A 56,405-nucleotide genomic window follows, 5' to 3' on the forward strand; every position below is an offset into this window, starting at 1 on the left:
CCCGGCACGCCGAGAGCACGCTTCCCCAAGCTCTCAACTCCGTTCGAGCAGGGGAGACCCCATTGACGCCGCGAGGCCGCCCTCCGGGCGACGACGGGAGTGTGAAGACAGGCCCTAGGCCGCCAGCTCCGCGTTCGCGCGGTCCGTGAGCAGCGTCAAGACACGGGCCGCCGTGGCCAGTTCGACCTCCGGGATGTCCGCGTAGAGCCGGGCCGCGATGGCCGCGGCGACCTCGGCGACGCGGGCCTGGAAATCGCGGCCGTGCTCGGTCAGGCGCAGCGTCGCGGTGTCGCCGGGGACGGGTTCGGCGAGCCCGTCCGCCAGGACCGACTCCACGACGGGGACGACCTCCGCCTCGTCCACCTTCAACGCGAAGGTCAGGCGGTCGACGATGTCGCGCCGACCCCATGAACCGCCGTGCTGGGCCAGCACGTTGAGCACCGCGCTGACCTCGAACGAGGTGCCGAGTTCGGTCAGGCGGACGGCGAGGACCGCGCGGGTGGCGTACAGGGCCTGGCCGATGATCTGGCCGTTCAACAGGGGCGTAGACATGACGACTCCTTCGTGAACCAGAACGGGAAAAGGAACTAGACCGGGGCGTCGAGCAACACCTGGAGCTCGGCGGCGAGCACCCGGGTCCGCTTGCTGTCGAGGCCGCCCAGCGGCTCGAAGAGCTGGGCCATGAGCCCCTGCACGACCGGGATCGCCCGCGTCACGACAGCCTCACCCTCGTCGGTGAGGGCGAGCCGGACGGCACGGCTGTCGGCGGCGTCCCGGGGCCGGGTGATGAGCCCGGACTTCTCCAGGGAACGGGCCAGCTTGGACACGTAGAGCGGCTCAAGACCCGTGTGGTCGGCGAGCTGCCGCTGACTCGGCGTCTGCCCCGCGCCACGCAGGCCGTGCAACGAGGACAGCAGCGAGTACGTGGCGTGCGTCAGGCCGAGCGGGGTCAGGGCTCGGTCCATCGCGGTCCGCACCTTCATGGACAGGCGCCAGACGAAGTAGCCGGGGGTCGGCCCGTCGGGGGCGTCGGTGTCGCTCATGAAAAATACTGTACATGGCTACTATAGCCATGGCTATCACTTTCCTGTGATGCGACGTGCGCGGAGCCGGTCCCCCTCTCGGGCGGAGTCGAGGTCGTGGGGCGCCGGCCGCACGGCCGGCGCGCCCTGCTGGCACAGGACGAGCGCGACATCGTCGTTGAGCGGGCCACCCGTGTGTTCCGTGACGGCTTCGTACAGCGCGCCCAGGGCGTCGCCGGGAAGGACCTCGTCCAGGAGCACCTCGGCCCGCTCCAGGAGCGGGAAGTCCTCCCCCTCGGCGTCCCGTGCCTCCGTGAGGCCGTCGGTGTAGAAGAGGAGGCGATGGCCCGGCTGGAGCCAGCAGCGGCGCAGCCCGGGGCGTGCGCCGAGGCCCAACGGGCTGTCCTGGTCGACCGGTTCGAGGAGCTGGGGCGGGCCGCTGCCGAGCCGCAGCGGGGGCGGATGCCCGCAGTTGACGAGCCGCACCTCGCCGGGCGCGAACTCGGCGAAGAGGGCCGTGACGAAGTCCTCGGGCCCGACCTCGGCGGCGACCCGTTCGTCGAGGCGGGCGGCGACCTCGGTGAGGTCCCGGGTCACGTAGGCGAGGTCGCGGAATCCGCCGAGCACCGCCGCCGACGTCCGTACGACATCGAGGCCGTGTCCGCGTACGTCGCCGATGAACAGCCTCGGCCCGTAAGGGGTGTTCACCACGTCGTAGACATCGCCGCCGACCGTCTCCGCCTCGACCGGGCAGTGGTGGCGGGTGTGGACGTCGATGTCGCCGATCCGCGCGGCGACCGGGCGCAGCAGCGCGCCCTGCGCGACCCGCGCCACCTCGACCGCCCGCGCGAGGGCCATCGCGCGGGCCGTGTCCCGCAGGGCGATCCGGATCGCGAGGCAGCCGCCGGCGAGCAGGGCGACGTAGGCCACGACGCGGGCCGGGGCGCCGGTGAGGGACAGCAGGGTCCAGGCCGCCAACAGGAAGGCCGTGGACGAGGCCGCCGTGGCGAGTGCCGCGCGCGGCCCGAGCCAGGCGCAGGCCAGGACGGACGCGAAGGCGAGCGCCGCCGCGGCCGGAACGCGTATGTCCAGGTGCGCGGCGCGCCCGAGGCACGCGCACAGAACAGCGAAAAGTATGCCTGTGGCATATGGGGGTGACACGGGTCCGTCACCCGGTGGTCGGCGTCGTGGCCCGCCGTACCGGTCTGCCATGCTGGGGCCTCCCGTCTTTCCACCCCGCCATGGTGAGCGCCCCACTATGTCCCAACTCGGTCGCTGACCACGTCTGTTGTGCGCTCTGGACCGACCTCGACCGGAAGTGATCCCGTACGTTCCGGATCCGTCCGGTTCGCCGGAGAAACCCGGCCCGCCCGTTCACCTTGTGTCATCCACTGAGGTGCCGCCCGGACAAGAGGATTCTGGCGGGCGGAGCGAAAGGGTGGACCGTGGAGAATCTGCCGGTCGAGACGACAAGTTTCATCGGGCGTACCACTGAACTGGCCCTGATCGAACAGATGTTGACGAAACATCGACTCGTGACGCTGAACGGTGTCGGCGGCGTCGGGAAGTCCCGGCTCGCGGTGCGCGCCGCGCGCCGGGCGGCCCCGCGCTTCCCCGACGGCGTCCGGCTGGTCGGGCTGTCGCCGCTGCGCGAGCCTTCCCTGCTGGGCTACGTAGTCCTTGAGGAACTCGGCCTGGCCGACCAGTCGACCAGGCCGCCCGAGGACGTCGTCGCCGAGTGGCTCGCCACCCGGGACGTGCTGCTCGTCCTCGACAGCTGCGAGCACATGATCGACGCGTGCGCGCGCCTCGCGGTCCTGCTGCTCGACGCGGCGCCGGGACTGCGGATCCTGGCGACCAGCAGGGAACCGCTGGGCGTGGCGGGCGAGTGGTGCGTGGAGGTGGAGCCGCTGCCCGTGGCGGCCGATCCGGCGCGCGACCCCGGGGGCGGTGACGCCGTCGCCCTGTTCCTGGACCGGGCGCGCGCCGGGACCGACGGCCTGCGGCCCGACCGCGCCGAGCAGGTGTCGGCCGCCGACGTCTGCCGACGCCTCGACGGCATCCCGCTGGCCATCGAGCTCGCAGCGGCCCGGCTGCCGGAGCTGTCGGTCCATCAGCTCGGTGAGGGCTTGCGGCACCGGTTCGACACCCTGATCACCGCCGACGGCGTGCGCACCCCGTTGCCGCCCCGGCACCGCACGCTGCGCACCACGATCGGCTGGAGCCACGAACTGTGCACGCCACTGGAGCGGCTGCTGTGGGCTCGCCTCTGCGTCTGCGCCGCCGGTTTCGACGGGGCAGACGCCCGGGCGGTGGCCGCCGGCGGGCCGCTGTCCGCCGACGCCGTGCCCGCCCTGCTCGACGGCCTGGTCGCGAAGTCGGTGGTGCGTCCGGTGCCGGGGACGGCGGAACCGGTCCGGTACCGGATGCTCGACACCGTGCGGGAGTTCGGCGCGCACTGGCTCGGCGAACTCGGTGAGGAGGCGGCGGTGCGACAGGCCCACCTGGAGCACTACCGGAGCCTCGTGACGCGGGCCGACCGCGAATGGCTGACCGACCGGCAGACGGCCTGGGCCACGCGCGTCGTGGCCGAGCACGCCAACGTCCGGGCGGCCCTCGACCACGCGCTCCGCGAGGGCCGCCTGCACACCGTCCTGGAGATGACCGGCGCCCTGTGGTTCTTCTGGTTCGCGTGCGGGTTCACCCATGAAGGCCGCTTCTACCTGGAGCGGGCCCTGGCCGACGCCCCCGGGCCCGGCCCCGAGTACGCCAAGGCCCTGTGGGCCTACGGCCTCGTGACCATGTCGCAGGGCAGCCCCGAGGAGGCGCTGCGGCACGCCGACGAGTTCCGGGTGCTGGCCGAGCGGTCCGCCGACCCGACCGCGCGCGTGGCCGCGTGCTGTTTCGAGGGCACGCCGCTGTTCCTGACCGGCGACTGCGAGCGGGCGATCACCGTGCTGGACGGCACGACGAAGGAAACCCTGTCCGGCTCCTACGAGGTCGCGTGCTTCCTGAACCGGATCGTTCGCGCGTTCGCGCGGATCACGCTCGGCGAGTTCGCCTCGGGCAAGGCCCTCGCCCACGAGGTCTCCGTCGAACTCGCCGCGCGCGGCGAGCGCTGGGCGCGGGCGTACGGCGACTATGTCCAGGCGGTCGCCGCGTTCGGCCTCGGCGACTGGGCCGACGCCGCCGAGCACGCCCGCGCGAGCATGCGGGGCAAGAGGCACTTCCACGACACGAGCGGGGTCGCCCTCGCCGTCGACGTACTGGCCGCCGCGACCGTGGCCGACGGGCGGAACGAGTCGGGGGCCGCCCTCCTCGGCACCGCGCAGCGCCTCTGGCAGTCCATCGGCCGGCCCCAGCTGGGCGCCCCGCCGCTGGTCGCCGTCCGCGAACAGGCGGAGCGGCAGAGCCGGCGGGCCCTCGGCGGGGCCGCGTACACGAGGGCGTACGAGAGCGGCCTGTACGGCGACACGGTCGACGGCATCGCCTACAGCACCCGGGCTTAGAGGCCCGGTTCCGTGGTCCAGGGCGCCTGCGGCGGGGTGAAGTCGACCCGGGCCGCCGGGAGCACGCGCACGCTGCGGTCGGGGAAGTCGATGTGGCGGTAGATCTCGTTGTGGTGGGCGATCGACCGGTCCGCCGGGGCGAAGTCCGTCGTGTCGGGGTCCGGGCGGACCGAGGTCGTGTGGCCGTCCGCCACCAGCACCAGGTCGTAGCCGTGGCTGAGCGCCTGCCGGGCGGTCGTCTCCACGCAGTTCTCCGTGGCGAAGCCGGTGACGAGGACCTCCGTCACGCCGTGCGCGCGCAGCGTCGCGTCGAGATCCGTGCGCAGGAACGCGTCCGCCGTCGTCTTCGCCACCACCGGCTCGCCCGGCGCCGGATCGAGCTCGGCGACGACCCGCCAGCCGTCCGTGCCGGGTTCGAGCCCGGCCCCGCGGTGCTGGACCGTGACGACCGGCACGCCCGCCGCCCGCGCCCGGCTGCGCAGGCCCGCGATGGCGGCGACCGTGGCGGCGGGCCGGTGCATGATCGGCGTCAGGGCGTTCTGCATGTCGATGACGAGCAGCGCGGCGCGATGGTCCATGGGGGCACTGTAACTACGGCGGCGTGAGCGGGGTCACCAGGCCCGACTCGTAGGCCACGATGACCAGTTGGGCACGGTCGCGCGCCGCCAGCTTGCCCATGATGCGGCTGACATGGGTCTTCGCGGTGAGCGGGCTGAGGCCGAGGGTCTCGGCGATCTCCGTGTTGTTGAGGCCGCGGGCGACGAGCGTGAGCACCTGCCGTTCGCGGTCCGAGAGGTGGCCGAGGGTGTTCGCCGGGGGTGTCGGCACGTCCGGGGCGTGCAGGACCCGGGCGATCAGGCGGGCCGTCGGACCGGGCGACAGCAGGGCCTCGCCGGCCGCCACCGTCCTGATGGCGTCGAGGAGTTCGGCCGGTCTGGTGTCCTTCACCAGGAAGCCGGACGCGCCCGCGCGCAGCGCCTCGACGACGTGCTCGTCGGTGTCGTACGTCGTCAGCATCAGGACCTTCACCCCGGCCAGGTCCTCGTCGGCGGCGAGCAGCCGGGTGGCCTCGATGCCGTCGAGGTCGGGCATGCGGATGTCCATGACGACCAGGTCGGCGCGGGCCGACCTGGTCAGTTCCACGGCTTCGCGGCCGGTCGCCGCCTGGGCCACGACCTCCATGTCGCGGGCCGATTCGACGAGCATGGCGAAGGCGGCGCGGACGAGGGTCTGGTCGTCGGCGAGCAGGACGCGGATCGGGGTCATCCGGCACTGCCCCTTTCCAGCGCCGTCGCGCCGTTCGTGGGTTGGTTCGTCGGGGGGTTCAGGTGCGTCGTGGTTGCTCGCGCAGTTCCCCGCGCCCCCTCCAAGGGCAGCTTCGCCGCCACTTCGAAGCCGCCCGTGGCCCTCGGGCCCGCTTCCAGTGTTCCCAGTACGCTGCGTGCTCGCTCCTTCATTCCCAGCAGACCGAAACCGCTTGTACCCGGCGGGAGTTGTGGTGTCGCCGTGCCGTCGTCCACCACCGACACCGCCAGGCCGCCCGGCCCTTGCCGCACCGTGACCTGGACCGTCGGTCCGGGCCCCCCGTGCCGTACCGCGTTCGTCAGCGCCTCCTGCACGATGCGGTACGCGGCCGCGCCCACCGCCGGTGGCACCGTCACGGTGTCGAGGTCCGCGTGGACGCTCGCGCCCGCCGTGCGGGCCGCCGACAGCAGCTCCGGGATGCCGTCGAGTCCGGGCAGCGGTTCGCGCGCCTCGTCCGGCGACGACCTCAACACCTCCAGTGTGGCCCGGAGTTCACCGCGGGCGGAGCGGCAGGTGTCGGCGATGTCGTCGAGGGCCCTGGCGACGGCGGCCCGGTCGAGACGGTCGGGGTCGGCGTTCAGGACGTGCGCGGCGACCGACGTCCGCACCCCGACCAGGGTGATGCTGTGCGCGAGCAGGTCGTGCAGGTCGCGGGCGACGCGCAGCCGTTCCTCGGCGACGCGGCGCCGGGCCTCCTCCTCGCGGGTCCGTTCGGCGCGCTCGGCCCGTTCGACGACGGAGGCGAGGTACTGCTGGTGCACGCGCGCGTACACGCCGAGGAGGATGACGGCGACGATCCAGCCGGTGACCCGCAGCGCCTGCGTGCCCTCGGCCATGCCCTGGCCGAACTTCACGCCGAGCATCAGGCCGATGACGGCCGTGCCGATGATCGCGGAGCGCAGCGGGCGGCCCGTCATGGCGACGGTGAAGAGGCCGGCCAGGGAGACCACGATCGGCGCGGTGTGGTTGAAGTCCAGCGCGTGGTACGGGAAGACGCACGCCACCATGCCGAGGAACGAGACGAGCGGGGCGCGCCGCCGCCACACCGCGGGGACGTGCGCGGCGATCAGCAACGTCCAGCCCAGGGCGTCGGGTTGACGGCCGTCGGCCCGCACCCCGAGCGCCAGGAACACGTCGGCGAGCAACATCACGGCGGCGAGCAGCGCGTCCTGGCGAAGCACGCGGGCGGGGTCCGGCGGCCCGGGCCGCCGGGTGGCGGCGCCGGGCAGCAGAAGCAGTCGCTTGACGTCCACCGGCCCATCTTCCTTCACAGAGCGTCCAGTTGGGCGCCCTCCGCAGGGAAGGGACGTGAAGGGGCGCCCTTTCGCGGTCAACGGCCGACGGTCACCGGCTGCTGTTCGGCCGGCGGCGCGGCGGGGGCCTCCCGGGTGCGCGACAGCGGTCCCGGCCACCACACCTTGCGGCCGAGCGCGAGGCTCGCCGACGTCACCAGATAGGTCCGCACGAGGAAGGTGTCCAGGAGCACGCCGACCGCGATGACGAAGCCCAGCTCGACGAGTTGGACCAGCGGCATGTTGGTGAGCACGGCGAACGTGGCGGCCAGCACGAGCCCCGCCGACGCGATCACCCCGCCGGTCGTGCGCAGCGCGGTCAGCGCCGCCGTCCCGGTACCGGCGCCGCCGAGGACCTCCTCCCGCATCCGGTGCATCAGGAAGATCCCGTAGTCGACGCCGAGGGCCACGAGGAAGACGAAGGAGAGGAGCCCCAGGCCCGGATCCGTGCCGTCGAAGCCGAGGAGCGGCCCGAAGACGAACCCGGCGATGCCGAGCGAGGCACCCCACACCGCGACCACGGCGACGAGCAGCAGCAGCGGCGCGACGAGCGCACGCAACAGGCCGACCAGGATCAGCAGCACGGCGGCGAGCACGATCGGTACGACGACGAGCCGGTCGCGGGCGTTGGTGTCCTTCAGGTCGAGCTGCTCGGCGCTCGGCCCGCCGACGTAGGCGCCCTGCCCGTCGAGCCGGTCGCGCAGCGCCTCGATGGTGGCGGTCTCGGCGGCGCTCTGCGGCGCCGCCTTCGCGACGACACCGATCTCGGTCCAGCCCCCGCCACTGCGCCCGCGCCGCACGTCCACGACACCGGAGGTGTCCCGCGCGCCCTCGACCACCTTCTTCGCAAGGCCATTCGGCGCGATCACGGTGATCGGCTGCGTGCCGGTGTCGGGGTAGGCGGCGGCCAGGGTCTTCATCGCGGCGACGGAGTCCGGGGTGCTGGTGAAGGAGTCCTCCTGCTTGAGGCTGCCGGGCAGGTTCAGCACGCCGAGGGCGAGCGCGCCGAGCAGGACCGCCCCGGCGCCGAGGACGGCGAGCGGCCGCCGCCCGGCGGACGTCCCCATCGCGTGGAACAGGGACCTGCGCCGCTTCGCCTCGGACCCGAACGCCGGCACCAGCGGCCAGAACACACGCCGTCCGAGCAGCACGAGCACGGCGGGCAGCAGCGTCAGCATGGCGACGAGCGCGCACAGCACGCCGACGGCCCCCAACGGCCCCATGCCCCGCGAGGAGTTGAGGTCGGCGGCGAGCAGGCACAGCAGCCCCGCGGCGACGGTCGCGGACGAGGCGACGACGGCGGGCCCGCAGCCGCGCAGCGCCGCGCGCATGGCGTCGTGGGGCCGCTCGAACCGGCGCAGCTCCTCCCGGTAGCGGGAGACGATGAGCAGCGCGTAGTCGGTGCCCGCGCCGAACACGAGGATGGTCATGACGCCCGAGCTCTGCCCGCTCACGGTCGTCCCGAACGCCTGGTTGAGCCCGTACGCGACGCCCATCGACAGGAAGTCGGCGACGCCCGCGACGGCGAGCGGCACGAGCCACAGGAACGGGCTGCGGTAGATGAGGATCAGCAGCAGGGCGACGACGGCCGCGGTCGTGTACAACAACGGCCCGTCGAGGGACTGGTACACCTCACTGGCATCGGTGGCCAGCGCCCCGGGCCCGCCGACCTCCACGCTCATCCCGGCGGCCGCGTCGGTACCGTGCGCGATGTCCCGTACGTCGTTGACGAAGGCGTCCCGGAGATCCTCGTCCTGACCGGGCGCGTTGCTGGCGACCGGGTACATGAGCGTGTCACCGCCGGCCGACGGCACCCCTTCGGGCGTACCGGAGATCTCCAACTTCGCCTCCACGTCGCTCACTTGTGCGGCGGCGACGGCCCGGTCCGCGGCGCTGAGCCCGCCGTCCCGGTGGTACACGAGCACGAGCTCGGTCGTCTCGCCGCCCGGCAGCCGGTCCTGGATCTTCGCGACCTGCGTGGAGTCGGCGCTCGCCGGCAGATAGTCGACGGCCCGGTCGTGCTGCACGTCACCGAGCTTCCCGGCGAACGGCATCGCCAGCGCGATCACCCCGACCCACAGCACCAGCAACGCCCACGGCAGGACACCCCTGCCCCGCCGCACCACACCTACAGGCGGTCCCCCCATGGGTGGGCCCCCTCTCTCGTCTCGGAGTCCGGTGGATCCAGACTCCGGGACCGGGGGGCCTCGTACGTCGGGCGTGAGGGCGAGCCGAGGGCTACTGCGTGGGGTGACAGCGGGCGGCGACTACTCCCCGGGGAGTACCGCAGCGAGGGCCTGTGCGCGCAGGCTCAGCTCGGCGTACGCGCCGCCGCCACCAGCAACTGCCCCACCTCGTCCGTGCACATGGTCAGCGCGGCGCCCACCGTGCCGAGGACGTCCCGCTCGCCGGAGGAGTACGGGCCGTCGGCCAGGGCGATCCGCGCTCCCTGGAGCAGAATCGATTCCCGTCCGGCCGGGGCCAGATGCTGGGCGAGCGGGTCGAGGGACTCGTGGAGTTCGATGGCCAGGGACGCGCCGGCTCCGGCGTGCTCCGGCATCCGTCCGGCGTCGGTGACCAACGCCTCGACGAGGGCCGCGAGTTGTACCTCCGAGGTGTCCTCGAAGCCGGCGCCGCGCAGGACTCCCACCGCGCACTCCAGGGACGTACGGGAGGGCGGGCCGCCCACCGCGAGCACGGCGAGGACCACGGTGTGCACGGCGTCGCGCAGCATGCCGGAGAAGCGGTGCGTGGTCGGGTGGTCGAGCGCCTCCGTGCCGAACCGGTCCTCGCACGCCGCGCACTGGACGACGGGGCCGGTCTCGCCGCGCGGCAGCACGGGCACGCCGAGCACGACGAAACGCTTCCGCCCGGTGCGCCGCTGGTAGTTGCGGTCGCCACCGCAGCCGGGGCAGAAGAACTCCCCGTCGCCCACGGTGGTCCATGTGGTGTGCACGCCCAGGACCCGTGAGATCCCGGCCCGTCGCCCCAGTCCCCTGTTCGGCAGCACGTCGCACACCTCCGTAACGGCGCCGCAACATCGCGGCGTTGGCGTGATGTTAGCCACATTGGTGAGGCGGCGTCAGCACCTTGGTCACGCCAAGGTCACGGAGATCCTGTGACCGTGGCCGAGATGCACCGCGGCCCCGCACACCCACGAAAGGTGTACGGGGCCAAAAAACCGCAGCTCAACTGCCTCAGCGGCTCGCGCGGTTGACCGCGGAGACGGCCGCCTTCAGCGACGCACGCGTCGTATTCGCGTCGATCCCGATGCCCCACAGAACCTTGTCGTCGATGGCGACCTCGATGTACGAGGCGGCGACCGCGGAGGCGCCCTCGCTCATCGTGTGCTCCTGGTAGTCCAGCAGGCGGGCGTCGACGCCGATGCTCTGCAGCGCGTGGAAGAACGCGGAGATCGGACCGTTGCCGGTGCCCACCAGGACCTGCTCGACGCCGTCCACCTCGGCCTCGACAGTCAGCGTGTCGACGCCGTCGGTGTCCGTGGTCGTCTGGCCGGCCTTGACCTGGATGCGGCCCCACGGGTTCGAGGGGTTGGGCAGGTACTCGTCCTGGAAGACGCTCCAGATGTCCTTCGGCGTGACCTCGCCGCCCTCGGCGTCCGTCTTCGCCTGGATGACCTTCGAGAACTCGACCTGCATGCGGCGCGGCAGGTCCAGGCTGTGGTCGTTCTTCAGGACGTACGCGATGCCGCCCTTGCCGGACTGCGAGTTGACCCGGATGACGGCCTCGTAGGAGCGGCCGACGTCCTTCGGGTCGATCGGCAGGTACGGGACCGCCCACTCGATGTCGTCGACGGTGACGCCCTTGGCCTTCGCGTCGGCCTCCATCGCGTCGAAGCCCTTCTTGATGGCGTCCTGGTGGGAGCCGGAGAAGGACGTGTAGACCAGGTCGCCCACGTACGGGTGGCGCGGGTGGACCTCCATCTGGTTGCAGTACTCCCACGTACGACGGATCTCGTCGATGTCGGAGAAGTCGATCTGCGGGTCGACGCCCTGCGAGAACAGGTTCATGCCCAGGGTGACCAGGTCGACGTTGCCGGTGCGCTCGCCCTGACCGAACAGGCAGCCCTCGACACGGTCGCCACCGGCCATGACGCCCAGCTCGGCGGCGGCGACGGCGGTGCCGCGGTCGTTGTGCGGGTGGATGGACAGGCAGACGTACTCGCGGCGCGACAGGTTGCGCGACATCCACTCGAAGCGGTCCGCGTGCGTGGACGGCGTCGAACGCTCCACCGTGGCGGGCAGGTTGAGGATGATCTCGCGGTCCGGACCCGGCTGGTAGACGTCCATGACGGCCTCACAGACCTCCAGGGCGAAGTCCAGCTCGGTGTCGGTGAAGATCTCGGGGCTGTACTGGTAGCCGAAGACCGTCTCGGGGCCCAGCAGCTTCTCCGCGTACTCCATCACCAGGCGGGTGCCGTCGACGGCGATCTGCTTGATGTCGTCCTTGGAGCCGCGGAAGACGACCCGGCGGAAGACCGGCGCGGTGGCGTTGTACAGGTGGAGCGTGGCGCGCTTGGCGCCCTTCAGGGACTCCACCGTGCGCTCGATCAGGTCCTCGCGGGCCTGGGTCAGTACGGAGATCGTGACGTCGTCCGGGATGGCGCCCGGCTCTTCGATGATCGAACGTACGAAGTCGAAGTCGGTCTGCCCGGAGGCCGGGAAACCGACCTCGATCTCCTTGTAGCCCATCTTGACCAGCTGGTCGAACATCCGGCGCTTGCGCTCGGGCGACATCGGGTCGATCAGCGCCTGGTTGCCGTCACGCAGATCGGTGGAGAGCCAGCGGGGGGCCTTGGTGATCCGGTTGTCCGGCCACGTGCGGTCCGGGATGTCGACCTGGTCGTACTGGCCGTACTTGCGGATCGGCATGCTGCTCGGCTGCTGGTGGTTCGGCATGATGCGTGGGGCTCCTCAGAGGTGGCCTGACTGTCGGCCGACGGCGCAACGCCAAACTCCGCGGGGAGGGGGTCGGCCTCGACTACAGGCCCTCGCCGCGGCAGCTAAGGAGAAGCAGCCCGAAACGCATGATGCGACGCAGCCTAGCCGAGTCGCGCCGGACGCGAAGACCCGTATCAGTATGCGGGACCGCAAGAAGGTAACGGGTAAGAGGTGATCCATCCCTCTATTTCACTAATCATGGCTGCAGGTAGTGACAGCGGCATGACCCAGTGCCACATTGCCTCGCATGACCGCCAACTCAACGGGGAACCCGACGGGGTTCGAACCCGTTTTCTGCACCATCGTGCCGCCGCACATGCAGGACAAGGCCGCCAGGGCCGAGGACTCCGCGATCGCCGCCAGGGCCCGCAGGTCCCTGGCGCGCGACGCCTACGAGCGCACCCAGCGCCGCATCACGACCGTGGTCGGCGCCCCCGCACTGGCGCCGCCCGCCGATGCCGCGGCGACGAGGCCGCACCGCACCGTCTACGACGCCCGGCACCAGACCGCGCTGCCGGGGCGCAAGGTGCGCGGCGAGAGCGACAAGCCCGGCAAGGACGCGACCGTCAACCGCGCGTACGCGGGCCTCGGCGCGACGTTCGAGCTGTTCCTGGAGAAGTTCGCCCGCCACTCGATCGACGGCGAAGGTCTGCCGCTGAACGCGACGGTGCACTACTCCGAGGACTACAACAACGCCTTCTGGAACGGCGAGCAGATGGTGTTCGGCGACGGTGACGGCGAGATCTTCCTCGACTTCACCATCCCCGTCGACGTCATCGGCCACGAGCTGACCCACGGCGTCACGCAGTACACGGCGAACCTGGCCTACTTCGATCAGTCGGGCGCCCTGAACGAGTCGATGTCCGACGTGTTCGGCTCGCTCATCAAGCAGTACACGCTCGGCCAGACCGCCGCCGAGGCCGACTGGCTGATCGGCGCCGGGCTGCTCGCGCCGCGCGTCACGGGCGTCGCCCTGCGCTCCATGAAGGCGCCCGGCACGGCGTACGACGACGACGTCCTCGGCAAGGACCCGCAGCCGGCCGACATGGACCACTACGTGCACACCGGCCGGGACAACGGCGGCGTGCACATCAACTCCGGCATCCCCAACCACGCCTTCTACATCCTGGCCGAGGCGCTCGGCGGGCACGCGTGGGAGCGGGCCGGGGTGATCTGGTACGACACCCTGACCGGCGGCGAGCTGAAGCCGGACTGCACCTTCACCGACTTCGCCAAGGCGACGGTGAAGGCCGCGAAGGACCGCTACCAGTCCGGCGAGGAGTACCAGTCGGTGCTCAAGGCGTGGGAGCAGGTCGGGGTGCCTACTCAGTAGGCGCCGACCGGAGTAGACAGGAACCCATGCGGATTCAGGTGAAACGCACGGGCGGCTTCGCCGGGATCGACCGCCACGCGGAGGTCGACACGGCGGGCCGCGCCGACGCCCGCGAGTGGCACGCCCTGGCCGAGAAGGCGCTGGCCTCCGGCCGGGGCACGCCGCCCATAGGGGTGCCGGACGGGTTCAGCTACACCATCACCGTGGACGGGCGGACCGTGTACTGCGCGGACCCCCGACTCACCGAGGACCAGCGCAGACTGATCACCCGGGTCCTGAAGGAAGGGGCCTGATCACGGGGTGCGCCGCGCCCGCCCAGCCTTGGGCAATCTGCCTTCCCCAAGCTCTCGAACTTCGCTCGAGCAGGGGAGACCCCATTGGGCGGCAGGGTGGGCAAGGCGGCGCCCCGGCGCGGGGTGAGCGCTTCAGGCTGCGCCCGCCCCGGTCCCCGCGGAGCTCAGAGCGCTCCCGCGTCCCGCGCGGTCCAGACCGACGGGAACAGGGGGCGGTAGCCCAGCTCATGACGGATGCGGGTCGTCGACATCACCGAGTGCCAGGGGTCCGGGACCTCCTTCTCGTAGACCTCCGGCGGCACCGGCACCCCGTTCAGCTGGAAGATCTCGACCGTGGTCACCGGCGCGTCGTCGGCGATGTTGTAGACGCCGCTCGCCCCCGGCGCGTACAGCAGTCGCTGCAGGCCCTGGGCCACGTCCGCGTGGTGGCCCATGTGCAGGCGCTGCATGGCGGGCCAGTTCGGGGCCCACCGCATCGCGTCGGCGATGTGCGGGTCCCCGTCGCCGTACACGAACGGCAGCCGCCCGATGCGCAGGTCCTCCAGGCCGTCCATCGCCACCAGCGCCTGCTCCGCCTCCCACTTGGACTGCGGGTACGCGCCCCACATGGTGCCGCCCGGCACCGTCTCGTCGCCCTCGACCATCGGACGCCCGCGCCCGGAGCCGTACACGAGCCCCGTGCTGACCTGCACGAACCGTCGTACGCCCGAGGCCACCGCGGCCCGTCCGAGCTCGACGGCCGCGTCCCGGTTGACGGCGACCGCCTCCTCGTCCGGCACTCCGCGGAAGGCCGCGGCGACGTTCACCACGGCGTCCGCACCGGCCGTCGCCTTGCCCAGCACGTCGGTGTCGCGCAGATCGCCGACGACCACCTCGGCGCCGAGCTCCGCGAACCGCTCGCCACGGGCCGCGTCCCGCACCAGGACCCGCACCCGGTCGCCGGGCGCCGTGTTCTGCAGCAGCCGCGGCACGAACCGCCGTCCGACCTGTCCGGTCGCTCCGGTCACCAGAATCACCATGGCCGCCTCCGTGTTGTCTGTGCTCTTCGCGTTCTTCGTAGCCATGACTCCACCGTGCGGGCGGCGCGGGCGAAGCGGGAGAGACGCGTTTATCCAGGGACCGGCGCTCCCTGGATACGGGCTGGTCGCGGGCCCGGAGCTGCGCGACCCTGGAAGGGTGAACCGTGCCGAACTCGCCGACTTCCTGCGCCGCGCCCGCACCCGGCTCAGCCCCTCCGACGTGGGCCTGGCCGCCGGCGCCCGGCGCCGTACACCGGGGCTGCGCCGCGAGGAGGTGGCCCAGCTCGCCGGGATGTCCACGGACTACTACGCGCGGCTCGAACAGCGCCGCGGCTCGCACCCGTCGCGGCAGATGCTCGGCGCGCTGGCCCGCGCGCTGCGCCTGACCGACGCCGAGCGCGACCACCTGTTCCATCTGGCGGGGCAGGAGCCGCCGCGGCCCGGCGGCGCGTCCGGGCACGTACGCCCCGGGCTGCTGATGATCCTGGACCGGCTGCACGACCTGCCCGCGTCGGTGCTGAGCGACTGGGGCGAGGTGCTGGCGCAGAACACGATGTCAATGGCGCTGACCGGCGACCAGGTGGGCGCGAACATGATCCGCCGCTGGTTCACCGACCCGACCGGCCGGGCCCTGTGCCCGCCGGAGAACCACGAGATGCACGGCCGCGCCCACGTGGCGAGCCTGCGCGCGGTCGCCGCGGCCCGCCCCGACGACCCGGGCCCGGCCACGCTGGTGGCCGAACTGCGCGCGGCCTCAAGGGAGTTCGAGGAGCTGTGGGCCTCGCACGAGGTGACCGTGCGCCGTCCGTCGCCGAAGCGGTTCGTGCACCCGGTGGTCGGCGTCCTGGACCTGGACTGCGAGGTGCTGCTCGGCGACGGGTACGGCCACGGCCAGCTGCTGGTGGTGCATTCGGCGCGGCCGGGCACGGACACGTACGAACGGCTCGAACTGCTGCGGGTGATAGGCCTCCAGGACCTGTCACCCACAGGTCACCAGGGGAGCTAGAAGCCGAGCTTGCGCAGCTGGCGCGGGTCGCGCTGCCAGTCCTTGGCGACCTTGACGTGCAGGTCGAGGTAGACCGGCGTGCCGAGGAGGGCCTCGATCTGCTTGCGGGACTTGATGCCGACGTCCTTCAGGCGCTTGCCCTTCGGGCCGATGATGATGCCCTTCTGGCTGGGCCGCTCGATGTAGACGAAGGCGTGGATGTCGAGGAGCGGCTTGTCGGCGGGCCGGTCCTCGCGCGGCAGCATCTCCTCCACGACGACGGCGATGGAGTGCGGCAGCTCGTCCCGTACGCCTTCGAGCGCGGCCTCGCGGATCAGCTCGGCGACCATGACCTGCTCGGGCTCGTCGGTGAGGTCGCCCTCGGGGTAGAGCGCGGGGCCCTCGGGGAGCAGCGGCACGATCAGGTCGGCGAGCAGGTCGATCTGCTTGTCGCCGACGGCCGAGACCGGGATGATCTCGGCCCACTCGAAGCCGAGCTCCTTGCCGAGCTGGTCGATGGCGATGAGCTGCTCGGCGAGCTGCTTGCTGTCGACGAGGTCGGTCTTGGTGACGATCGCGATCTTCGGCGTCTTCTTGATGGACGCGAGTTCCTTGGCGATGAACCGGTCGCCGGGGCCGAGCTTCTCGTTGGCGGGCAGGCAGAAGCCGATGACGTCGACCTCGGCCCACGTGGTGCGCACCACATCGTTGAGGCGCTCGCCGAGCAGGGTGCGCGGCTTGTGGAGGCCGGGGGTGTCCACCAGGATCAGCTGGGCGTCCTCGCGGTGCACGATGCCGCGCACGGTGTGCCGCGTGGTCTGCGGCTGGTCGGCGGTGATCGCCACCTTCTTGCCGACCAGAGCGTTCGTGAGGGTGGACTTGCCCGCGTTGGGGCGGCCGACGAAGCAGGCGAAGCCGGCGCGGTGGGCGGGTCCGGCAGCGGGGGTGTGAACGCTCATGGCGCCCATTGTCCCTGATGTGCGGAGGGCCGCAGCACCGTGAGCTTCCGGTAACCCCGCGGCAACACGAAACACGGCGGAAACGCCCGGGTAGGGATTCGGAAACGCGGCCCGGTGACGCTGGCACGCATGCCTGCCACGACCGAGATCCTCTCCGCCGCCAAAGGCCCCGCCCTCGACACCGGCGACACCGCCTGGCTGCTCGCCGCGACCGCGCTCGTCCTGCTGATGACGCCGGGCCTCGCCCTGTTCTACGGCGGCATGGTCCGCACGAAGAGCGTCCTGAACATGCTGATGATGAGCTTCGTCTCGATCGCTCTCGTGACGGTGGTGTGGCTGGTCGCCGGATACTCGCTCGCGTTCGGCGACGACGCGTTCGCGGGCCTGATCGGTGATCTGTCGCACGCGGGAATGGCGGGCATCGGCCCCGACTCGCTCACGGGGACCGTCCCCACCTTCCTCTTCACCACCTTCCAGCTGACCTTCGCGATCATCACGGCGGCGCTGATCAGCGGAGCGGTCGCGGACCGCACGAAGTTCGGGGCGTGGCTGACCTTCGTACCCCTCTGGGCGCTGCTCGTATACGTTCCCGTGGCGCACTGGGTCTGGGGTCCGGGCGGCTGGATCGCGAATCGTCTGGGGGCGCTGGACTTCGCGGGCGGGCTCGTCGTGGAGATCGCCTCGGGCGCTTCCGGACTGGCCCTGTGCCTGGTCCTCGGCCCGCGGATCGGCTTCAAGAAGGACGCCATGCGCCCGCACAACCTGCCGATGGTGGTCATGGGCGCGGGCCTGCTCTGGTTCGGCTGGCTGGGCTTCAACGGCGGCTCGGCCCTCGGCGCGAACGGCACCGCGGCCGCGTCCCTCTTCAACACCCTGATCGCGGGCTGCACGGGTCTGCTGGGCTGGCTCTTCGTGGAGCAGAAGCGGGACGGGCACCCGACCACGTTCGGCGCGGCGTCGGGCGCGGTGGCGGGCCTGGTCGCGATCACCCCGGCGTGCGGGGTCGTGGGCGTCCTGGGCGCGGCGGCCGTCGGCCTCGCGGCCGGTGTGGTCTGCTCGTACGCCGTCGCCTGGAAGTTCCGCTTCGACTACGACGACTCGCTCGACGTGGTGGGCGTCCACTTCGCCGGCGGTGTGGTCGGCACGCTCCTCATCGGCCTCTTCGCGACGTCGGCGATGACCGGCTCGGCGGCCAAGGAGGGCCTGTTCTACGGCGGCGGCCTCGGCCAGCTCGGCAAGCAGCTGCTCGCCGTACTCGTCGTGGCGGCGTACACCTTCGTCGTCACGTACGGCATCGGGAAGGCCGTCGACCGGCTGTTGGGCTTCCGGGCGTCGGCCGAGGACGAGATGACGGGGCTGGACCAGACGGTGCACGCGGAGAGTGCGTACGATCACGGCGTCCTGAGCGCCGCTCCCGTCGCCCGAAAGGCCACGTCATGAAGTTGATCACCGCGGTCGTCAAGCCGTTCCGCCTCGACGAGGTCAAGACGGCGCTGCAGGAGCTGGGCGTGCACGGCCTGACGGTGACCGAGGCCAGCGGCTACGGCCGCCAGCGCGGCCACACCGAGGTGTACCGGGGCGCCGAGTACCAGGTCGACCTGGTCCCGAAGGTCCGGATCGAGGTCGTCGTGGGGGACGAGGACGCGGAGCCCGCGATGGATGCCATCGTGCGGGCGGCCCGGACCGGGAAGATCGGCGACGGCAAGGTGTGGGCCGTGCCCGTCGACAGCGTGGTGCGGGTGCGGACGGGCGAGCGGGGCCCGGACGCGATCTGAGCCGCGCCCGTGGGCCGTCGCCATCGCCACGACGGGCCGCTGATTACAGGCTGACGCCGCAGTTCGGCCAGGCGCCCGCGCCCTGGGAGGCGAGGACCTTGTTGGCGACGTTGATCTGCTCGCCCTTGCTCGCCTGGTGAGCGCTGGGGGCGTACTGGGTGCCGCCGTAGGCGGCCCAGGTGGACTGCGTGAACTGCAGGCCGCCGGAGAACCCGTTGCCGGTGTTCGCGGACCAGTTGCCGCCGGACTCGCACTGGGCGACGGAGTCCCACGAGCTCGCCGGGGCGGCGGTGGTCGCCGCGGAGGCGGAGCCGGTGCCGGCGAGCACCATCATGCCGGTGGCACCGGCGAGGACGCCGGAGAGGGCGAGGGTGCGGACACGGGACGAGGTCTTGCGAGCGGTGGAGAGCACGTGGAAAAGCCTTTGTTCGGGGACGGGGAGTGTCCGGCGCTTCCCGTGGACGGGACGCTGCGAAGCGCATCGGCGCCGGGCGACTGCTCCACCATGACCGTCGTGTCCCGGTTCGCCCCATAAGGCGGAAGTCCCATCGACGGGACTTCCGTCCTTTTCTCGGCACTCGCCGCCCCGGGCCGAAAGTCCCGGCCCGAAGCCACTCACCCCTTGCCCCGCAAGGCCCGCGCGCCCTTCGGCGCCGACACGACGGGCCGGGACCAAAGTCCCGGCCCGGGGCCGACGTGAGCGTCTTCACGCCCGAACGGCGGAAGCCGCCTCAGCACTGGGCCGAAGCCTTCCGCTGTGACGCACACCTCGCACACCTCTTGGAACGTCCCGGCTCAGCCGGCCTCGATCGCGGCCTTCAGCGTCCCGTCCGCCGCCGCCAGGAACACCGGGGTGCCGGCCCCGCCCAGATCGCGTACGGCGGCCAGGTCGTCGGCCGGCACCGCGTCCGCCGCCGAGACGACGGCGGCCGCCTCCAGGGACTGCGCGCCGGACGCCACGGCCATGGCGACGGCGGTCCGCAGCGCGCTGAGCTTCAGGGAGTCGAGGGCGACGGTGCCCGCGACGTAGGTACGCCCGGTCTCGTCGCGCACGGCGGCGCCCTCGGGCACACCGTTGCGGGCCCGTGCGGAACGGGCCAGGGTGACGATCTTGCGGTCCTCGGGGCCGAGGTCGGTGCTGTCAGTCATGGGCTGAGCATAAGGAAGCGGCCTGCGGCGGCTTGACGCCGGGACGCCCGCTTCTTACCGTGACCTTAAATAACTAACTGGTTCGTACAATAGGCCGCCCGTTTCTGACGTTCCCGCCGAGGAGCCGCACATGCAGGCCGTAGTCCTCACCGCCCCCCACCACCTCACCGTCGTCGACGACCTGCCGGACCCGGCCCCCGGCCCCGACGACGTGATCGTCGCGCTCGAAGGACTCGGCATCTGCGGCTCCGACCTCTCCCTGTACGACGGCCATCGCGCCGTCCCCGGCACGCCCTGGGTGGTCGGGCACGAGGCGTTCGGCCGGATCGTCGCGAAGGGGTCGGCCGTCACCGGCCACGAGGTGGGCAGACGCGTCGTCGTCGAGCCGAACTACGCGTGCCTGGCCTGCGCCGACTGCCGCCGCGGCCTGACCTCGGCCTGCCCGCGCCGCGCGGTCGTCGGCATGAACGCCCCGGGCCTGCTGGCCGAGCGGTTCGCGGTCCCGGCCCCCTTCGCCCACGTCGTCCCGCAGGAGCTGGCCGTCGAGGACCTGGCCGCGTTCGAGCCGTACGTGGTGGCGCGCACGGCGGTGAAGCGCAGCGGGATCCCCAAGGGAGAGCGGGCCCTGGTGCTCGGCGCGGGCGCGCAGGGCCTCCTGGTCAGCCAGTCGCTCCTGGCCCTCGGCATCGAGCCCGTCGTCGTCGAACTGCACCCCGAACGCCTCGCCCGCGCCGTCGCCCTCGGCGCCACCGCGGCCCGCGACGACGACCACGGCTTCGGCTGGCTGTACGAGACGACGGGCGCCGCCCCCGCCCTCCGATCAGGCATCGCACGCCTCGCCGCCGGCGCCACGATCACCCTGGTCGGCCTTGACGCGGCCCCGCTCCCCCTCACGATGGAGCAGGTGGTGCGCGGCCTGTTCACGATCCGCGGCTCCCTGATCTACGACCACCCGCACGACTTCCGCGCCGCACTGGACGACGTCATCGCCGACCGCGTCCGCCCGTCCGTGGCGCTCACCAGCCGGTACGCGTTCGAGGACGCGCCCCGCGCCTTCGCGGAGGCCCGCCGCCAGGCGGGGAAGACGTGGATCGCGGGGCCGGGGCTCGGCTGAGTTCTGCCCGTCCATCGGAGCCGCCGACCGGGGCGCTCACAGTGATCGCCCCTGCCTCCTACGACTCCGTCCCCCTGGCGAACGACGCGCCCGGCAAGGACCGGAGGAAGGAAACCCAAGCGGCAGGGGCCACGGCTATGACGTCACCTCGGCGCTTCGAGTCGCGGACGCGGATCCCGGCGCCCGTGCAGGCAACCTCGACGCAGTCGTCCGTCTGCGCGGACTTGCTGCTCTTGCGCCATGCCCATGCCTGAGTCACCCTCGACCTCCACCCCGGTTGTGGACCGCCCAGCCGGGGGCGTCCCCCGTACAGCGCCGTGGGTCACACGGCAGAACTCTCATGGTACGTGCAGAACCCATGCACGCAGGCATGACAATTCCCGCCAACTTGGCGATGTTCAGGCCGAGTTGGCGACAAGTTGGCAGTGACGTCCGCTCAGCCGGGGTCCTGCTGCAGCAGCGCCTCCAGCTCGTCCCCTCCCTCCGCGACGCGCGCCGCGAGGCGTCGCAGCACCACACCGACACCGTCCTTCAGCGACAGATCCTCCAGTTCCCAGAAACGCTCCAGGTACTGCCTGGTCTCCTCCGGGGAGGTCGAGGCGATGGTGATGCCCCGGGAGTCCTCCAGGAACAGGGCGTCCTCCATCCCCTCGGCCTTGAACTCGAACAGCGAGAACGGACCTTGAATGCCGGGGTGGGCACCGACGCTGAACGGCAGGACCTGAATCGTGACGTGCGCACGCTCGGACAGCTCGGCCAAATGCTCCAGCTGAGCGCGCATCACCCCCCGTCCGCCCGTCACCCGACGCAGCAGAGACTCGTCCAGGACGAAACTGAACTCGCGCCCGTCCTCCTCGTCCAGCACCTCCTGACGGGCGAGGCGCGACTCGACCGTGCGGTCCACGTCCTCTTCGGCCATGTCCTTGCCGTACGCGCCGATCACGGCCCGCATGTACTCCTCGGTCTGCAGCAGACCAGGCAGCAGCAGGGACGCGAACTGCCGATGGACAGACGCCGCCGACTCCAGAGCAAGGCGCTGCATGAAGTCCTTGCTGTACAGGTCCCGGTACTCGGTGAACGGCATGCGCCGGCTCCCGCGGGCCATGTCGAGCAGCTCCTCCAGCTTGCGCCGGTCCGAGATGCCGTACGCCGCGGCGAGCGGACGCAGATCGTTGACGGAGATGCCGACCTCGCCCGCCTCGATCCGGATGAGCTTGGACGGGCTCCACTCCATCCGGTCGGCGACCTGCCGCTGAGTCAGGCCTGCCGCGATCCGCGCCTTGCGGAGCTCGGTGCGCAGCTGTAGCCGCAGCAGCGCCGGGCTTGTTACCGCCATGCCTGCTTCACCCCCGACCGCATCCAGCTTTGTGCAACATAGCAGTTATCCATACGACTCATCGAGACCTCTTAGTTGCAACACTTCAACCATCGCGCGAACCCATGCGTGCACTCCGCACACCGGGTGTGCTGCGCACACCCTAACCTTACTCCGCACTCTGCTATGTAGCAGATTGGGACCCGCCATAGAGGAGTATCCGTTAGGCACTGTGCTTTTCGCGACCACGAGGATACGCTGAGAGAGAAGCTGATGAAGTATGTCCGATCAACAACCTTGATCCACAAAGGAGTTGATCAGCACCGCAACCCAACTCCCGCAAAAGGACGGCGACTTGCCCCGGCGGTCCCGGAAAGGGGTCGAGTGACCATGGCCGAGCACCAGGCAGAGGAAGGAGGGCTCCGACCGCAGAAGACCAAGCGCACATGGGGCGAGCGGATGGCACTGGCCATCCCGTTGATCAATCTCCTCATCGCGATCCACAAGATCGCCGAGGAGTGGATTCTGCCCTTCGTGTAGCAGCAATCGGCCCCAGCCTGACGACCGGGGCCGATAGCGGCGGATGCCCAGGACAGACGCTGCCGTTCCGACTTCCCTGGCAGGATTACCCGGAGCGGTGGCGTCGTTGGGTACCGTCACTCCATTCTGCCGCTGTGTCCGCCCGTTGGGGAGGGGCAGTCGGGCCATTTCGGGGCGCACGCGCGGCGCACCACGAGCCGCGCGCCGATACTCAACCCCGATCGAGCCGCAGCCGCTCCGCCCTCGGCAGGCCCGCCACCACCAAGTCGTACGAGTCCTCGACCAGCTCCCGGACGAACCGGTCCGGCAGGTCGCCCACCGTCACCGTGTTCCAGTGCCGCTTGTTCATGTGCCAGCCCGGCACGATCACGCCCTCGTACTCCCGGCGCAGGCGTACCGCGTCGTCCGGGTCGCACTTCAGGTTCGCCGTCAGGGGCCGCGCGTCCAGGGCGGTCAGGGCGAACATCTTGCCGAGGACCTTGAAGACGGACGTCTCCGGGTTGAACGGAAACTCCTCCGCCGCCGCGTTGAACGACAGGCAGAGCGCGCGCAGCTCCTGCGGGGTCATGTGGCCTTCTCCCCCTCGGGGCCGGGCTCCGGTGCGGGGTCCGGCTCGACGAGTACCGTCACGATCTTGTTCCGGCGGCCGGCCGCGGACTCCGCGGTCAGCCGCAGGCGCCGCGCGTCCGGCAGCTCGACGACGGACGACGCCCCCGCGATCGGCACCCGGCCGAGCGCCTTCGCGAGCAGTCCGCCGACGGTCTCCACGTCCTCGTCGTCGTACTCCTCGATGCCGTACAGCTCACCGAGGTCGCCGATGTCGAGGCGCGCGGTGACCCGGAAGCGGTCGTCGCCGAGCTCCTCCACCGGCGGCAGTTCCCGGTCGTACTCGTCGGTGATCTCGCCGACGATCTCCTCCAGGATGTCCTCGATGGTGACGATGCCGGCCGTGCCGCCGTACTCGTCGATGACGACGGCGACGTGGTTGCGCAGCTGCTGCATCTCGCGCAGCAGGTCACCGGCGTTCTTGGTGTCGGGGACGAAGGTCGCCGGGCGCATCGCCGTCGAGACCAGCTCGGCCTCGGAGTCACGGTTGATGTGGGTCTTGCGGACCAGGTCCTTCAGGTACACGATGCCGACGACGTCGTCCTCGCTCTCCCCGACCACGGGGATCCGGGAGAACCCGGACCGCAGGGCGAGGGTGAGGGCCTGGCGGATCGTCTTGTACCGCTCGATGACGACCAGGTCGGTGCGCGGGACCATGACTTCGCGGACCAGGGTGTCGCCGAGCTCGAAGACGGAGTGCACCATACGGCGCTCGTCGTCCTCGATGAGGGACTCCTTCTCGGCGAGGTCCACCATGGCGCGCAGCTCGGCCTCGGAGGCGAACGGGCCGCGGCGGAAGCCCTTGCCGGGCGTCAGCGCGTTACCGATGAGGATGAGCAGTGGCGGGATCGGGCCCATGACGCGTGCCAGTGGCAGCAGGACGTACGCGGCCGCCGTCGCCGTGTTCAGCGGGTGCTGGCGGCCGATGGTGCGCGGGGAGACCCCGACGGCCACGTAGGACACCAGCACCATCACGCCGATCGCGACGAGCAGCGCCTGCCAGGTCTCGCTGAACTCCTCCAGGCACGCGTACGTGACGAGGGCGGCGGCCGCCATCTCGCACGCCACCCGCACCAGGAGCGCGACGTTCAGATACCGCGTCGGATCGGCCGCGACCTGCGCGAGCTTCGCGCTGCCGCGCCGCCCGGACCGTACGGCCTCCTCGGCGCGGAAACTCGACGTACGGGCGATGCCCGCCTCGGCACAGGCCGCCAGCCAGGCGACGACGACCAGTGCGACGGCGCCCGCGATGAGGGAGAGGCTCATGACACGGTCGGGGCCGGCGACGGCCCCTCGATCCCCTTCTCCGCGCGCCAGCCGTCCACGATGGCCGCCTGGAGGCCGAACATCTCGGCCTTCTCGTCGGGCTCCTCGTGGTCGTAACCGAGCAGGTGCAGCACGCCGTGGACGGTGAGCAGCTGCAGCTCCTCGTCCATGGAGTGCTGCGTCGGCGCGTCGTCGCCCTGCTTCTTCGCGACCTCCGGGCAGAGCACGATGTCGCCGAGGAGCCCCTGCGGGGGCTCCTCGTCGTCCTTCATCGGCGGCCGGAGCTCGTCCATCGGGAACGACATGACGTCCGTCGGCCCCGGCAGGTCCATCCACTGCACGTGCAGCTGCTCCATGGCGTCGGTGTCCACGACGATCACCGAGAGCTCGGAGAGCGGGTGGATGCGCATCCGCGCGAGGGCGTAGCGGGCGATGTCGAGGATCGCCTGCTCGTCGACCTCGGTTCCGGACTCGTTGTTGACGTCGATCGACATGGTGGTGCTCGTCTACTTCCCTCTGGGACGGCCCTTGGAGGTGCCGTTCTCCGTACCGTGCTCGGTGTCGTACTTCTCGTACGCGTCGACGATACGGCCGACCAGCTTGTGCCTCACGACATCCTGGGACGACAGGCGCGAGAAGTGCACGTCGTCGAGGCCCTCCAGGATGTCCTGGACCTGGCGGAGCCCGGACTTCGTGCCGTTCGGCAGGTCGACCTGCGTCACGTCACCCGTGATGACGATCTTCGACTCGAAGCCGAGCCGGGTGAGGAACATCTTCATCTGCTCGGGGCTCGTGTTCTGGGCCTCGTCGAGGATGATGAAGGCGTCATTAAGAGTTCTACCCCTCATGTACGCGAGCGGCGCCACCTCGATCGTGCCCGCCGCCATCAGCCGCGGGATCGAGTCCGGATCGAGCATGTCGTGCAGCGCGTCGTACAGGGGGCGCAGGTACGGGTCGATCTTCTCGTACAGCGTGCCGGGCAGGAAGCCGAGGCGCTCGCCCGCCTCGACCGCCGGGCGGGTCAGGATGATGCGGTTGACCTGCTTGGACTGGAGGGCCTGGACCGCCTTCGCCATCGCCAGGTACGTCTTGCCGGTACCGGCGGGGCCGATGCCGAAGACGATGGTGTGCTTGTCGATGGCGTCGACGTACCGCTTCTGGTTCAGCGTCTTGGGGCGGATGGTGCGGCCACGCGACGACAGGATGTTCTGCGTGAGGACCTCGGCCGGGGTCTCCTGGCCGTCCCCCTCGCCGTTCTGCGTCGCCTTCAGCATGGCGATGGAACGCTCCACGCCGTCCTCCGTCATCGGTGCTCCCGTCCTCAGAACCAGCATCATCTCGTCGAACAGGCGCTGGACGAGGGCCACTTCGGCGGGCTCTCCGGTCGCACTGATCTCGTTGCCCCGGACGTGGATGTCGGCCTCCGGGAAGGCCTGCTCGATCACTCGCAGCAACGCGTCACCCGAACCGAGCACCTCGACCATGGGGTGCTTCGCCGGAACCGTGAACCGTGCGCGGGAGCTGGATGGTGTCTGCGTCATGGGCGGGCTCTGAGGGCCGCAGTCTCCTTGTGACAGCCGATGTCTGACGCGCTCCAGCCTACGACGCGACACTGACAGCGCCGAAGGCTTTTCCGGACGCCGGTGCACCGGAGTGGGCTCAGCCTTCGTTGTCCTCGGCCACCGCGGCCTCGTAGGCGCGCAGGGTGTCGACGAAAAGCCGCCGTTGCGCGGGCGTCAGCGGGGTGAGCACGCGGCGCCAGGCGCCGGCCCCGGGGGCGAGCCAGGCGTCGATCGCCGGATGCTGGTCGGGGGCGATGGCGACGATCCTGCGGCGCCGGTCGGCCGGGTCCTCGCGCCGCTCCAGGATTCCTTTGCCGCTCAGGTCCCCGACCATCAGGCTGACCGTGGTGGGGGCGACCTCCAGGCGCGCGGCCAGGTCGTTGACGGTCATGGGGCCGTCGAACAACAGGCAGGCAAGCAGCGACAGATGGCGCGGCGCCAGCGCCTGCGAGCGCAGCGCCTCCGGGACGGGGATGCGCTTCACGCGCCCCGCCATCCGTGGCATGAGCAGCAGCAGCTCCCGCACCGTCGCGTCGACGTCGCCCGGTCCGGCCATCACGCACACACCTCTCACCCTCACCATTTACCTTTGATGACAAAGGTGCTTTGCTTGCAAAGGTAATCGCGGCCGCGGTTCTCACCCACAGGTCCCCGACCACGGGAGATTCCACCATGCCCCACTTCACGGTGCACATCACCGAGTCCGCCCTCACCGACACAACCGAGAAGGCCCTGATCAGCGAGCTCACGGACGCGGTCGGCAGCGTCTTCGGCGACGGATTCCGCGACCTGGTCGCCGTCGATCTCGTCGGCATCCCTGCGCACCGGCGTGCCATCGGCGGCACGACGATCACGCGGGCCGCCCCGACCGTCACCCTGAGCCTGCGCGAAGGGGCCTACCGGCACCCGCAGGTGCCGGACGCCGCGGCACGGCTGGTCGTGGCGATCACCGACGCGGTGGCCGGCGCGCTCGGGGAGCAGGTCCGCGAGGAGGTGACGGTGTCCCTGGAGGCCGTGCCCGCCGGGCGCTCCGGCGCCGGCGGGCAGGTCGGCTGACCCGGCCCGCCGACGCCGCGCACGTCAGGCCTCCAGGCGCAGGTAGAGCCGGGTGCCGCGCGGCTCGAAGCCGACGCGTTCGTAGACGCGCCGGGAGTCCTGGCCGCCGTACTCCAGCCAGACCGATCCGGCGCCGCCCTCGTGCAGCAGGGTGCGGGCCAGCTCCGCGGTGACGGCGGCGGCGATGCCCCGGCCGCGGTGGGCGGGGCGGGTGCCGACGCCGGCGAGTTCGGCGGTGCCCGCGGCGGGCGGGCTGCACAGGGCTCCCCCGGCGACGGTGCCGTCCGCGGCCCGGACCAGGCGGACGGCGCCGCCCGTGTCCGCGGTGCGCCGCAGCCGGGCCGCGCCCTCCGGGGACGGCGGGAACTCGCCGCCGAAGGCCTCGGCGAGCGCCGCGTCGAGGTCCGTGTAGTCGGCGTCGGTCGTCGGCGCCTCCACACGCGGGCCGTCCTCGGGCACGGCGAGCGTGTCCGGGGTGCAGACCAGGTAGGTGTGCTCGGCCTCGGGCGTGAAGCCCGCGGCGGCCAGCGCCTCGGCGGCCCGCGGCGCGGCGTCCGGCGCGAACTCCAGGCGCGGCACCAGGTCCCGGTCGCGGAACGCGGCGATCAGGGCCGCCACGTCGGCCGCGGTGGGGGCGGCGCCGGGCAGCGGGCTGGCGTAGTTGACGTAGGGGCTGGTGGTGCCGGGGTCGATCCCGAGCACGAAGCCGCCGGTCTCCACCGGCTCGGGGCGACGGCGCAGGTGGGCGACGGTGAAACGCTGGACGTCGGAGTCCATGGTGATGGTGGTGTCCTCACGTGATGAAGCAGGCAGAAGGAAATGCGTGCGTGGGGCCGCCGTGAGGAGGGCGTGGGCGCCCGGAACCGAGCCGTACGAAGACGGGCTCAGTACCGACGGCGGCCGCTGGCGGTCGCCGAGTTCATGGGCTTCAGTCCTTGAAGGATGAGAAGTGGTGGTCGCTGTCGGGTGACGGCGGCGTTCACTGTGGCACGGCCGCCGCCACTCCGACAAGCGGTTTTACGCGGACCGCCCGAAGCCGATCGTCGGCACCGCCCGGCGCAGCGGCCACGGCCGGGATGTCTCGGGCAGCAGCGGGTTCAGGAAGGCGTACCGGTTGAGGGCGGCCAGGTCCTGGGCCTCGTACGACTGGACGTGCTTCCACCACGCGGCGATCTCCGACCAGCCCGGTGCCGACAGCGAGCCGCCGAACTCCTGGACGGAGAGCGCGGCGGTGAGTCCGGCGAAGGCGAGGCGGTCGGCGAGCGGCCAGTGGGCCAGGGTGCCGGTGACGAATCCGGCGACGAAGACGTCCCCGGCGCCGGTGGGGTCGAGGGCCTCGACGGCGATGGCGGGGACGGAGGCGGTCTCGCCGGTGCGGCCGTCCACGGCGTAGGCGCCCTCGGCGCCGAGCGTGACGACGGCCAGCGGTACGTGTTCGGTGAGCGCGTGCGCTGCGGCGCGCGGGCAGGACGTGCGGGTGTACCGCATGGCCTCCTCGGCGTTGGGCAGGAACGCCTCGCACTGGCCGAGGTCCGGCAGCGCGGCCAGGTCCCAGCGCCCGGTCTCGTCCCAGCCGACGTCGGCGAAGATCCGGGTGCCGTGGCGTGCGGCCTCGCCCACCCAGGGCTGGTCGGCGCCCGGCGTCAGCGAGGCCACGGCCGCTCTGGCGCGCGGCGGGCAGCGCGGCGCGGGCTCCTGCGGCGGCGGCTCGTGGCCGTGGCTCACCATGGTGCGTTCGCCCTCGTACGCCATGGAGACGGTGACGGGCGAGTGCCAGCCGGGGACGGAGCGGGAGTAGCCGAGATCGATGCCCTCGCCCTGTTCGAGGGTGTCCCAGCAGTACTCGCCGTAGTGGTCGTCCCCGAAGGCGGCGGCGAGCGAGGTGCGCAGCCCGAGGCGGGCGAGCGCGGCCGCCATGTTGGCGATGCCGCCGGGGCTCGAACCCATGCCGCGTGCCCAGGACTCGGTGCCGCGCACGGGCGCCGAGTCGAGGCCGGTGAAGATGATGTCGAGGAAGACGGTGCCGGTCAGATACACGTCGCAGGGCGGATCGGCGGGGGTGCGCAGCGCCGCCAGGGGGTCCACGTGGGCCGGGTCGGTAGGGGTCACGTCGGTGCTCCTGCAGGGGTACGGGTCCGCACAGTGTGCACGAAGGCGGTCCCGTACCCCTGTAGTTGCCATCGGTACGTGGCACTACGTCACGTGGCGCCCGGTTCCGGGCGGATCGTGACGCGGTGCGCGGTCGCGTCCGGGGCGGTGCGGGTACCCGCTCGGGCCGCCGGGCGGCGTGCCGGGCGCGCCGTGTCGTTGCGCCCGCCGCCGCGGACGAGCAGCACGCTGAGCGCGGCGAGGAAGCCGACGACGGTGAGGCCGACGAGCCCGCCCTTCGTCGACCCGGTGGTGTCCTCGATGATCCCGAAGGCGGTGGGGGCGACGAACCCGCCGAGGTTGCCGATGGAGTTGATGAGGGCGATGCCGGGGGCGGCGGCCCGCGCGTCGAGGTAGCTCTGCGGGATGGTCCAGAAGACCGGCGAGGCAGGCTTGAACCCCATGGCGGCGAGGCACAGCGCGCCGAGCCCCACCCAGGGTGAGACGAACACGGCGAGCAGGGTGCCCGCGCCGCCGAGCAGCAGCAGTGCGACGAGGATCGGCCGCCGCTTGCCGAGCCGGTCGGAGAGCCGCCCCGACACGTACACGGAGGCGATGGCGAACAGCCACGGCACGGCGGTCAGCAGTCCGACCTGGAAGTCGGTGAGTCCGCCGATGTCGTCGGCGATGGACGGCAGCCAGAAGGTGACGGCGTACAGCGCGACGTTGATGGCGAAGTAGATCCACAGGAAGATCAGCATCTGTGGATCGGCGAGCGGCTTCCACCGGGAGACCCGCTCGGTGCCGCGTCCCGCCTCGCGCTCCTTCTGCTCGGCGTCGATGACGGTGGCGAGTCCGTCCTTCTCCTCCTGGGTGAGCCAGGTGGCGCTCTCCACCGAGGAGTCGAGGAACCGGAAGACGACGAAGCCGAGCACGACGGAGGCGACGCCCTCGATGAAGAACATCCACTGCCGGCCGGAGTGGCCCCAGACGCCGTGCATCTCCAGCAGGGCGCCGGAGATCGGGCCGACGATGACGGTCGCCGTGCCCGAGCCCATCAGGAAGATCGCGGTGGCCCGGCCGCGGTGCGAGTCGGGCAGCCAGCGCGAGAAGTAGTAGATGACGGCCGGGAAGAACCCGGCCTCGGCCACGCCGAGCAGGAAGCGCAGCGCGTAGAACATCTCCGCGCTGTTCACGAAGGCCATCCCGGTGGCGACGACACCCCAGCTGATCATGATGCGGGTGAGCCAGATCTTCGCACTCCCCCTTGCGGCTAAACCGCCGCCGCTCTCGCGGACCCGGTTGCTCGCCGTGGGGTGACCCAATTGATGGCTGAGGTCCAAGACGTTGGGGAGATCGACGTGACGTCCCGAGCCTGTGCCGCCCTGCTCTACCGACGAGCCCCTGGGCACTGCTGCAGACACGAGCGGCTCCGGTCGTGGGGCAGGAGAGGGGGATGTCCGGCGAGGGGGCGGCCGACTGCCGCCCCCGCGCCGGGAGTTACCAGCGGGGCACGGACGGGGTGACCCACTCCGGGTCGAGGACGCGCATGGCGGCGGCGTCGTCGCGGTCCCGCAGGTGCGCGTAGTTCTCGTCGAGCCACCGCTGGTGGAGCGACTCGACCTTGGCGCGGTCGAGTTCGACGCCGAGGCCGGGCGCGTCGGACACGGCGACCTTGCCGTCCCGGAAGGTGAGGCGCTCGGTGAGGACGTCCTCGGACTGCCACGGGTAGTGGGAGTCGCAGGCGTGGTGGAGGTTGGGGACGGTGGCCGCGACGTGGGTCATCGCGGCGAGGCTGATGCCGAGGTGGGTGTTGGAGTGCATGGAGACGCCGACTCCGAACGTGCGGCAGATCGCGGCGAGTTGCTGGGTGTTGCGCAGGCCGCCCCAGTAGTGGTGGTCGGAGAGGACGACCTGTACGGCGCCGGTGGTGAAGGCCTCCTGGATCTCCGCGAAGGTTGTCACGCACATGTTGGTGGCGAGCGGCACCCCGGCCTTGGCGGCGACCTCGGCCATGGCGGGTGTGCCGAGCGCCGGGTCCTCCAGGTATTCGAGTACGTCCTTGAGCTCGGCCGCGACCTTGAGCGAAGTCTCCACGGACCAGGCGCCGTTGGGGTCCAGGCGCAGCGGCTTGCCGGGGAACGCCTCGGCGAGGGCCTTGATCGCGGCGATCTCCTGGTCCGGCTCGAAGCAGCCGCCCTTGAGCTTGAACGACTCGAAGCCGTAGCGCTCGTGGAAGAGGCGGGCCTGGGCGACGACACCGGCCGGGTCGAGGGCGGCGCCCCAGTCGTCCTTCTCGCTCGGGATGCCGTCGGGGTGGTCGGCGTTCTTGTAGAAGAGGTACGCGCTGTACTCGACGGAGTCGCGGAGCTTGCCGCCGAGCAGGGCGTGCACGGGCAGGCCGAGCGCCTTGCCGAGCGCGTCGAGGCAGGCCACCTCGAAGCCGGAGACGACGGACAGACGCAGCTTGTCGGCGGTCTGGACGCCGCGCAGGCCGCCGACGTCGACCTGGTTGTCGACGCGCGCGTCGTCGACAGAGACCTCGTCGGCGATGGCGAACAGCCCGTTGAGGTCGCTGACTTGACGGCCTGTCAGCCGCTCGGCGAAAGGCCGGGCCAGCTCCAGGTACTTGGCGTCGCCGTATGTCTCGCCGACGCCGGTGACGCCGTCGGCCGTGACGACCTCGACGATGAGGCGGGGCGTGTACGGCTGGTGCAGGCCCTGGGTGTTCAGGAGCGGCGGGTCGGCGACGAGGATCGGGGTGAGGCGGACGTCGGTGATGGTGAGATCGGTCATCGGGCGGCTCCGGTCGGGGCGGAATCGGACGGGGCGGATACGAGGTCGAGCCCGGCGGCGAGGACGCGCTCCAGGTCGGCGAGGTCGGCCGGGGTGGGGTCGGCGAGCGGGGCGCGGACGGGGCCGACGGGGCGGCCGCGCAGCCGGGCGGCGGCCTTGACGAGGGAGACGCCGTAGCCGGGGACGCGGTCGCGGATCTCGACGAACGGGACGTAGAACTCCCGGAGCAGCCGGTCGACTTGAGCGTCGCCCCCGTCGCGCAGGGCGGTGAAGAACCCGGCGGCGATCTCCGGCGCGAAGGCGTGCACGGCCGAGGAGTAGGCGGGGACGCCCACGGCCGCGTACGCGCGTGCCTGGATCTCCGCGGTGGCGGCCCCGTTGAAGAAGAGGAAGCCGTCGGGCGCGGCGAGGGTGAGGCGCTGGAGCCGGTCGAGGTCACTGTGGCCGTCCTTGAGGCCGATGACGTTCGGCAGGGCGGCGATCGCCGTCAACGACTCGGCGTTGAAGGTGACTTGGTCGCGCTGGTAGACGATGAGCGGGAGGCGTGTGCGGCTCGCGATCTGCTCGACCTGGCCGACGAGGCCGCTCTGCGGGCCGCAGACGAGGTAGTGCGGCAGCACGAGCAGCGCGTCGGCGCCGGCCTCCTCGGCGATCGCCGCGAACCGGACGGCCTGCGCCCAGCCGTAGCCGATCCCGGCGACGACGGGCACGCGGCCCGCGCTCTCCTCGACGGCGGCCGTGACGACCTGCCGGTACTCGTCCTCGTCGAGGGAGAAGAACTCGCCGGTTCCGCAGGCCGGGAAGAGTGCGCCGGGCCCGGTGGCCGCCTGCGCGGCGACGTACTCCCGGAAGGACTCCAGGTCGAGCGAGCCGTCGGCGCGGAAGCTGGTCAGCGGGAAGGAGAGCACCCCGTTCGCCATGCCCTCGCGCAGCCGCTCCACGACGTCACCGTTCACCATCGCCGCCATCCCGCCCTTCCATCCGCTGTCTCCGTACGTAGATGCCATCCACACATGTAGACGGAGATTAGATACGCGAACACCGGGCGTCAATGGGTCGGAGGCATCGGCTTACGATCGGCCCATGTCAGAGGAGGAACAGCGCAGCCGTGGTGTCCGTGAGGTGAAGTCCGCGGCCCGGACCGTCGAGCTGCTCGACGTGCTCGCCGCGCGCGGCGACCGCCCGGCCCGCCTCCAGGAGCTCGCGGACGAGCTGGCCGTGCCGCGCAGCTCCATGTACGCGCTGCTGCAGACGCTGATCGCGCGCGGCTGGGTGCGCACCGACGTCACCGGCTCGCTGTACGGCATCGGCATCCACGCCCTGCTGACCGGCACCAGCTACCTGGACACCGACCCGTACGTGCGCACCGTGCGCCCCTTCCTCGACGAGGCGTCCACGGCGCTCGGCGAGACGATCCACCTGGGCCGGCTGGACGGGTTCGATGTCGCCTACCTCGCGACCCGCGAGTCCCACGAGTACCTGCGGACCATCAGCCGGGTCGGCCGCCGGCTGCCCGCGCACGTCGGCGCGCTCGGCAAGGCGCTGCTCGCCGAGCGCCCGGACGCGGAGCTGCCGAAGGGCCCGTACGTCCGGGCGACCGTGAACACGCACACCACCCGCGAGGCGCTCGCCGCCGACCTGGAGGCGACCCGGGCCCGCGGTCACTCGATCGACCGCGAGGAGGGCGTGGCCGGCATCGTCGGCTTCGGCTTCGCCCTGCACTACGCCGTGCCCGCGCACGACGCGATCAGCTGCTCGGTGCCGGTCGCACGGCTGACACCGGAGCACGAGGAGCGCATCGTGGCGGTGATGCGCGAGATCCGCTCGAAGATCGAGACGGCGACCCACCGGGGCGGCTCGGGGACCCCCGACTGGCGCTAGGACATGTCGTCCTCGGCCTCCCAGCGAAGGAGGTCGCCCGGCTGGCACTCGAGCACCTCGCAGAGCGCGGCGAGCGTCGCGAAGCGCACCGCCTTGGCGCGGCCGTTCTTGAGGACCGCCAGGTTGGCGGGGGTGATCCCCACGCGGTCCGCGAGTTCGCCCACGGACATCTTCCGCTTGGCCAGCATCACGTCGATGTCGACGGCGATCGGCATCAGATCACCTCGTCCAACTCGGCCTGCATCCGCGCCGCTTCGACGTCGCGGGCGACGGCCTGGGCGAGCAGCATCCGCAGCACGAGCACGATCAGCGCGACTCCCAGGACGGCCAGGCCGATCCCGCCCATGATGAGGGTGACGCCCGGATCGTCCCGCTGGCCGGGCGCGTTCAGGGCCGTGACCGCGAACCACACGAGAGCGGCGGCGACGATCGCGCCGATGATGCCGTCCACGTACCGGAAGGCGGCGTGGGAGAACACGGTCCCGCGTCGCACCATCGTCACCAGTCGCCATACGCAGACCAGGGCGACCTGGGCCGCCCCGACCCCCAGGACCGTGACCACGCGCAGCGGGGTCAGCGGGAGCGATCCGTCCTCCGGATCGTTCCCACTGACCAAGGCCCACACCATCAACGCCTGTACGAACACGGTGCCGGTGAGCACCACCACGAGCACGGCGCGCAGCGCGCGCACGGTCAGCTTCCCCATGACCCATCTCCCCATCGATCCACGATGGAAATCTATCGAATCTCGATAGATGAGGCAAGAGATGAAGCGCGCAACTACCCGGCCGAACCACCCCCAAACTGAATGTGTCCCAGGTCACAAGGCCCCGCCTTCTGTGCGGGGCCTTCGGCTTGATACAAATTGGCCGCGCCCAGACGTCCCCGGTTCGGTCCCGTTCGCAAAGACGTCGCGCTCCCAAACTCCCCCGCCTTACCACCCCCTTGCCCAAAACAGCGTCCAAGGCAGGGGGCCGTCCTACAGGAACGCCCGTGTCCTCGCGCACCCCCCGGCCCGCCCTCATAGCCCTCTTCACGGCCGGGTACCTCGCCGCCTATCTCCTGCCCACGGTTGTCGGCCGTCTCGCCGTCAGCCTGCGCCTCTCTCCCCCTCAGGCCGGTCTCATCGGCAGTGCGCTGCTGCTGAGTTCGGCCACCGCGGGCCTCACGCTCGCGGCCCGCGTCGAACGCGTCGGCGCCCGCCGCGCCGCCCGCGCCGGACTGCTCCTCGCCACCGTGGGCTACGGCACCGCGGCCCTCTCCTCCGCCGTCCCGCTGGTCGTCGCGGGTGCGATGATCGGCGGCTTCGGCTCGGGCACCGCGACGGCCGTCGCCGCCACCGGGATCGCCGCCCAGAAGGACCCGCACCGCGCCTCGACGCTGGGCCTGCTGACGGTCTCCGCGCTCGCGGGCGCGCTGTATCTGACGATCCCGCGCGTCAGCACCGGACACACCCTGCCGTTCGCGGCGCTCGCCCTGACCGCGCTCACCGTGTGGCCCGCGACGCACCGCCTCGACGCCCCGGCGGGGCCGGACAACAGCGCGGCCCGGGCCCCCAAGTCTCCGCTCCCCTACGCCCGTTCAGGGATGGTCCTGGCCACGGTGATCGTCTGCTGGTCGATGGCGCAGAACTCCCTGTGGGGCGTCAGCAGCCGCATCGGCACCGAGCAGGCGGGCCTGTCCGAGGTCGCCGTCGGTTCGGTCTTCGCGATCGCGCTCGGCGCCGGACTGCTCGGTGTGCTCGGCGCGGGCGCGCTCGGCGCCCGGATCGGCCGCGCGGTGCCGATCGGCGCGGGCACGGCGGCGATCGCCTGCTGCATCGCGCTCAGTGCCCGCGCGGACGGCCTGGCCACCTTCGCCACCGGCGAGATCGCCTGGAACGTCCTGTACCCGGTGGTGCTCTCCTACCTGCTCGGCCTCGGCGCGTCCCTGGACCCGCGCGGCCGCTGGGCGGTCCTGGTCGGCTCGGCGTCCTCGCTGGGCACGGCGTGCGGCCCGCTGGTCGGCAGTTCCCTGTCGCAGAGCGTCGGCTTCCCCGCGATGGGCGCCGTGCTCGCCGTGCTGCTGCTCCTGCTGGCGGTGCCGCTGACCGCGGTCACCCTGCACACGGGCGGCCGCCCGCTGTTCGCCGGGGCGGCCAGGCGCCGCAGCGGTGCCCCGGTGGGCGCCATCGTCCCGCCGTCCGGGCTGCCCGAGCAGCCGGTGGTGGAGATCGAGGTGCCCGCCGCCATCGAAGAGGCGCAGCCCGACCCCGTACAGGCCGGATTCACGACGGCGGGCCCCCGACAGGAGAGTCAGTCGGATCAGGCGGTTCGGACGGTTCAGTCGTCGAACGCGTACGCCTCGACCTCGGCGATGTAGCGCGCCCTGCGCTCCTCTTCCTCGGCGCTGCCGTCCAGGAAGGAGGCCACGAACGAGTTGCGAGCCAGTTCCCGCAGCCGTTCGTGGTCCAGGTCGAGGGCCTCGCGCACCGCGGCGAAGTTGTCCCCGGCGTAGCCGCCGAAGTAGGCCGGGTCGTCGGAGTTGACCGTGCACAGCAGCCCGGCGTCCATCATCGCGACGAGCGGGTGGTCCACCAGGACGTCGATGGTGCGCAGCCGTACGTTCGACAGCGGGCACAGCGTCAGCGGGATCCGGTCGCGGACCAGGCGGGCCACCAGCTCGGGGTCCTCCATGGACCGCAGGCCGTGGTCGACGCGCTCGACCCCGAGGACGTCCAGGGCCTCCCACACGTACGACGGGTCGCCCTCCTCGCCCGCGTGCGCGACCTTGCGCAGGCCCAGCTCGCCCGCGGCCTCGTACACGTCACGGAACTTCGACGCCGGGTTGCCGACCTCGGCCGAGTCGAGCCCGACCCCGACGATCCGGTCGAGGTACGGCTTCGCGGCCGCCAGCGTCTCCATCGCCGACTCGGCGGACTGGTCGCGCAGGAAGCACATGATGAGCTTCGTGGAGACCCCGTGCCGCTCCTCGCCGCGCGCGAGGGCCCGCGAGAGGCCCTCCACGACGGTCCCCATCTCCACGCCGCGCGCCATGTGCGCCTGCGGGTCGAAGAAGATCTCCGCGTGCCGCACGCCCTGTCCCGCGGCGCGCGCCAGGTAGGCGTCGGCGAGCGCCTCGAAGTCGTCCTCGGTGATGAGGACGGCCATCAGCGCGTAGTACAGGTCGAGGAAGGACTGCAGGTCGGCGAAGAGATACGCCTGCCGCAGCTCCTCGGTGTCGGCGTACGGCAGGGTGATGCCGTTGCGCGCGGCGAGCTCGAAGGCCAGCTCGGGTTCGAGGGTGCCCTCGATGTGCAGGTGGAGCTCCGCCTTGGGGATGCGGGCGTGGGATGCGAGTGGTGCGTGGAACATCTGTGCATCGTACGGGCCGCCCGGCCCGCCGCACCTCGCTCACCTGGTCAGACGCGCTTGGGCACGGTGACGCGGTCCAGGTCGCGGGCGACCGTCAGCTCCCCGTCGAACCCGGCGGCCCGCGCCTGCCGGGCGAACTCCTCCGGGTCGGCGTAGCGCTGGCTGAAGTGGGTGAGCACGAGATGCCGTACGCCCGCGTCCCGGGCGACACGGGCCGCCTGCCCCGCGGTCAGGTGGCCGTGGTCGGAGGCGAGCCGTTCGTCCTCGTCGAGGAAGGTCGACTCGATGACGAGCAGGTCGCAGCCGGCCGCGAGCGCGGTGACTCCGTCGCACAGCCGGGTGTCCATCACGAACGCGACCCGCTGCCCGCGCCGCGTCTCGCTCACGTCGTCGAGCGTGACGCCGCGCAGCTCGCCCTGCTTCTGGAGCCGGCCCACGTCGGGCCCGGTCACCCCGTGCTCGGCGAGCCGCTCGGGCAGCATGCGCCGCGCGTCGGGTTCGACGAGGAGGTAGCCGTACGACTCGACGGGGTGCGACAGCCTGCGCGCCTCCAGCCGGTACGCGGGCGTCTCGGCCAGCACGCCGCCCTCGCCGCTCACCGGCTCCTCGGCGATCCGGACGGTCTCGCGGTACGCGGTCGCGTACCGGAGCCGGTCGAAGAACCGCTGCCCGGACGCCGGGTAGTGGGCGGTCACCGGATGCGGGACCCGGTCCAGGTTGATCCGCTGGATGACACCCGCGAGCCCGAGGCTGTGGTCGCCGTGGAAGTGGGTGACGCAGATCCGGTTCAGGTCGTGGGCGGCGACACCGGCCCGCAGCATCTGCCGCTGCGTGCCCTCACCAGGGTCGAAGAGGATGCCCTCGCCGTCCCAGCGCAGCAGGTAGCCGTTGTGGTTGCGGTGCCGGGTCGGGACCTGGCTCGCGGTGCCGAGGACGACGAATTCACGTACGGACATGAGGAGTTACCTGGATACCTGGTTGCCGGTGCTTATCCGGGCGGCCACTGCAGGCCGCGGCCGCCGAGGACGTGGGCGTGCGCGTGGAAGACGGTCTGGCCGGCGCCGCTGCCCGTGTTGAACACGAGCCGGTAGCTCCCCAGCTTCTCCTCCTCGGCGATCTCGCCGGCCTCGCGCAGCACGTCGGCGGCGACGGCCGGTTCGGCGGTGGCGAGGGAGGCGGCGTCGGGGTGGTGGACGCGCGGGATGACCAGGATGTGGGTGGGGGCCTGGGGGTTGATGTCGCGGAAGGCGACGGTGGTCTTGGTCTCGCGGACGATCGTGGCGGGGACGTCCCCTGCGACGATCTTGCAGAACAGGCAGTCCGCCTGGGGTTCGCCGGGCATGTTCTGGTCTCCTTTGCGGGGCGGTCGCGACTTGGCGGAATCGTATCGATCAGCCTCGACGGGGGTGGCATCGGCGTCGGCGGGGTGATCTTTCGTGGGCCACCGCGCCCCTGCGGCGGGCGAAGCTCGCTGTCAGGGGCGCGGGGAACTGCGCGAGAAGCCCCACCGGCCGTCAGCCGAGAGACAACCGCACCCGGCAGACGCTAAGGCAGCGTCGGCGCCACCTTCGCCGGGTTCTCCTCGAGCGCGGCCAGCGCGAGCCGCACCGCCTCATCGAGCTGCGGGTCACGCCCGGCGACAGCGTCCTGCGGCGCGGCCACGACCTCCACGTCCGGGTCCACCCCGTGGTTCTCGAGACCCCACTCGTACCCCTCCATCCAGGTCGCGTACTTCGGCTGCGTCACGAGCGTCCCGTCCACCAGCCGGTACCGGCTGTCGATCCCGATGACGCCGCCCCAGGTCCGCACCCCCACCACGGGACCTATCCCGAGCGCCTTGATCGCCGCGTTCACGATGTCGCCGTCGGACCCGGAGAACTCGTTGGCGACGGCGACGACGGGCCCCCGGGGCGCGTCCATCGGGTACGTGAAGGGGCGGCTGCCGCGCGGCACGTCCCAGCCCACGACCCGGCGCGCGAGCTTCTCCACGACGAGCTGCGAGGTGTGCCCGCCCCGGTTCTCCCGGACGTCGACGACGAGCCCGTCCCTGGCCACCTCCACGCTCAGGTCGCGGTGGATCTGCGCCCACCCGGGCGCCTGCATGTCCGGCACGTGCAGATAGCCGAGCCGCCCGCCCGACCGTTCCCGGACGTAGGCCCGGCGGTCCGCCACCCACGCGTGGTAGCGCAGCGGTTCCTCGTTCTCGACCGGGACGACGACCACGTGCCGCGGATCGCCGCCGCCGGCCGGGGACACCGTCAGCTCGACGGGCTTGTCGGCGGTGCCGACGAGCAGCGGGCCTGGCCCGGTGACCGGGTCGACGGGCCGCCCGCCGACCGCCACGATCGCGTCCCCCGCGCGCACGGCGACGCCCGGCGCGGTGAGCGGGGAGCGGGCGCGCGGGTCGGAGGTCTCCGAGGGCAGCACCCGGTCGATACGCCAACTGCCGTCCTCGTGGCGGGAGATGTCGGCGCCGAGCAGCCCCTGGCGGCGCGCGGCGGACCCGCCGCCGCCGCGCGGCATCACGTACGCGTGGGAGGTGCCGAGCTCGCCCTGCACCTCCCACAGCAGGTCGACGAGGTCGTCGTGGGTGGCGACCCGCTCCAGCACCGGCCGGTAGCGCTCCAGGACGCCGTCCCAGTCGACGCCGTTCATGTCCGCGCGCCAGAAGTTGTCGCGCATCAGGCGGCCGGTCTCCTCGTACATCTGCCGCCACTCGGCCGCCGGGTCGACGGTCTGGCTGATGCGCGCGAGGTCCACGGTGATGTTGGTGTCGCTGTCGTCGTCGTGCGCGGGCCGCCGGTCGCTGGGGACGACCTTCAGGACCTCGCCGGTCCACAGCAGGACGCGCTTGCCGTCGCCGGTGACCTCGAAGTGGTCGGCGTCCGCGCCGATCTCCTCGATGCGCTGCTGGGCGAGGTCGTAGCGTTCGAGCCGGGTCTTGGGTTCGGCGTCGCCGAGTCCGGCCCGGGAGTCGCCGAGGACGCCGCGCACGGGGTGCCGCAGCCACAGCACGCCGTCCTTGGCGGTGCGCAGCGTCGAGTAGCGGGCGGCCTCGACGGGGAACGGCACGACGCGGTCGACGAGCCCTTCGAGGTCGACGCGGGTGGCGGGCGCGCCCTCGCTGTCGGGGGTCTCGGACCCGGGGGTGTCCGGGGTGTCGAAGGGGCGGCCGTGCCGCTGCGGTCCGAACGGGGACGGGGTGGTCGCCGCCAGCGTGATCAGGTGCGGGCGCGAGCCACTCACGAAGGCGAGGTCGAAGGCGTGCTCGTCGTAGACGGGGTCGAAGGACCGCGCCGACAGGAACGCCAGATGCTTCCCGTCGAGCGTGAACGCGGGCGCGTAGTCCTTGAACCGCAGCGCGGTCGCCTCGGTGACGGCCAGGTCCGCGGTGTTGGCCAGCTTCAGCTGGCGCAGGTCGTGCGGTCCGGGGTGCGACCAGGCGAGCCACGCCGAGTCGGGCGAGAAGGCGAGCCCGGTGGCGTGCCCGTCCTCGCTGCGGTCCACCTCGCGTACGTCGCCGCTGTCCCGCTCGACGAGGAGTACGCGGCCGTCGTGCGCGGCGACGGCGACCCGGCCGCCGTCCGGGGCGACGGCCAGGCCGAGGACCCGGCCCAGCTGTCCGCCGCCGAGCCGGCGCGGGGTGGCCCCGGGCGCGGTGCCGGTGGACGGGGCGAACTCCAGGGCGTCGTCGCCCTCGGCGTCGGTCACCCACACCACGTGCTCCTCGCCGCCGACGCGGAACGTGTGCGGGAGTCTCGCCCGTACCCCTGGCCGCGCGGCCAGGGCGCGGGCCGGGCCCGCGCGGTGGGTGACCCAGTGCACGGCGCCGCGCACCGCGACGGCGCTGCCGCGTCCGGTGTGGTCGGGCGAGGCGGCACCGAACCAGTGGGCGGCGTCCACCGGGCGCGGCTGCAGGTCGGTGCGCTGCCCGCCGAGCCGGATGTCGAGGCGGCGCGGCGCGGCGTCCGCGGCGGACAGGTCCCCGACCAGCCACAGCTGACCGGCGCTCGCGTACACGACGCGGCTGCCGTCGGTGGCGGCGTGCCGGGCGTAGAAGCCGTCGACGGGGCTGTGCCGGCGCAGGTCCGTCCCGTCGGCCAGGGACGAGTAGAGCGCGCCGACGCCCTCGTGGTCGGAGAGGAACGCGACCCGGTCCCCCACCCACATCGGGTACTCGATGTTCCCGTCGAGGTCGGCGTGCAGCCGGACGAACTCACCGTCTCCGGCGCGGTCGATCCACAACTTGCCCGCGGTGCCGCCCCGGTACCGCTTCCACCAGGCGGCCTCCCGGCCCATCGGCGCGGACAGCAGCACCACGTGGGCGTCGGGGCCGAACGCGACCCCGCCCACCGGTCCGTACGGCAGCGTCTCGGCGGGCCCGCCGTCCAGCGGCAGCGCCCGCGCCCAGCTGCGGCGCAGCGAGGCCTGGCCGTGCGTGCTGGTGGCGAGGACCCGGCCGTCGGGCAGCCAGCCGCGCACGGACGTGGTCCAGCTCCCCCAGTGGGTGAGGCGCTCGGCCGGTCCGCCGTCGACCGGCGCGACATGCACCTCGGGGGCGCCGTCGCGGCGCGAGGTCCAGGCGACGGTGGCTCCGTCGGGGGATATCCGGGGATGGCTGACGGGCATGTTGTCGGCGCTGACCCGCCAGGCGCGGCCGCCGTCGAGGGGCGCGGCCCAGACGTCGTCCTCGGCGGTGAAGACCACCGACTCGCCGTGCAGGTGCGGGAACCGGAGATAGGCAGGAGCGGCAGGGTTCGTCACCCCGCCAGCCTAAATTTGCCGCCCGCCCCACGTCTGCGGTTTCACGATCACCGGCCGGACGGTCACTTGCCCTGGAAACAGGAACAACTCGGGTCGGGCGGCGGGGCGGTCGTCGTGGCAGTGGCAGTGGCAGTGGCGGTCACGGTGACCGTGGTCGTGGCGCCGGGCGCGGGTTCCTGATGCGACGGCTCCTCCTTGGGAGGCTCTTCCTTGGGAGGCTCCTCCTTAGGAGGTTCCTGCGTCGGCGACTCCTCCTTCGGCGGCTCGCTCGTCGCGGGCTCCCCGCTGTTGTCCTGTTCGGCACAGTTGCCGAGGACCCCGAGGTGGAACCACTCCTTGCCTCCGACGGTCGCCGTCAGGCTTCCGCGCACGCAGTGGCCGGACACGACCCCGTGCACGGTCCCCTTGAGGACGATGTCCTGCCCGTCCTGGGTCTTCCCCTGGCAGTTCACCTCGACCTCGCTCGGCGAACTGGAGGACCCCCCGTCGACGTACGTGCCGCTGCAACTGAGCCACGCCACGTCCACGTGCTGCCGCTCCAGCTCCTCCGTGCCCTGCTGGTCGGTCGTGGCCGCGGCCGTCGACGGGTTCAGATCCTCGTCGACCGGCTGACATGCGACAACACCCCCGATGACGGCCACGGCCGTCAGTCCGCCCGCGGCCAGACCGCGCCGCATCCGAACTCGCCCTCCGAAACGCCTCAATGCCCCCATGCGCGGCAGGGTCCCATCGCGCGGGCCCGCGGGACAGTCCCCTTTTCGGCAGAATTCGCCGAGTTCTCGCGCCGCACGGGCCGCGGAGCCGCGGCCGCAGCCCGGTTCAGCCCCAGCGCCCCGTACGCCCCAGCAACAAGGCCACCGCCGCCGTCCCCGCGGTGGACGTCCGCAGCACACTCCGCCCGAGCCGGCACGCCCGCGCCCCGGCCTCCCCGAACACCGCCAACTCCTCGGGGGACACGCCCCCTTCGGGCCCGACGACCAGCACGATCTCCCCGTCCGCCGGAAGCTCCACGGACGCCAGCGCGGCGCTCTCGTGGTCCCGGTCCTCGTGCAGCACCGCGGCGAAGTCGGCCCGGGCGAGCAGCGCGGCGACCTCCTTCGTCGACGCGGCCTCACCGACCTCGGGGAACCGCACCCGGCGCGACTGCTTCCCCGCCTCGCGCGCGGTGGCCCGCCACTTGCCCAGCGCCTTGAGCCCGCGCTCGCCCCGCCACTGCGTGATGCAGCGCGACGCCGCCCACGGCACGATCGCGTCGACCCCGGTCTCGGTCATCGTCTCGACGGCGAGCTCACCCCGGTCGCCCTTGGGCAGTGCCTGGACGACGGTGATCCGCGGCCGCGCCTCGTCCTCGAAGCGCACCGGTCCGGCCTCGACGACGAGCCGGTCCTTGCCCTCGCTGCCCGCGACGACGCCCTCGCACCACGAGCCGAGCCCGTCGGTCAGCACCACGGCCTCCCCGGCCCGCAGCCGCTTCACGGAGACGGCATGCCGCCCCTCGGGCCCTTCCAGTACGCACGTGCGGTCGCCGGGGACGGCCCCTTCGACGACGAACACCGGCGCGGTCACGCGGCCCCCTGCCCCAACGAGCCCCGGGTGGCGTCGAGTTCGGCGGCCAGCACCTCGACGAGCTGCCCGGCGGGCAGCTCCCGGGCGAGCCGGTGCCCCTGCCCCGCCCACAGCGCCATGGCCTGCGGGTCCCCGGCCTTGGCGGCGGCCTTGCGGATCGGCGACGTCATGTGGTGCACCTCCGGGTACGCGGCGGGCGCGTACGGCCCGTGCTCGCGCAGGAAGCGGTTGACGAGGCCGCGCGCGGGCCGCCCGGAGAAAGCCCGGGTCAGTTCGGTGCGGGTGAACAGCGGGTCGGTCATGGCCTGCTTGTGCAGGGCGGGCGCCCCGGACTCGGGCGTCACGAGGAACGCCGTACCCAGCTGGGCGAGGTCCGCCCCGGCGGCGAGCACCGCGGCGATCTGCGCGCCCCGCATGATCCCGCCGGCCGCGACGACCGGCAGCCGCACGGCCTCCCGGACCTGGGCGATCAGCGCGAGCAGCCCGACGCCGCTGCCGTCGGCCTCGGGGTTGTCGCGGTGGGTGCCCTGATGCCCGCCGGCCTCGATGCCCTGGACGCAGACGGCGTCGGCCCCGACGGCCTCCGCGGCCCGCGCCTCCGCGACGGTCGTGACGGTGACGGCGGTGAGGGTGCCGACCCGGCGCAGGGCCTCGATCGCCTCGCGGCTCGGGCAGCCGAAGGTGAAGGACACCAGCGGCACCGGGTCGTCGACGAGGATGGCGAGCTTGGCGTCGAAGCCGTCGTCGCGTCCGCTGTCGGGGTCGCCGAGCGGCGTCCGGTACCAGGCGGCCTCGCCGGCGAGCTGCTCGCGGTAGACGTCGACGGCGGCCGCGTCCGCGTACTCGGGCTGCGGCATGAAGAGATTGACACCGAACGGCTGTCCGGTGAGTGCCCGCACCTGCTGGATCTCCTGGTACATGCCGTCGGCGGTCTTGTACCCGGCGGCGAGGAATCCGAGCCCGCCCGCCTCGGACACGGCGGCCACCAACTCCGGACGGGACGCGCCGCCCGCCATGGGGGCCTGCACGATCGGACAGCGGCAGAGATCGGTCAGTGCGGAGGACATGACGGCATCGTGCCACGTCCTGTTCAACTGGCCGAATCGAACGTTCCGCACCCCGAAGGGGCGCGGGGAACGGCGCGAGCAACCACAACGAACCAGCACCCGGCAACGACGAGGACGAGCCACCCCCCGAACCGCGAAAAGGGGCCCGGGGATTATCCCCAGGCCCCTCGAAACGCCAGGTCAGCGCCCGTTGAACGCATCCTTCAGCCGCGAGAAGAGCCCCTGCTGACCGGGCTGAAACTGACCCGTGGGCCGCTCCTCCCCGCGCAACGCGGCCAGCTCCCGCAGCAACCGCTCCTGCTCGGGGTCGAGCTTCTGCGGCGTCATGACCTCGACGTGCACGATGAGGTCACCGCGACCGCCGCCCCGCAGATGCGTGACACCGCGCCCGTGCAGCGGGACCGACTGACCGGACTGCGTGCCCGGCCGGATGTCGATCTCCTCGAGGCCGTCGAGCGTCTCCAGCGGCACCTTCGTACCGAGGGCCGCCGCGGTCATGGGGATCGTCACCGTGCAGTGCAGGTCGTCGCCGCGCCGCTGGAACGTCGGGTGCGGCAGCTCGTGGATCTCCACGTACAGGTCACCGGCGGGGCCGCCGCCGGGGCCGACCTCGCCCTCGCCCGCGAGCTGGATCCGCGTGCCGTTGTCCACACCGGCCGGGATCTTGACGGTCAGCGTGCGCCGCGACCGGATGCGGCCGTCGCCGGCGCACTCGGGGCACGGCGTCGGCACGACCGTGCCGAAGCCCTGGCACTGCGGGCACGGGCGCGAGGTCATGACCTGGCCGAGGAACGACCGGGTGACCTGCGAGACCTCGCCGCGGCCGCGGCACATGTCGCAGGTCTGGGCCGACGTCCCCGGAGCGGCACCCTCGCCGCTGCAGGTCGTACAGACGACGGCCGTGTCGACCTGTATGTCCTTCGTGGTGCCGAAGGCCGCCTCGTCGAGCTCGACCTCCAGGCGGATCATGGCGTCCTGGCCGCGGCGCGTACGGGACCGGGGTCCACGCTGCGACGCCGTACCGAAGAACGCGTCCATGATGTCCGAGAAGTTCCCGAACCCGCCGGCGCCGAAGCCACCGGCCCCGCCTCCGCCGGCCTGCGACAGGGGGTCGCCCCCGAGGTCGTAGACCTGCTTCTTCTGCGGGTCGGAGAGCACCTCGTAGGCGGCGTTGATCTCCTTGAACCGCTCCTGGGTCTTCGGATCCGGATTCACGTCCGGGTGCAGCTCGCGGGCGAGCCTCCGAAAAGCCTTCTTGATCTCGTCCTGGGAAGCGTCGCGGCGCACGCCGAGTACGGCGTAGTAGTCCGTGGCCACTTACGACTCCGCCAGGATCTGTCCGACGTAACGTGCCACTGCGCGTACTGCTCCCATCGTTCCCGGGTAATCCATGCGGGTCGGTCCGACCACGCCGAGCTTGGCGACTGCCTCGCCGCCCGAACCGTAGCCGACCGACACCACGGACGTGGAGTTGAGTCCCTCATGGGCGTTCTCGTGACCGATCCGTACGGCCATGCCCGAATCCCCCACCTCCCCAAGCAACTTGAGGAGCACAACCTGCTCCTCAAGGGCTTCGAGGACGGGGCGGATCGTGAGGGGAAAGTCATGTCCGAAGCGGGTGAGATTGGCGGTGCCGCCGATCATCAGCCGCTCCTCGGACTCTTCGACGAGCGTCTCCAGCAGAGTGGAGAGCACCGTCGTGACCGTGCCGCGGTCCTCCGACTCGAAGGCCTCCGGCAGGTCCTGCACCAGCTGCGGTACGTCGGCGAAACGGCGGCCCGCGACACGGCTGTTGAGCCGGGCCCGCAGATCCGCGAGTGACGTTTCGCCGAACGGCGCCGGGCAGTCGATCATCCGCTGCTCCACGCGCCCGGTGTCCGTGATCAGCACGAGCATCAGACGGGCGGGCGCCAGCGAGAGCAGCTCTACGTGGCGCACGGTGGACCTGGTCAGGGACGGGTACTGGACGATCGCCACCTGCCGCGTCAGCTGCGCGAGCAGCCGCACGGTCCGGCCGACGACGTCGTCCAGGTCGACGGCGCCCTCCAGGAAATTCTGGACGGCGCGCCGCTCCGGCGCGGTCATCGGCTTCACGCTCGTGAGCTTGTCGACGAAGAGGCGGTACCCCTTGTCGGTGGGGATGCGCCCGGCACTGGTGTGCGGCTGGGCGATGAACCCCTCGTCCTCCAGGGCGGCCATGTCGTTGCGCACGGTCGCCGGGGAGACGCCGAGCCGGTGCCGCTCGGTCAGCGCCTTGGAGCCGACCGGCTCCTCGGTGCCGACATAGTCCTGGACGATGGCGCGCAGCACTTCGAGCCTGCGTTCACTGAGCATGGGCGCACACCTCCAACCACGGCCTGAGCGATCTTTCCCGTTTGGCACTCGCTACGGGTGAGTGCCAATAGTCCCCGGCTCAGTGTACGGCCGACGGGTACGGGCCCGGCAAGGCCGCTAGCGTCGGGCCATGGAACGTATCGACTGGAACTCCACCGGGTGGGAGGAACTCGCACCGTACGCGGGGCGGGTCAGGCTGCCCGGCTGGGACTGCACGACCGGGCTCGTCGTCGGCGACGGCGCGGCCCTGCTGATCGACACGGGATCCTCACTGCGTGAAGGGTCCCGGCTGCGCGCGGACACCCGCAAGCTGCTCGGGGCACACGCACGGGTGACACATGTCGCACTGACCCACCCGCATTTCGACCACGTGCTCGGTACGGCCGCCTTCTCCGGCGTCGGGGTGTACGGGGCGGTGGGCCTGGACACCGTCCTCGCGCACGGCGCCGACGAACTCTGCGCGGACGCCGTGCGCAACGGGCTGCCCGCGCGGGAGGCGGCCTCGGCGACCGAGATCCTGGTCGCCCCGCGCCACCAGGTGAGCGGCGAGCTGACGCTCGACCTCGGCGGCGGGCGGCAGGTGCTGCTGGCGAACATCGGCCCGGCCCACAGCGGCCACGACCTCGTGGTCCTCGTCCCCGGCCCCCGGGAGATCGTCTTCTGCGGCGATCTGGTGGAGGAGTCGGGCGAACCGCAGGCGGGACCGGACGCGGCCCCGCACCACTGGCCCGCCGCGCTCGACCGCCTCCTGGAGCTGGGCGGGGAGGACGCGCTGTACGTTCCCGGGCACGGTTCGGCGGTCAATGCGGCATTCGTCCGCGAGCAGCGCGCCACACTGGCGGCCCGTTTCGGCGTGTCGTAGCCGCGACCTGCGCACTTCTCCTATCGTCGGCAAAATGCGCCAGTACTCACCGGACCTGACTCCCCCCTGGAAGCGGAACAAGCAGGCTCCCGAGGTGCCCGCGGAGCCCGACCTCGTCGTCGAGGAGGTCACGACCGGTTTCTGCGGAGCGGTCGTCCGGATCGAGAAGACGGCCCAGGGCCCGACGGTGACCCTGGAGGACCGCTTCGGCAAGCACCGGGTGTTCCCGATGGAGCCGCGCGGCTTCATGGTCGACGGCAAGGTCGTCACGCTCGTACGTCCCTCGGGACCGGCCCTCGCGCGCCCCACCCGCACCGCGTCGGGCTCGGTGGCGGTCCCCGGGGCGCGGGCGAGGGTCGCGCGGGCCGGGCGGATCTACGTCGAGGGCAAGCACGACGCCGAGCTGATCGAGCGGGTCTGGGGCGACGACCTGCGCATCGAGGGCGTCGCGGTGGAGTTCCTGGAGGGCGTGGACGACCTCCCCGCGATCGTCGCCGACTTCGCGCCGGGCCCCGACGCCCGCCTCGGCGTCCTCGTGGACCACCTGGTCCCGGGCACCAAGGAGTGGAAGATCGCCCGGTCGGTGACGAGCGAGCACGCGCTGGTGGTCGGCCACCCGTACATCGACATCTGGGAAGCGGTGAAGCCGTCGTCGGTGGGGATCACGGCCTGGCCGCGGATCCCGCACGGCCAGGACTGGAAGACGGGCGTGTGCCGCTCCCTGGGCTGGCGCGTGGCGAACACGGGCGAGGCCTGGCAGCACATCCTGTCCCGGGTCACGTCCTACAAGGACCTGGAGCCGGAGCTGCTGGGCCGCGTCGAGGAACTGATCGATTTCGTCACGGAGTGAGGAGCGCCCCGTCAGGGGCGCGGGGAACTGCGCGACCAGCCACGACGAAGCCGGCACCCACCCACGACCGCTCCACCAACGGCGCGAAGCAATCAGTCGACCAGGTCCCGAACCACGGCATCGGCCAACAACCGCCCCCGCAACGTCAACACAGCCCGCCCCTCCGCGAACGGCCCGGCCTCCAACAGCCCGTCCCCCAGAGCCTTCCGAGCCGCGGCAAGACCCGCCTCCCGCAGCAACTCCAAAGGACACCCCTCCCGAAGCCGCAGCTCCAGCAGAATCCGCTCGACCCGCCGGTCCTCGTCGGCCAGCACCTCACGCCCGGCCCCCGGCGACGTACCGCCCGCGAGCGCCGCGGCATACGCGCCGGGATGCTTGACGTTCCACCACCGCACCCCGCCCACGTGCGAGTGGGCGCCGGGCCCGGCGCCCCACCAGTCGGCGCCGCGCCAGTACAGCTCGTTGTGCAGGCACCGCCCGGCCTCGGACGTGGCCCAGTTCGACACCTCGTACCAGTCGAACCCGGCCCCCGACAGCACCTCGTCCGCGATCAGATACCGGTCGGCGTGCACGTCGTCGTCGGTCATCGGCACCTCGCCGCGCCGGATCCGCCGGGCGAGCTGCGTGCCCTCCTCGACGATCAGCGCGTAGGCCGAGACGTGGTCGGGCCCCGCCCCGATGACCGCGTCCAGCGAGGCCCTCCAGTCGTCGTCGGTCTCCCCCGGCGTGCCGTAGATCAGATCCAGGTTCACGTGCTCGAACCCGGCGGCCCGCGCCTCCGCGACACACTCCTCGGGGCGCCCGGGGGTGTGCGTACGGTCGAGGATCTTCAGCACGTGCTGCCGCGCGCTCTGCATCCCGAAGGAGATCCGGTTGAAGCCGCCCTCCCGCAGCTCCGCCAGATACGCCGGGTCCACCGACTCCGGATTCGCCTCGGTGGTCACCTCCGCGTCGTCCGCGAGCCCGAACTCGTCACGGACCGCCTGCAGCATCCGTACGAGATCGGTGGCGGCGAGCAGCGTCGGCGTACCGCCCCCGACGAACACGGTCCGCACCGGCCGCGGGTCGTCGCCGAGGACCTTCCGGGCGAGCCGCACCTCGTCCACGAGCGTGTCGGCGTAGTTGTCGCGGGAGGCGAGGACGCCGCCCGTGCCGCGCAGCTCGGTCGCCGTGTACGTGTTGAAGTCGCAGTACCCGCAGCGCGTGGCGCAGTACGGGACGTGCAGGTAGAAGCCGAGCGGGCGCGAGGCGGCGCCGGCCAGCGCGGAGGCGGGCAGGGAACCGTCGACGGGGACGGGTTCGCCGTCGGGGAGTGCGGAAGGCATGCCTCTATTGTCCTGCACCGCCCGGCGCGGATCGTCGAGAGCCCCGTAAGGGGCACTACTGGGCCTGCAGCACCAGCAGCGCCAGATCGTCGTCCGGCGGGCTGTCCGCGAAGGCGTGCACGAGCCGCCGGATCCGATCGGCGAGCAACGGCGCCGTCAGCCCCGCGCACCCGGCGAGCGTCCGCGCGAGCCCGTCCCCGTCGTCGAACTGGAGGGCCCCGCGGCGCCGCTCGGTGACCCCGTCGGTGACGCACAACAGCGTGTCCCCGGTGTGCAGTTCAAACGTTTCGCTCGTGTAGTCGGGGTCGTCGACGACCCCCAGCAGCACCTGCGGCGCGGCCGCCGCGACGACCTCGCCGCCGGGTCGCATCAGCAGCGGCAGCGGGTGCCCGGCGGAGGCGAGCGTGCAGCACACCCCGTTCTCGGTGGGCGTCAGCTCTCCGTAGAGCAGGGACAGGAAGCGGGCGGTGGAACCTTCCGGCGGGACCCCCTGCCCGCCCATCGCGGCGAGCGCGCGGGCGGCCGCGTCGGCGGCCTCGGTGGCGTCGTCGAGCAGCAGCCGGTTGAGCCGGTCCAGGACCTGCTCGACCGGGTATCCCTCGCGGGCGAGCAGCCGCAGCCAGGGCCGGGCGAGCCCGATCACTACGGCCGCCTCGGGCCCCTTTCCCTGGACGTCGCCGAGGGCGAAGCACCAGCGCCCGTCCCCGACGGGGAACACGTCGTAGAAGTCGCCGCCGGGGCCGCCCTGCTCCTTCGGCTCGTAGACGAGGGCGCTGGTCATGCCGGGGATCTCGGCGATGGACGTGGGCAGCAGGCCGCGCTGCAGGATCCGGCTGATGGTGGCCTGCCGGGTGTAGCGGCGGGCCGCGCTGACGGCGAGCGCGACCCGGCGGCTGAAGTCCTCGACGAGGCCGGTGACCTCGTCGGGGAAGCGCTGAAGGCCGGCCCGGCCGATGAGCAGGATGCCGAGGGTGCGGCCGCCCGCGGAGAGGCGGTAGGCGAGCGAGGCGCCCGCGCTGTCCGGGGCGCCCTCGAACGGCCAGGGCACGGGCACCGCCGCGGTGCGCACGGCTTCGGGCAGCTGCGGCGGCTCCTTCTCCAGGATCCGGCGGAGGTCCTCGGTGCGGTTCTCGTGGGTGTGCCAGACGCGGGCGAGGCGGGGCACGTGCAGCGGGTCGGCGCCGCGCGGATCGTGGTCGGAGATGCCCGGCAGGCCGCGGCCCTCCTCGTCGTAGAGCCAGATCGCGCACCAGTCGGCGAGCCTGGGCACGAGGAGCTGTCCGACGAGCGCGGCCACCATGTCCTCGTCGAGCTGTCCCGCGAGCAAGTCGGACGCCTCCGCCAGGAAAGTGAGCGCGCCGCGGTTGATCCAGTCCCGGTCCTCGGGGGCGCGCCGGGGTACGGGCGAGAGGATGTCGGCGGCGCGCAGGCCGCGCTGCAGAGCGCGCGTCGCGGCGTCCGCGCCGGTCTGTACGGGGGTGTCGGGCACGGCGGGTGCGGCGCCGTCGACGATCAGCCGCGCCCACACGGTCTTGGTGCCCGACCGGTACGTGATCCCCCACGACTCGGCGAGGGAGGCGACGAGCGTGAGGCCGCGGCCGTACTCGGGGGTCTCGGGCGAGCGCAGGGCGCGGTCGTTGCGCACGGCGCGCGCCGGGTGGTGGTCGGTGACCTCGATGACGAGTCCGGCCGGGGTCCCGTCGGGCGCGACCGGTTCCATCCGGCACAGCAGGTCGACGCTGGTCCCGGCGTGCACGACGGCATTGGTGACGAGTTCGCTGAGGACGACGACGGAGTCGTCGGCGAGCCGGTCGGACAGGGCGGGGGCCACGGGCAGGGCGAGTTCGGTCCAGTCCGCGAAAGCGGCCCGCACGAAGCGGCGGGCGGCCGCGGGGGCGAGCGGGTTGCCGGGCAGCGACGTGCGCACCACGACCGGTCCCGCGGGCGACGAGTCGGACAGGTCGGAGCCACTAAAGGTGGTTTCCCGCTGAAGAGGAATGGGCCCCACGGTTCAGCTCCTGAGCAGTTCGGGCATTTACGCATCAGGCGACAGGAACAGAGTGACAGACTGACCATGCCCATAAGCGCCGAGTCACTGAAGTGGGCCGCCATGAGTGAAAACAGTGCTACGCGTGTGCATCCGAGCGGAGGACAGGGCGGCGCCACGATCCGCCCTGTCGATCTGCGCCCTCTGCTGGCCGCCATCACGGCCGCCCGCGACGGAAACTTCACACACGTCCCGGAGGACACCGGAGACGGACTGGTCGGTGAGCTCTGCGCGGTCTTCAACCAACTCGTCGACCGCAGCTCCCACTTCAGCACCGAACTGACGCGGGTGCGCCGGGAGATCGTCCGGCACGGCCGGCTCGACGAGCGGATGGAGGCGAGCCCCGGGCACGGCGCCTGGGCCACCCGCATCCATGACGTCAACACCGTCATCGACGCGCTGGTCGCCCCGGCGGCCAACGCCACGCGGGTCCTCGACGCGGTCGCGGGCGGCGATCTGACGCAGCGGGTCGACCTGCACGACGGCACCCGCCAGCTCCGCGGCGACCTGCGCAGCCTCGGCCGTGCCGTGAACAAGATGGTGGACCAGCTCTCGCTGTTCACCGGTGAGGTGACCCGGGTCGCCCGCGAGGTCGGCACCGAGGGGCGGCTGGGCGGCCGCGCCAAGGCCCAGGGCCTGTCGGGCAGTTGGCGGGACGTGACGGAGGCCGTCAACACGATGGCGTCGCGGCTGACCGCGCAGGTGCGGGACATCGCGCTCGTGACGACGGCGGTGGCCCGCGGCGACCTGACGCGTACGGTCACCATCGAGGCGACCGGTGAGCTGCTCGAACTGAAGCTGACCGTGAACACGATGGTGGACCAGCTCTCCGCCTTCGCCGACGAAGTGACGCGTGTGGCCCGCGAGGTCGGCACGGAAGGCCAACTCGGCGGCCGCGCACAGGTCCGCGGCGTCTCGGGGGTCTGGAAGGACCTCACCGACAACGTCAACTTCATGGCGTCGAACCTGACCTCCCAGGTCCGCAACATCGCTCAGGTCACCACGGCCGTGGCCAACGGCGACCTGAGCCAGAAGATCACCGTCGACGCGCAGGGCGAGATCCTCGAACTCAAGTCGACGATCAACACGATGGTCGACCAGCTCTCCGCCTTCGCCGACGAGGTCACCCGCGTCGCCCGCGAGGTCGGCACCGAGGGCCAACTCGGCGGCCGCGCACAGGTCCGCGGCGTCTCAGGCGTCTGGAAGGACCTCACCGACAACGTCAACTTCATGGCGGACAACCTGACGTCGCAGGTCCGCAACATCGCGCTCGTCTCGACCGCCGTGGCGCAGGGCGACCTCGGCAAGAAGATCACCGTCGAGGCGAAGGGCGAGATCCTCGAACTCAAGTCGACGATCAACACGATGGTCGACCAGCTCTCCGCCTTCGCCGACGAGGTCACGCGTGTGGCCCGCGAGGTCGGCACCGAGGGAAACCTCGGCGGCCAGGCCCAGGTGCGCGGCGTCGCCGGCGTCTGGAACGACCTCACCGAGAACGTGAACTTCATGGCGTCGAACCTGACGTCGCAGGTCCGCAACATCGCGCAGGTCACCACCGCCGTGGCCCAGGGCGACCTCTCCAAGAAGATCTCCGTCGACGCACGCGGCGAGATCCTCGAACTGAAGGACACCGTCAACACGATGGTGGAGCAGCTCCGCGGCTTCGCCGACGAGGTCACGCGCGTGGCCCGCGAGGTCGGTACCGACGGCCGCCTCGGCGGCCGTGCAACCGTGCACGGCGTGTCGGGCGTCTGGAAGGACCTGACCGACAACGTCAACTACATGGCGGACAACCTGACCTCCCAAGTACGCAACATCGCGCAGGTCGCCACGGCGGTGGCCCAGGGCGACCTGTCCAAGAAGATCGACGTCGACGCGCGCGGCGAGATCCTCGAACTCAAGACGACCATCAACACGATGGTCGACACCCTCTCCTCCTTCTCCTCCGAGGTCACCCGCGTGGCCCGCGAGGTGGGCTCCGAGGGCCAACTCGGCGGCCAGGCGCGGGTCGAGGGCGTGTACGGCACCTGGAAGCGCCTGACGACGAACGTGAACGAGCTGGCGTCGAACCTGACCACCCAGGTCCGCGCCATCGCCGAGGTCGCCTCCGCGGTGACCTCCGGCGACATGTCCCGCTCCATCACGGTGGAGACGCAGGGCGAGGTCGCGGAGCTGAAGGACAACATCAACCTGATGGTGGCCAACCTCCGCGAGACGACCCGCGCGAAGGACTGGCTGGAGTCGAACCTGGCGCGCCTGGCGGCGCTGATGCAGGGCCACCGCGACCTGATGGAGGTCGCGGACCTGATCCTGCGCGAGCTGACCCCGCTGGTGAACGCGCAGTACGGCGCCTTCTTCCTCGCCGAGCCCGACGAGGACGACACCCCGATCCGCTCGGCGATCCCCACCAAGGGCCTCGCCTACATCGCGGGCTACGGCTCGGCGGCGGCGCTGGTCGTCGACACGGGCGGGATGCCGGTCCACGGCCTCGTACGGCAGGCGGCGCTGGAGAAGAAGCGCATCCTCGTCGAGGAGGCCCCGCCGGACTACATCAAGATCAACAGCGGTCTCGGGGAGGCGGCGCCCGCCTCGGTCGTCATCATCCCGATCCTCTTCGAGGACAAGCTCCTCGGCGTCATCGAGCTGGCCTCGTTCTCCCGCTTCTCCGACGTCCACCTGGCCTTCTTCGACCAGTTCGTGAACACCATCGGCGTCGCGATCAACACCATCATCGCCAACTCCCGCACCGAGTCCCTGCTCGGCGAGTCCCAGCGCCTGGCCACGCAGCTCCAGGAGCGCTCCGACGAACTCCAGCGTCAGCAGGGCGAGTTGCAGCGCTCGAACGCGGAGCTGGAGGAGAAGGCCGCCCTGCTGGCGACCTCCTCGCAGTACAAGTCCGAGTTCCTCGCGAACATGTCGCACGAGCTCCGTACGCCGCTGAACTCGCTGCTCATCCTGGCCCGGCTGCTCTCCGACAACCCGGACGGCCATCTCAACGACCAGGAAGTCCAGTTCGCGACGACGATCCACCGCTCGGGCTCGGACCTGCTCCAGCTCATCAACGACATCCTCGACCTGTCGAAGATCGAGGCCGGCCGGATGGACGTACGGCCCAAGAAGCTCCCGCTCATCAAGCTCCTCGACTACGTCCACGCCACGTTCCGCCCGATCACCCTCGACCGGGGCCTCGCCTTCGAGGTGACGGTCGGCGAGGACGTGCCGCGCGAGATGTTCTCCGACGAGCAGCGCCTCCAGCAGATCCTGCGCAACCTCCTGTCGAACGCGATCAAGTTCACCGCGAACGGCAAGGTCGAACTGCGGGTCACCCGGGTCAAGGACCCCGACCACCAGTTCGTGCGGGAGAGCGACGACCTGATCGCCTTCTCCGTCTCGGACACCGGCATCGGCATCGCCCGCGACAAACTCCCGGTCATCTTCGAGGCGTTCCAGCAGGCCGACGGCACCACCAACCGCAAGTACGGCGGCACCGGCCTCGGCCTGTCCATCAGCCGGGAGATCTCCGGGCTGCTCGGCGGCCGCATCATCGCCGAGAGCGAGCCCGGCGCGGGATCCACCTTCACCCTGTACGTGCCCGTGCTCCACCCGAGCCACGAGCCGGTTCCGGAGCCGCCGCCCCACCCCTCGTCCGGCGTGCGCCCGCCGCTGCTCGTACCGGCACAGCAGACGATGATCCCGGACACGTACCCGATTCACGACCAGGAGGACAACTGGCCGGCTCCGACCAAACTGGAGCAGTGGAGGTCCGGTCGCGCGGGGCAGATGCTGTCCGGTCGTCGCGTCCTGATCGTCGACGACGACATCCGCAACGTCTTCGCCCTCACCCACGTCCTCGGCCGGGTCGGCATGCCGGTGCTGTACGCGGAGAACGGGCGGGAGGGCATCGAGACCCTGGAGCTCAACCCCGACGTCGAGCTCGTCCTGATGGACATCATGATGCCGGAGATGGACGGCTACGAGACCATCTCGGTCATCCGCGCCACCCCGCAGTGGGCGGGGCTGCCCATCGTGGCGCTCACCGCGAAGGCGATGCCCGGCGACCGCGAGAAGTCGATCGCCCAGGGCGCCAACGACTACGTACCGAAACCGGTGGACGTCGATCAGCTGCTGACCGTCGTCTGTGACGTGCTCGCTCCGGAGGACGCGGCGCCGCACGCGCCCGACTCCGCCGACGCCGACCCGGGGGAACCCGCCGCCCCGGGGACACGGGACACCGAGGGAGAGTCCGTGGCCCCGCCGACGACCGAGTGAGGCACCGTCACCATGATCACTGCAGAAGCCACGTCAGCGGAGCGGGCCAGCATCCTCCTGGTCGACGACATGGAGGACAACCTGGTCGCGCTGGAAGCCGTCCTGGGCTCGCTCAACGAACCGTTGGTGCGGGCCCGTTCGG

At 71.7% G+C, this 56,405-nt stretch carries 53 protein-coding genes (1 of these 53 running past the window's edge); 15 read left to right on the top strand and 38 right to left on the bottom strand.

Features of this window, described 5'->3' with window-relative positions:
• Positions 1-114: 114 nt before the first annotated feature.
• Genes B072_RS0117915 through B072_RS43390 form a run of 3 tightly spaced genes read right to left on the bottom strand, consistent with a single transcriptional unit; the run spans position 115 to position 2,183 of the window.
• Positions 115-552 (bottom strand): hypothetical protein, encoded by a 438-nt coding sequence (locus tag B072_RS0117915; RefSeq protein ID WP_026245978.1) that lies wholly within the window; start codon positions 550-552, stop codon positions 115-117.
• 35 nt (positions 553-587) lie between these two features.
• Positions 588-1,043 (bottom strand): MarR family winged helix-turn-helix transcriptional regulator, encoded by a 456-nt coding sequence (locus B072_RS0117920; RefSeq protein WP_018531338.1) that lies wholly within the window; start codon positions 1,041-1,043, stop codon positions 588-590.
• Between the two features lie 36 nt (positions 1,044-1,079).
• Positions 1,080-2,183, bottom strand: a complete 1,104-nt coding sequence (locus B072_RS43390) for a PP2C family protein-serine/threonine phosphatase (RefSeq protein ID WP_018531339.1) — start codon at positions 2,181-2,183, stop codon at positions 1,080-1,082.
• 374 nt (positions 2,184-2,557) lie between these two features.
• On the opposite strand from B072_RS43390, the gene B072_RS0117930 reads away from it, so the two are divergent.
• Complete coding sequence (locus tag B072_RS0117930; protein ID WP_158689205.1) at positions 2,558-4,531, top strand: ATP-binding protein; 1,974 nt, start codon at positions 2,558-2,560, stop codon at positions 4,529-4,531.
• Here B072_RS0117930 and B072_RS0117935 read toward each other — a convergent pair.
• From B072_RS0117935 to leuA, 6 genes are all read right to left on the bottom strand, one after another.
• Positions 4,528-5,109, bottom strand: coding sequence for a cysteine hydrolase family protein (locus B072_RS0117935; protein WP_018531341.1), 582 nt, complete (start codon positions 5,107-5,109; stop codon positions 4,528-4,530). The genes B072_RS0117930 and B072_RS0117935 overlap by 4 nt on opposite strands.
• 13 nt (positions 5,110-5,122) lie before the next feature.
• Entirely contained in the window at positions 5,123-5,797 is a 675-nt protein-coding gene (locus B072_RS0117940; protein WP_018531342.1) for a response regulator transcription factor, read from the bottom strand.
• Entirely contained in the window at positions 5,794-7,089 is a 1,296-nt protein-coding gene (locus B072_RS0117945; protein WP_018531343.1) for a histidine kinase, read from the bottom strand. The genes B072_RS0117940 and B072_RS0117945 overlap by 4 nt, the downstream gene beginning before the upstream one ends.
• 77 nt (positions 7,090-7,166) lie before the next feature.
• Positions 7,167-9,275, bottom strand: a complete 2,109-nt coding sequence (locus B072_RS0117950; protein WP_026245979.1) for an MMPL family transporter — start codon at positions 9,273-9,275, stop codon at positions 7,167-7,169.
• 164 nt (positions 9,276-9,439) lie between these two features.
• The gene (locus tag B072_RS0117955) at positions 9,440-10,138 is read right to left on the bottom strand and encodes a TerB family tellurite resistance protein (RefSeq protein ID WP_018531345.1); all 699 of its coding nucleotides are present in this window, start codon (positions 10,136-10,138) and stop codon (positions 9,440-9,442) included.
• Between the two features lie 187 nt (positions 10,139-10,325).
• Positions 10,326-12,047 carry a 2-isopropylmalate synthase gene (gene leuA, locus B072_RS0117960; RefSeq protein WP_018531346.1) on the bottom strand — a complete coding sequence of 574 codons (1,722 nt, stop codon included), beginning with the start codon at positions 12,045-12,047 and terminating at the stop codon, positions 10,326-10,328.
• A 289-nt stretch (positions 12,048-12,336) separates the two neighbouring features.
• On the opposite strand from leuA, the gene B072_RS0117965 reads away from it, so the two are divergent.
• Positions 12,337-13,422: a M4 family metallopeptidase gene (locus B072_RS0117965; RefSeq protein WP_018531347.1), complete on the top strand. Its 1,086-nt coding sequence runs from the start codon at positions 12,337-12,339 to the stop codon at positions 13,420-13,422.
• A 26-nt stretch (positions 13,423-13,448) separates the two neighbouring features.
• Positions 13,449-13,715 carry a protealysin inhibitor emfourin gene (locus B072_RS0117970; protein ID WP_018531348.1) on the top strand — a complete coding sequence of 89 codons (267 nt, stop codon included), beginning with the start codon at positions 13,449-13,451 and terminating at the stop codon, positions 13,713-13,715.
• Positions 13,716-13,879: 164 nt separating this feature from the next.
• Here B072_RS0117970 and B072_RS0117975 read toward each other — a convergent pair whose 3' ends face one another.
• Positions 13,880-14,734 (bottom strand): NAD-dependent epimerase/dehydratase family protein, encoded by an 855-nt coding sequence (locus B072_RS0117975; RefSeq protein WP_026245980.1) that lies wholly within the window; start codon positions 14,732-14,734, stop codon positions 13,880-13,882.
• Between the two features lie 157 nt (positions 14,735-14,891).
• Here B072_RS0117975 and B072_RS0117980 point away from each other — a divergent pair, with 157 nt between their 5' ends.
• Positions 14,892-15,740 carry a helix-turn-helix transcriptional regulator gene (locus B072_RS0117980; protein WP_018531350.1) on the top strand — a complete coding sequence of 283 codons (849 nt, stop codon included), beginning with the start codon at positions 14,892-14,894 and terminating at the stop codon, positions 15,738-15,740.
• Here B072_RS0117980 and era read toward each other — a convergent pair.
• Positions 15,737-16,687 carry a GTPase Era gene (era, locus tag B072_RS0117985; protein ID WP_018531351.1) on the bottom strand — a complete coding sequence of 317 codons (951 nt, stop codon included), beginning with the start codon at positions 16,685-16,687 and terminating at the stop codon, positions 15,737-15,739. The two genes, B072_RS0117980 and era, sit on opposite strands and share 4 nt — an antisense overlap.
• A 120-nt stretch (positions 16,688-16,807) precedes the next feature.
• On the opposite strand from era, the gene B072_RS0117990 reads away from it, so the two are divergent.
• A complete protein-coding gene (locus B072_RS0117990; RefSeq protein WP_026245981.1) occupies positions 16,808-18,118 on the top strand; it encodes an ammonium transporter in 1,311 nt (436 codons plus the stop codon).
• Positions 18,115-18,453 carry a P-II family nitrogen regulator gene (locus B072_RS0117995; RefSeq protein ID WP_018531353.1) on the top strand — a complete coding sequence of 113 codons (339 nt, stop codon included), beginning with the start codon at positions 18,115-18,117 and terminating at the stop codon, positions 18,451-18,453. The genes B072_RS0117990 and B072_RS0117995 overlap by 4 nt, the downstream gene beginning before the upstream one ends.
• 43 nt (positions 18,454-18,496) lie before the next feature.
• Here the strand turns inward: B072_RS0117995 and B072_RS0118000 are convergent, their stop codons facing one another.
• A complete protein-coding gene (locus tag B072_RS0118000; RefSeq protein ID WP_018531354.1) occupies positions 18,497-18,865 on the bottom strand; it encodes a transglycosylase family protein in 369 nt (122 codons plus the stop codon).
• A gap of 383 nt (positions 18,866-19,248) precedes the next feature.
• Positions 19,249-19,602 carry a hypothetical protein gene (locus B072_RS0118005; RefSeq protein WP_018531355.1) on the bottom strand — a complete coding sequence of 118 codons (354 nt, stop codon included), beginning with the start codon at positions 19,600-19,602 and terminating at the stop codon, positions 19,249-19,251.
• Between the two features lie 130 nt (positions 19,603-19,732).
• Here B072_RS0118005 and B072_RS0118010 point away from each other — a divergent pair, with 130 nt between their 5' ends.
• A complete protein-coding gene (locus B072_RS0118010) occupies positions 19,733-20,716 on the top strand; it encodes a zinc-dependent alcohol dehydrogenase (protein ID WP_018531356.1) in 984 nt (327 codons plus the stop codon).
• A 58-nt stretch (positions 20,717-20,774) separates the two neighbouring features.
• Here the strand turns inward: B072_RS0118010 and B072_RS0118015 are convergent, their stop codons facing one another.
• A complete protein-coding gene (locus tag B072_RS0118015; protein ID WP_018531357.1) occupies positions 20,775-20,975 on the bottom strand; it encodes a DUF397 domain-containing protein in 201 nt (66 codons plus the stop codon).
• A gap of 177 nt (positions 20,976-21,152) precedes the next feature.
• On the bottom strand, positions 21,153-22,052 hold the full coding sequence (locus tag B072_RS0118020; protein ID WP_018531358.1) for a helix-turn-helix domain-containing protein: 900 nt from the start codon (positions 22,050-22,052) through the stop codon (positions 21,153-21,155).
• A 369-nt stretch (positions 22,053-22,421) separates the two neighbouring features.
• On the opposite strand from B072_RS0118020, the gene B072_RS48210 reads away from it, so the two are divergent.
• Entirely contained in the window at positions 22,422-22,571 is a 150-nt protein-coding gene (locus tag B072_RS48210; protein WP_158689206.1) for a hypothetical protein, read from the top strand.
• A gap of 211 nt (positions 22,572-22,782) precedes the next feature.
• On the opposite strand, the gene B072_RS0118030 is transcribed toward B072_RS48210, so the two are convergent.
• The 5 genes from B072_RS0118030 to B072_RS0118050 all read right to left on the bottom strand — a co-directional run bounded on the left by B072_RS0118030 (position 22,783) and on the right by B072_RS0118050 (position 26,561).
• Positions 22,783-23,139, bottom strand: a complete 357-nt coding sequence (locus B072_RS0118030) for an MmcQ/YjbR family DNA-binding protein (protein ID WP_018531360.1) — start codon at positions 23,137-23,139, stop codon at positions 22,783-22,785.
• Positions 23,136-24,443, bottom strand: a complete 1,308-nt coding sequence (locus B072_RS0118035) for a hemolysin family protein (protein ID WP_018531361.1) — start codon at positions 24,441-24,443, stop codon at positions 23,136-23,138. The genes B072_RS0118030 and B072_RS0118035 overlap by 4 nt, the downstream gene beginning before the upstream one ends.
• A complete protein-coding gene (ybeY, locus tag B072_RS0118040; protein WP_018531362.1) occupies positions 24,440-24,937 on the bottom strand; it encodes an rRNA maturation RNase YbeY in 498 nt (165 codons plus the stop codon). The genes B072_RS0118035 and ybeY overlap by 4 nt, the downstream gene beginning before the upstream one ends.
• A gap of 12 nt (positions 24,938-24,949) precedes the next feature.
• On the bottom strand, positions 24,950-25,984 hold the full coding sequence (locus B072_RS0118045; RefSeq protein WP_018531363.1) for a PhoH family protein: 1,035 nt from the start codon (positions 25,982-25,984) through the stop codon (positions 24,950-24,952).
• Between the two features lie 118 nt (positions 25,985-26,102).
• Positions 26,103-26,561 (bottom strand): MarR family winged helix-turn-helix transcriptional regulator, encoded by a 459-nt coding sequence (locus tag B072_RS0118050; protein WP_018531364.1) that lies wholly within the window; start codon positions 26,559-26,561, stop codon positions 26,103-26,105.
• A gap of 116 nt (positions 26,562-26,677) precedes the next feature.
• On the opposite strand from B072_RS0118050, the gene B072_RS0118055 reads away from it, so the two are divergent.
• Positions 26,678-27,061: a tautomerase family protein gene (locus B072_RS0118055; RefSeq protein WP_018531365.1), complete on the top strand. Its 384-nt coding sequence runs from the start codon at positions 26,678-26,680 to the stop codon at positions 27,059-27,061.
• A 24-nt stretch (positions 27,062-27,085) separates the two neighbouring features.
• Here B072_RS0118055 and B072_RS0118060 read toward each other — a convergent pair whose 3' ends face one another.
• The 5 genes from B072_RS0118060 to B072_RS0118080 form a co-directional block, all read right to left on the bottom strand.
• Complete coding sequence (locus tag B072_RS0118060; protein WP_018531366.1) at positions 27,086-27,838, bottom strand: GNAT family N-acetyltransferase; 753 nt, start codon at positions 27,836-27,838, stop codon at positions 27,086-27,088.
• A 240-nt stretch (positions 27,839-28,078) separates the two neighbouring features.
• Positions 28,079-29,170 carry a PfkB family carbohydrate kinase gene (locus B072_RS0118065; RefSeq protein WP_018531367.1) on the bottom strand — a complete coding sequence of 364 codons (1,092 nt, stop codon included), beginning with the start codon at positions 29,168-29,170 and terminating at the stop codon, positions 28,079-28,081.
• 89 nt (positions 29,171-29,259) lie between these two features.
• Positions 29,260-30,384, bottom strand: coding sequence for an MFS transporter (locus B072_RS0118070; RefSeq protein ID WP_018531368.1), 1,125 nt, complete (start codon positions 30,382-30,384; stop codon positions 29,260-29,262).
• 265 nt (positions 30,385-30,649) lie between these two features.
• A complete protein-coding gene (locus B072_RS0118075; protein ID WP_018531369.1) occupies positions 30,650-31,945 on the bottom strand; it encodes a glucarate dehydratase family protein in 1,296 nt (431 codons plus the stop codon).
• Positions 31,942-32,913, bottom strand: coding sequence for a 5-dehydro-4-deoxyglucarate dehydratase (locus B072_RS0118080; RefSeq protein WP_018531370.1), 972 nt, complete (start codon positions 32,911-32,913; stop codon positions 31,942-31,944). The genes B072_RS0118075 and B072_RS0118080 overlap by 4 nt, the downstream gene beginning before the upstream one ends.
• A 115-nt stretch (positions 32,914-33,028) precedes the next feature.
• Between B072_RS0118080 and B072_RS0118085 the strand changes: the two genes are divergently transcribed.
• Positions 33,029-33,826: an IclR family transcriptional regulator gene (locus B072_RS0118085; RefSeq protein WP_026245982.1), complete on the top strand. Its 798-nt coding sequence runs from the start codon at positions 33,029-33,031 to the stop codon at positions 33,824-33,826.
• Here B072_RS0118085 and B072_RS0118090 read toward each other — a convergent pair.
• Together B072_RS0118090 and B072_RS0118095 are read right to left on the bottom strand one after the other, a co-directional pair.
• A complete protein-coding gene (locus tag B072_RS0118090; protein ID WP_018531372.1) occupies positions 33,823-34,041 on the bottom strand; it encodes a helix-turn-helix domain-containing protein in 219 nt (72 codons plus the stop codon). The two genes, B072_RS0118085 and B072_RS0118090, sit on opposite strands and share 4 nt — an antisense overlap.
• A complete protein-coding gene (locus B072_RS0118095) occupies positions 34,041-34,532 on the bottom strand; it encodes a DUF2975 domain-containing protein (RefSeq protein WP_018531373.1) in 492 nt (163 codons plus the stop codon). Before B072_RS0118095 ends, B072_RS0118090 begins: the two co-directional genes overlap by 1 nt.
• A 287-nt stretch (positions 34,533-34,819) precedes the next feature.
• Here B072_RS0118095 and B072_RS0118100 point away from each other — a divergent pair, with 287 nt between their 5' ends.
• Positions 34,820-36,187: an MFS transporter gene (locus tag B072_RS0118100; RefSeq protein WP_018531374.1), complete on the top strand. Its 1,368-nt coding sequence runs from the start codon at positions 34,820-34,822 to the stop codon at positions 36,185-36,187.
• Here B072_RS0118100 and B072_RS0118105 read toward each other — a convergent pair.
• From B072_RS0118105 to hrcA, 9 genes are all read right to left on the bottom strand, one after another.
• Complete coding sequence (locus tag B072_RS0118105) at positions 36,148-37,179, bottom strand: adenosine deaminase (protein ID WP_018531375.1); 1,032 nt, start codon at positions 37,177-37,179, stop codon at positions 36,148-36,150. The genes B072_RS0118100 and B072_RS0118105 overlap by 40 nt on opposite strands.
• Positions 37,180-37,226: 47 nt before the next feature.
• Positions 37,227-38,135, bottom strand: coding sequence for a ribonuclease Z (locus tag B072_RS0118110; RefSeq protein WP_018531376.1), 909 nt, complete (start codon positions 38,133-38,135; stop codon positions 37,227-37,229).
• 32 nt (positions 38,136-38,167) lie between these two features.
• Positions 38,168-38,521, bottom strand: a complete 354-nt coding sequence (locus B072_RS0118115) for a histidine triad nucleotide-binding protein (RefSeq protein ID WP_018531377.1) — start codon at positions 38,519-38,521, stop codon at positions 38,168-38,170.
• Between the two features lie 203 nt (positions 38,522-38,724).
• Positions 38,725-41,943 (bottom strand): S41 family peptidase, encoded by a 3,219-nt coding sequence (locus B072_RS0118120; protein WP_026245983.1) that lies wholly within the window; start codon positions 41,941-41,943, stop codon positions 38,725-38,727.
• A 62-nt stretch (positions 41,944-42,005) separates the two neighbouring features.
• Positions 42,006-42,620: a hypothetical protein gene (locus B072_RS48215; protein WP_018531379.1), complete on the bottom strand. Its 615-nt coding sequence runs from the start codon at positions 42,618-42,620 to the stop codon at positions 42,006-42,008.
• Positions 42,621-42,762: 142 nt separating this feature from the next.
• The gene (locus B072_RS0118130) at positions 42,763-43,509 is read right to left on the bottom strand and encodes a 16S rRNA (uracil(1498)-N(3))-methyltransferase (protein ID WP_018531380.1); all 747 of its coding nucleotides are present in this window, start codon (positions 43,507-43,509) and stop codon (positions 42,763-42,765) included.
• A complete protein-coding gene (locus tag B072_RS0118135; RefSeq protein WP_018531381.1) occupies positions 43,506-44,576 on the bottom strand; it encodes a nitronate monooxygenase in 1,071 nt (356 codons plus the stop codon). The genes B072_RS0118130 and B072_RS0118135 overlap by 4 nt, the downstream gene beginning before the upstream one ends.
• Positions 44,577-44,756: 180 nt before the next feature.
• Complete coding sequence (gene dnaJ, locus B072_RS0118140; protein ID WP_018531382.1) at positions 44,757-45,893, bottom strand: molecular chaperone DnaJ; 1,137 nt, start codon at positions 45,891-45,893, stop codon at positions 44,757-44,759.
• Complete coding sequence (gene hrcA, locus B072_RS0118145) at positions 45,894-46,910, bottom strand: heat-inducible transcriptional repressor HrcA (RefSeq protein ID WP_018531383.1); 1,017 nt, start codon at positions 46,908-46,910, stop codon at positions 45,894-45,896.
• A 130-nt stretch (positions 46,911-47,040) separates the two neighbouring features.
• Here hrcA and B072_RS0118150 point away from each other — a divergent pair, with 130 nt between their 5' ends.
• Positions 47,041-47,772, top strand: coding sequence for an MBL fold metallo-hydrolase (locus B072_RS0118150; protein WP_018531384.1), 732 nt, complete (start codon positions 47,041-47,043; stop codon positions 47,770-47,772).
• A gap of 34 nt (positions 47,773-47,806) precedes the next feature.
• Complete coding sequence (locus tag B072_RS0118155; protein WP_018531385.1) at positions 47,807-48,622, top strand: DUF3097 domain-containing protein; 816 nt, start codon at positions 47,807-47,809, stop codon at positions 48,620-48,622.
• A gap of 92 nt (positions 48,623-48,714) precedes the next feature.
• Here B072_RS0118155 and hemW read toward each other — a convergent pair whose 3' ends face one another.
• Both hemW and B072_RS0118165 read right to left on the bottom strand, forming a co-directional pair.
• A complete protein-coding gene (gene hemW, locus B072_RS0118160) occupies positions 48,715-49,947 on the bottom strand; it encodes a radical SAM family heme chaperone HemW (protein ID WP_018531386.1) in 1,233 nt (410 codons plus the stop codon).
• A 55-nt stretch (positions 49,948-50,002) separates the two neighbouring features.
• On the bottom strand, positions 50,003-51,955 hold the full coding sequence (locus tag B072_RS0118165) for a SpoIIE family protein phosphatase (RefSeq protein WP_420707551.1): 1,953 nt from the start codon (positions 51,953-51,955) through the stop codon (positions 50,003-50,005).
• Between the two features lie 102 nt (positions 51,956-52,057).
• On the opposite strand from B072_RS0118165, the gene B072_RS43405 reads away from it, so the two are divergent.
• Both B072_RS43405 and B072_RS0118175 read left to right on the top strand, forming a co-directional pair.
• A complete protein-coding gene (locus B072_RS43405; protein ID WP_051127219.1) occupies positions 52,058-56,263 on the top strand; it encodes a HAMP domain-containing protein in 4,206 nt (1,401 codons plus the stop codon).
• Between the two features lie 15 nt (positions 56,264-56,278).
• Positions 56,279-56,405, top strand: partial view of a response regulator gene (locus B072_RS0118175; protein WP_043244264.1) — the 5' end (the start) only. 449 nt of this gene lie beyond the right edge of the window; only the first 127 of its 576 coding nucleotides appear in the window; the start codon lies at positions 56,279-56,281; the stop codon falls past the right edge of the window.

Source organism: Streptomyces sp. HmicA12 (genome assembly GCF_000373565.1).
Classification (GTDB): domain Bacteria; phylum Actinomycetota; class Actinomycetes; order Streptomycetales; family Streptomycetaceae; genus Streptomyces.

Coding starts and splice junctions, on each gene's coding strand:
- B072_RS0117915 (WP_026245978.1), bottom strand. CDS start 552: ATGTCTACGCCCCTGTTGAACGGCCAGATCATCGGCCAGGCCCTGTAC.
- B072_RS0117920 (WP_018531338.1), bottom strand. CDS start 1,043: ATGAGCGACACCGACGCCCCCGACGGGCCGACCCCCGGCTACTTCGTC.
- B072_RS0117935 (WP_018531341.1), bottom strand. CDS start 5,109: ATGGACCATCGCGCCGCGCTGCTCGTCATCGACATGCAGAACGCCCTG.
- B072_RS0117940 (WP_018531342.1), bottom strand. CDS start 5,797: ATGACCCCGATCCGCGTCCTGCTCGCCGACGACCAGACCCTCGTCCGC.
- B072_RS0117950 (WP_026245979.1), bottom strand. CDS start 9,275: ATGGGGGGACCGCCTGTAGGTGTGGTGCGGCGGGGCAGGGGTGTCCTG.
- leuA (WP_018531346.1), bottom strand. CDS start 12,047: ATGCCGAACCACCAGCAGCCGAGCAGCATGCCGATCCGCAAGTACGGC.
- B072_RS0117965 (WP_018531347.1), top strand. CDS start 12,337: ATGACCGCCAACTCAACGGGGAACCCGACGGGGTTCGAACCCGTTTTC.
- B072_RS0117970 (WP_018531348.1), top strand. CDS start 13,449: ATGCGGATTCAGGTGAAACGCACGGGCGGCTTCGCCGGGATCGACCGC.
- B072_RS0117975 (WP_026245980.1), bottom strand. CDS start 14,734: ATGGTGATTCTGGTGACCGGAGCGACCGGACAGGTCGGACGGCGGTTC.
- era (WP_018531351.1), bottom strand. CDS start 16,687: ATGGGCGCCATGAGCGTTCACACCCCCGCTGCCGGACCCGCCCACCGC.
- B072_RS0117990 (WP_026245981.1), top strand. CDS start 16,808: ATGCCTGCCACGACCGAGATCCTCTCCGCCGCCAAAGGCCCCGCCCTC.
- B072_RS0117995 (WP_018531353.1), top strand. CDS start 18,115: ATGAAGTTGATCACCGCGGTCGTCAAGCCGTTCCGCCTCGACGAGGTC.
- B072_RS0118005 (WP_018531355.1), bottom strand. CDS start 19,602: ATGACTGACAGCACCGACCTCGGCCCCGAGGACCGCAAGATCGTCACC.
- B072_RS0118010 (WP_018531356.1), top strand. CDS start 19,733: ATGCAGGCCGTAGTCCTCACCGCCCCCCACCACCTCACCGTCGTCGAC.
- B072_RS0118020 (WP_018531358.1), bottom strand. CDS start 22,052: ATGGCGGTAACAAGCCCGGCGCTGCTGCGGCTACAGCTGCGCACCGAG.
- B072_RS48210 (WP_158689206.1), top strand. CDS start 22,422: ATGGCCGAGCACCAGGCAGAGGAAGGAGGGCTCCGACCGCAGAAGACC.
- B072_RS0118030 (WP_018531360.1), bottom strand. CDS start 23,139: ATGACCCCGCAGGAGCTGCGCGCGCTCTGCCTGTCGTTCAACGCGGCG.
- B072_RS0118035 (WP_018531361.1), bottom strand. CDS start 24,443: ATGAGCCTCTCCCTCATCGCGGGCGCCGTCGCACTGGTCGTCGTCGCC.
- ybeY (WP_018531362.1), bottom strand. CDS start 24,937: ATGTCGATCGACGTCAACAACGAGTCCGGAACCGAGGTCGACGAGCAG.
- B072_RS0118045 (WP_018531363.1), bottom strand. CDS start 25,984: ATGACGCAGACACCATCCAGCTCCCGCGCACGGTTCACGGTTCCGGCG.
- B072_RS0118050 (WP_018531364.1), bottom strand. CDS start 26,561: ATGGCCGGACCGGGCGACGTCGACGCGACGGTGCGGGAGCTGCTGCTG.
- B072_RS0118055 (WP_018531365.1), top strand. CDS start 26,678: ATGCCCCACTTCACGGTGCACATCACCGAGTCCGCCCTCACCGACACA.
- B072_RS0118060 (WP_018531366.1), bottom strand. CDS start 27,838: ATGGACTCCGACGTCCAGCGTTTCACCGTCGCCCACCTGCGCCGTCGC.
- B072_RS0118070 (WP_018531368.1), bottom strand. CDS start 30,384: ATGATCAGCTGGGGTGTCGTCGCCACCGGGATGGCCTTCGTGAACAGC.
- B072_RS0118075 (WP_018531369.1), bottom strand. CDS start 31,945: ATGACCGATCTCACCATCACCGACGTCCGCCTCACCCCGATCCTCGTC.
- B072_RS0118080 (WP_018531370.1), bottom strand. CDS start 32,913: ATGGCGGCGATGGTGAACGGTGACGTCGTGGAGCGGCTGCGCGAGGGC.
- B072_RS0118085 (WP_026245982.1), top strand. CDS start 33,029: ATGTCAGAGGAGGAACAGCGCAGCCGTGGTGTCCGTGAGGTGAAGTCC.
- B072_RS0118090 (WP_018531372.1), bottom strand. CDS start 34,041: ATGCCGATCGCCGTCGACATCGACGTGATGCTGGCCAAGCGGAAGATG.
- B072_RS0118095 (WP_018531373.1), bottom strand. CDS start 34,532: ATGGGGAAGCTGACCGTGCGCGCGCTGCGCGCCGTGCTCGTGGTGGTG.
- B072_RS0118105 (WP_018531375.1), bottom strand. CDS start 37,179: ATGTTCCACGCACCACTCGCATCCCACGCCCGCATCCCCAAGGCGGAG.
- B072_RS0118110 (WP_018531376.1), bottom strand. CDS start 38,135: ATGTCCGTACGTGAATTCGTCGTCCTCGGCACCGCGAGCCAGGTCCCG.
- B072_RS0118115 (WP_018531377.1), bottom strand. CDS start 38,521: ATGCCCGGCGAACCCCAGGCGGACTGCCTGTTCTGCAAGATCGTCGCA.
- B072_RS48215 (WP_018531379.1), bottom strand. CDS start 42,620: ATGCGGCGCGGTCTGGCCGCGGGCGGACTGACGGCCGTGGCCGTCATC.
- B072_RS0118135 (WP_018531381.1), bottom strand. CDS start 44,576: ATGTCCTCCGCACTGACCGATCTCTGCCGCTGTCCGATCGTGCAGGCC.
- hrcA (WP_018531383.1), bottom strand. CDS start 46,910: ATGCTCAGTGAACGCAGGCTCGAAGTGCTGCGCGCCATCGTCCAGGAC.
- B072_RS0118150 (WP_018531384.1), top strand. CDS start 47,041: ATGGAACGTATCGACTGGAACTCCACCGGGTGGGAGGAACTCGCACCG.
- B072_RS0118155 (WP_018531385.1), top strand. CDS start 47,807: ATGCGCCAGTACTCACCGGACCTGACTCCCCCCTGGAAGCGGAACAAG.
- hemW (WP_018531386.1), bottom strand. CDS start 49,947: ATGCCTTCCGCACTCCCCGACGGCGAACCCGTCCCCGTCGACGGTTCC.
- B072_RS43405 (WP_051127219.1), top strand. CDS start 52,058: ATGAGTGAAAACAGTGCTACGCGTGTGCATCCGAGCGGAGGACAGGGC.